Genomic DNA, 54,741 nt, shown 5'->3' with positions numbered 1-54,741 from the left:
CGGCCCTGCCGGGCCCGCCCGGCCCGTGCCGTGACGCGGCGTGACGCGGCGCTGCCACGGCTGCGAGGGACTGGACATCGGTGCCGGCTTCGGGGTGTATCCCCGCGGCAATCCATGATCTGTTACCGGCGAGTAACGGGGCGGCAGAGGTGACCATGACCCAGACGATCACGCCGATCATCCTGTGCGGCGGAAGCGGCACGCGGCTTTGGCCCCTGTCGCGCAAGAGCTATCCCAAGCAGTTCTCGGACCTCGTGGGCGAGGGGACGCTGTTCCAGGCCTCGGTCGGGCGCGTCGCGGGCGCGGGGTTCGCGCGGCCCGTCGTCGTGACCGCGTCGGATTTCCGTTTCATCGTCACCCAGCAGATGACCGAGGCGGGTGTCGATCCCGCCGCGGTCCTGCTCGAGCCCGCGCCGCGCAACACCGCGCCCGCGATCCTTGCGGCGGTGCTGCATATCGTGGCCTCCGACCCCGGCGCGCTGGTGCTGGTCACGCCCTCGGATCACGTGGTGGCCGATGTCGACGGCTTCCGCGCCGCCGTCGCCGCCGGGGCCGAGGTGGCGCAGGCGGGGCGGATCGTGACCTTCGGCATTCGCCCGGACCGGCCCGAGACGGGCTATGGCTATCTCGAGCTGGAGGGCACAGGCGACGGGCCGCAGCCGCTGCGGCGCTTCGTCGAAAAGCCGGACGCGGCCACGGCGCAGGCGATGCTGGAGGATGGGCGCTACCTGTGGAACGCGGGGCTGTTCCTTGCGCGGGCCGATGTGCTGATCGCCGCCTTCACGGCCCATGCGCCTGCCGTGCTGGAGGCGGTGACGCGGTCGCTTGCGGGCGCGCAGCCCGACCTGGGGTTCCTGCGGCTCGACCCGGCGGCCTGGGCCGAGGCCGAGGATATCTCGATCGACTACGCCGTGATGGAGCGGGCCGAGGGATTGAGCGTCGTGCCCTTCGCGGGCGGCTGGTCGGACCTCGGGGGGTGGGAGGCCGTCTGGCGCGAGATGCCGCGCGACGCGGCCGGTGTCGCCAGCCGCGGGCCGGTGCAGGCGCTGGAGTGCCGCAACACGCTGCTTCGGTCCGAGACCGAGGGGCAGGTTCTGGTGGGACTCGGGCTGGAGGACATGATCGCCGTGGCGATGCCCGACGCGGTGCTGGTCGCGCCGATGGACCGCGCGCAGGACCTGCGGCAGGCGGTCTCGGCGCTGAAGGTGGCGGGGGCGCGGCAGGCGACGGAGTTTCCCAAGGATCACAGGCCCTGGGGCTGGTTCGAAAGCCTTGCGCTGGGCGAGCGGTTCCAGGTCAAGCGCATCCTCGTGCATCCGGGCGCGGCGCTGAGCCTGCAGAGCCACCACCACCGCTCGGAGCACTGGATCGTCGTGCAGGGCACGGCGAAGGTGACGGTCGAGGACCGCGTGACGCTGTTGTCCGAGAACCAGTCGGTCTACATCCCGTTGGGCGCGGTTCACCGGCTGGAGAACCCCGGCAAGCTGCCCATGGTGCTGATCGAGGTGCAGACCGGCGCCTACCTGGGCGAGGATGACATCATCCGCCACGAGGATGGCTACGGACGCGGGTGAGGCACCGCCCGGCGGGGCGCGGCCAGCAAGGGGGCCAGCAAGGGGGCCAGTAACGGGGCCGGTATGCGGCCCGAGGTAGGCGGTATGGGTGTCACGGGTGTTCTGATCATCCACAATGACAGCGCGTTGCTGGGCCATGTGCTCGCCTCGGTCCGCCCTCTCATCGACCGGCTTGTCGTGGTGGACGGGGCCTATGACTGGGTCGCGCCGGTCTGCCGCCTGGCCGGCGAAGACCCCGAGCGGTCGACCGACGGGCTGCTCGAGGTGCTCGCGGACTCGGGCATCCCGTATACCCGTATCTGCGGCACCTGGCGCAACGAGACCCACAAGCGCCGCGCCTCGCTCGAGGCCTGCGACAGCGCCCGCGTCATGCGCATCGACGCCGACGAGATCTACGCGGTGGACCCCGCGCGGCTGGAGGCGTTCTGGCATTCGCCCCATGCGCTTGGGGCGCTGCAGGTGCCGCTCCTGGTGCATCCCGACGCGATCCTGACGGGGGGCGGCGATGCCCCCGTGCCGCGCGCGCCGATCTTCATGAACCTCGCGCGGGCGGGGATCGACGATATCCTCGCGGGGATGTGGCTGGTCCGGCCCCGACACGAGGCGACGGGCCGGGCAGGGGCCGCGAGGGTGCATCCGCAGGCGCTGGGCATGTGCTACCACCTGACCGCCTTTCGCCCCGCCGGGGCCGCCTACCGGCGTGCGCGGTTCTATTGCCTCGTCTCGATGCGGATCGCGGGCAAGGTGGGTCTGGGCCTCAACCGGCCCTTCGCGGGGGACGGGGAGATGCTCGAGATCCTGTCGGACCTCGATCCGGGGGCGGTCGACCTGGCCTTCAGGCTGCACCGGATCGCCGCCTGTTTCCCCGAGGTCGGACCGCGGCAGGCGCTGCGGGTTTTCGAGCTGCCGGGCGAGGGGATGCCGGCGCAGATCCGCGCGATCCATGCCGACATGCTCGCCAGCCAGGCCGAGAAGACGCGGGCGCATCTGGACCGGGAGCTGGTGCTGTTCGCGGGGCGGCCCTGTTTCCTCGATGTCACGCGGGAGGTCGCGGCGGGGCGTGGTCTGCGGCTCGAGAGCCTCGACGGGGGGGCTTCGACCATGCGGCTGCATCTCGACCACGGGCTTGCGCGGGAGACGGTCGAGGCCGGGGATCGAGGGATGATCGCGGCCACGGAGGGGATGGCCCGCGCCCGGCGGGCGGTTCTGGAGCTGTCGGTTCATCCGCCGCAGGCGGCGACGGGCCGGGCGCGGCTGGCTGTGAGGTGATCCGGGCGGATGCCGGGGGCATGGGATGCCGGGGGCGGTGTGGACGGGAGGCCTCGGTGCGATGGGGTGTGATCCGGGCGGGATGGTCGGGTCCAGCCTTGCCGGATCGGGAGTGTCGGCACGGGGCGCTTGGGAGAGGTGGCCGCGCAGGTGTTCGGTATCTTCGCCGCGTCGGGGGGCGGCTATCGTTGGCGAGAGGTTGGGGTTCGGCGGGCGCTGCTGGCGGTTTCAGGCTGTCACGGGGAGCCATGGGTCGGGCGCGGCTCGTCGTGAGGTGACCGGGCTGGCGGGGGCATGGGATGCCGGGGGCGGTGTGGACGGGGGGCGGGAGCCCTCGATGTTACTGGGATTGATCCGGGCAGGGTGGTCGGGGTCCAGCCTTGCCGGATCGGGAGTGTCGGCACGGGGCGCTTGGGGGAATTGGTCGTGCCGGTGCTCGGTATCTTCGCCGCGTCGGGGGGCGGCGGGCGATGCGACGGGAGGAGGGCCAGAGTTCGGCGGGCGGTTCCGGGGGGCTCCGTCCGTGGCAGGGGGCCGCGCCGCTGACGGGATAGCCGAAGGTGCAGAAATCCTCGGCGTCATGGGCGCTGATCCGGGTGGGGTGGTCGGGGTCAAGCCCGAGCCTCGCCGGATCGGTCAGGGCCCCGCGCCGGTGACGGGGTAGCCGAAGGTTCGGAAATCCTCGGCGTAATGCGCGTTGATCCGGGCGAGGAGGTCGGGGTCCAGCCCGAGCCGCGCCGGATCGGGGCTGTCGGAGCGGTTGGCGTGGGGGAAACGGTCGGGCAGGGCGGTTGTGTCGGCACCGCGGCGGGCCAGTTCCTGCCGGATGGTCGCGGTCGCGGTTTCGACCTCTTCGATCCTGAACCAGTGCAGGCCTTCGGCGAGGTGCCCGCCGAGCTTCAGCCAGTCGCATTGCGGGCGGAACATGCCGTCGGGCCCCGGCAGGCGCGTGAAGAGGCCGGAGGCCACGAAGTCGGGGAAATCCGCGAAGGAGATCATCATCCGGCGCAGTTCGGGGTTGTAGCCCTCCCATCGCCGCAGGAAGGCGAAGATCGAGGCGAGCCGGGCATAGGGGTTGCGCACGAAGCTGAAGGTGAACATGTCGCCCGCCGCCGGGCGGGCCATGTCGATGGCGGCCTGCGCCTCGGCCAGCGTGGAGTGCTTGCGCAGGCCGTGACGCCGCGCGTAGGCGCGCTGGATCTCTTCGCCGAACTCGGTTCCCCCGATCTCGAGGTCGAAGGGGCCGTTCAACGGCGCGAGGTAGCGGGTCACGCTGGTTCCGGCGGATTTCGGGATGTGGATGAAGGCGAAGCCGACCGATCGGTTGATGATCATGCCTCAGACCGCCCCGAAGAGGTCGATCGCCTCGAAGGCGGCCTTCATCTTGTCGCGGCCCGCCGCGAAGGAGAAGCGCGCGGCGACGTAGTCGCGCCCGGCCGTCGAGATGGACCGCCACATCGCGTCGTCCTCGGACAGGGCGAGGATGGCATCGGCCCAGGCGCGCGGCGTCTCGGCGATCAGGCAGTCATGGCCGGAGCGCAGGCCGATCCCCTCGGCGGCGATGGGGGTGAGCACGGTGGGGATGCCGTGGGCCATGGCGCTGAGAACCTTGCCCTTGATGCCTGCGCCCGACAGCAGCGGCGCCACGAAGATGCGGTGCCGGTCATAGGCATCCGACAGCTCTTCGACGAAGCCCGCGGGGTCGATCCGGTCCGAGGCCAGCGCGGCGATGTCGGGCCCCATGCCGGAGCCGTAGATCGTGAGCCGGGTGCGCGGCCCCTCGAGCTGGGGCATCACCTCGGCGCAGAACCATTTGACGCCCTCGGTGTTGGGGTGGTGGTTGAAGCTGCCGAGGAAGGACAGGCCGCGCCGCCTCTTCAGCGGCGGCACCGTCTCGGGGACATGCACGACCCAGGGGCAGGTCATGACGCGGGCGCGCCCCTCGGTGTGGGAGGCGATGACGGCGTGTTCGACCTCGTTGTAACTGAGCACGAGATCGGCGGCGGTCATCATCTCGAGTTCCTGCTCGCGCACCGCGCGCACCGCCGCCAGCCGGTCGGGATCGCCCGCGGCGAGGGCCGTGCGCAGCTCGCGCAGGAAATGCAGGTCGGCGTTGTTGAGGATGATCCGCGCGCGCGGGTTCAGCCTGCGGATCAGGTGGATTGTTTCCTGCGCGACGTAATAGCGGGTGATGTAGACCGCATCGAATTCGGCGGCGCGTTTCTCGAGGAATTCCTGCACCGAGAGATGGAAGGGGGCATAGACCATCTCGACGCCGCTGTTCTGCATCTCGTCGGTGTAGCTGCCCAGATGCGCGAGGTTCTGCGGCAGGAAGGTCACCTTGTAGCCGAGCGATTGCACCAGCTCGATCTCGCGCCGCGCGGCATGGGAGCCTGCGTCGCGGTCCTCGCGCGGGGTGGTGTAGTCGATGAAGAGCACGCGCCCGACGATGCCGCGGTCCTTCTCGAGGTCGGGCTGATGCCCCTCGCGCCCGAAGCCGGCATAGGCGTTGGTCCAGCGCCGCTTGAAGCGGGGGCGGTTGATTTCCTGGTATCGCTTGAAGCCGGTCGCGGGGTCGGTGCCGCTGGTCACCCCCTCGAAGTGATAGACGACCGAGGCGGGGACGAACCATGTCTTCAGCCCGGCCTCGCGCAGCTTGAAGGCAAGGTCGGTGTCCTCGAAATACATCGGCTCGAGATAGGAGGACAGGCCGCCGACCTTGTCCCATGCCTTGCGCGTGGTCATCAGCGCTGCCCCGGACAGGTAATCGGCCTGCCGGGCGTAGCAATAGCGCGGGTCCCAGGGGTTGCCGCCGTTGCCGTAGTTCCAGGGGTTGCCCGAGTTCCAGACGATGCCGCCCGCGTCCTGCAGCCGGCCGTCGGGGTAGATCAGCTTTGCGCCCGCAAGGCCGACATCCTCGAACCGGTCGAACGCGTCGACCAGCGCGTCGAGCCAGCCGACCGTCACCTCGGTGTCGTTGTTGAGCAGCGCGACATAGGTGCCGCGCGCGGCGGCGACGCCCGCGTTGCAGGCGCGGATGAAGCGTTGCGGCTCGGTGTTGCGGATCACGGTGATGCCCGACACCAGCGTCTCGATCTCGGCGGTCTCGTCGCCGGAGGCGTCATCGACGACGATCACCTCGAAGCTGGTCCGGTTGTGGGCCACCAGAAGCGCGCAGAGCGCGTAATAGGTGACGCGCACCTGGTTGTGGGCCGGGACGATCACCGAGACGACCGGCTCGGCGACCTCGGGAAAGGCGATGGGACGCAGCGCGAGCGTGTCATGGGTGCGGTCGAGCGTGTCGAGCGCGGTCACCAGCGCGGAGGGGTCCAGCCCCTCGACCGGCTGGGCAAGATGGGCGCGCAGGGCCCGGTAGCGGTGGTTGGCCCGGACCGTCAGGTCGGTCGGAAAGGGCGCGCGCGTCTCGCGCGACAGGACGTCATGCGGGGTCAGGATGCGCGGGGCCAGCACCGGCAGCGACAGGAACACCTGGCTGCCCGACGGGTCACGGATCGAGACCTCGACGATCTCGCCCTTCAGGCAGCTGTCGGGCAGGCGAAGGGTGGTTTCCTCGGGGCCGATCTGCGCCGCGCCGACGCGCGCGCCGTCGATCCAGAGCGACATGGCCTGCGCCCGCGCTGCGCGCAGGACCAGCGAATGCCCGTAATCGTCGCACAGGGTGACGGCGTTGTCCTCGGGGGCGAAGACCTCGAGCGTCTCGTCGCCGAGATGCAGGGTGACGGGGGCGTCGGCGGGGGCGCGGAAGGCGGGCACCCGCGCCCGGAACCAAGCCCGGCCCGCACCGGGGCCGATGGCCCGCTCGCGGGGCCGGATCGTCGCCGCGCGCTCGGCCTGCTCGCGGATCTGCGCATCGGCGATGAAGACATAGGGGTAATTCTCTTCCTCGTCGGGGCGGTATTGCAGGTAATTGACCTGCATCTTCACGCTGCAGCCCGTGCGCCGGAACGGCAGCGGCACGAGGACATGCTGATACCCCTCGATCGACCGGCCGCCGCGAAAGCGGGGGTCCAGCGGCAGGGTCACCGTGGTCGGGTGTCGCCCGTCGGCGTGGTCGAAGGTGACGAGAAGCTCGGCCTTGCAGCGGTGCGAGGCGATCCACGCCTCGAACACCAGCGCCGCATCGGCGGCCTGCACCGTCAGGGTCTGGGCGATCTCGATCACGTGCGGGCGGTCGAAGCCGTCGACGCGGATCTGCACCGTCCGGCCATCCTCGAGCGCCCAGTCGACCAGCCCGTTGACCTGCGCCTCGCCGCCGAAGCTGGTCTTGCGCCCGTCGGCCAGCCGTTCGGTCAGCGGCACGCTGCCGGGCAGGAAGGAGAAGGATCTGCGCAGGGGCACATGCGGCGGGGAAAAGCCGGGGTCGTCGACCGGCTCCAGCGCCACGGCCCCCTCGGCGCAGCGCAGGCGCAAGCCGGCCTCGAGCGCATCCTCGGCGGCGTGAACCAGAAGCTCGCCATCGGCGAGGATCACGGTTTCGACGATTTCCGGGATGGTCATCGATACGCACGCGGTTGACTGGCTACGCTTTCGTTGGACCGAACTCGGGCCCAATAGTCAAGTTGCGCCTGGGGTTTGGCCGGTGCGCGGGTGCGGCCGTGCCCCCGATGCCAGCGCCATTGCGCTACTTGCGGGCGCTTGCCGGGGCGTGGCTGCGCAGCAGCAGCATGGCAAGGCCGCGCGCCTGGCGGGCGTAGCCGGGGTTGCCGCTGGCCTGGGCTGCCACGATGGCCCCGTCGATCAGGATGGTGAACTGCGCGACGGTATCGGCCGGGTCGGGGGTGCCGACCATCTCGGCCTGCGCGGCGATCCAGCCGTTGAGGTGGGATTTGTGCGCCGCGAGGATCTTGCGCAGCCGGGCGTTGTTCACGTCGAACTCGCCCAGCGCGTTGATGAAGGGGCAGCCGAAGAAATGCGGGTCGGCGAACCATGTCCCGAGGATGTCGAAGACGGCGAGAAGCCGGTCTTCGGCGGTGCCCTCGACCTTGGCCATTTCCGAGAAGAACCAGCTGCGCCAGGCCGCACCCTCGCGTTCGAGGACGGCTTCGATCAGCTGCTCCTTGTTGCCGAAATGCTTGTAGAGCGAGGTTTTTGCCGTGCCCGCGCGGCGCGCGATGGCATCGACGCCCGTCGCCTGGAAGCCGTGGTGACAAAAGAGCCACGAGGCGGCGGCGAGCACCCGGTCGGGCGTGGTGGCGCGGTAGCGCGCCGAACAGACGGTGCCCGCGCCTGCGCAGAGGTCATCGAGCGGCATCGGCGCCTCGGCCGTGGCCGGGGTTGCGGCGTCGGTCGCCGCGTCCGTGGGTGTCGGCCTGATGTTCATCGTCTTGGCTCGCCTGCATCGGGATACTGGATACCGTCCGGTTTCATTATCTCAGGTTGGAGTGCATCGCGCCAGAGGAAAGACCGCGGTTTCTTGTAGAAAAAGAATACAGATCGGTATCCGATTCTTGCCTTTGGGTCGGGCGGGATTCGGCCGGCCGAAGGCGATCTTCGCTCATAATTGAGGCAAATGCCGTTAGAATCGGCCTGTTTTGCCGCCTTTTCGTGGCTGTGCCGGGTTATCGGGTGCTGCGGCGCAGAGAAGCTTGGACAAAACAGATCGGTTTCCTGACCGTCGATACAGAACAGTCCAGATCCGGCCGGGAGGCATCCATGACCCACCACGCGCAATTCGCCACCGCCAAGGTGCAGGGCGCAGCCGAGGCCGCGGTCGTGCCCGTGCCCCCCACCACGAAAGGCGCAACCCCGATGGCCACCGGTGCCCATGTGCAGATCGACGGCCTGTCGCACCGCTACCGGGGGATGGCCGCGAATTGCCTCGACGACATCTCCATCACCGTGCCCGCGGGGCAGGTTCTGGCGCTGGTGGGGCGCTCGGGGTGCGGCAAGTCCACGCTGCTGCACCTGATCTCGGGGCTGATGCAGCCCGCCGAGGGCGGCGTATTCATCGACGGCAACCGGGTGCAGGGCGCGTCGCCGCGCTGGGTCGTGATGTTCCAGGCGCCCTCGCTCTTTCCGTGGATGACGGTGGCGCAGAACGCGGCGCTTGGGCTGCGCTTCGCGCGGCGGACCGCCGAGATCCCCGAGCGCGTGCCCGCGCTGCTCGAAATGGTGGGCCTGTCGGCCTATGCCGACCGCAACGTGCAGGACCTGTCCGGCGGACAGCAGCAGCGTGTCGCGCTGGCGCGGTCGCTGGCGACGCAGCCGGACCTTCTGTTGCTCGACGAGCCGTTCTCGGCGCTCGACGCCTTCACCCGCCGCGCGCTGCAGCAGGACGTGCGCCGCATCGCCAAGGAGTTGGGCCTGACGGTCGTCCTTGTGACCCATGACATCACCGAGGCCGCGATCATGGCCGACCGCGCGCTGATCATGGCCCCCGATCCGGGGCGGATCGTGACCGACACGATGCTCGACCCCGGCCCCGAGCGCCACCGCGACAGCCCGGCCTTCGAGGCCGAGCGCGCGCGGCTTGCCCATCTCTTCGAAACAACCGCCTGACACCCCCCGCATAGGAGTTGCCACCATGACCGATGACGATCTGCGCCGCGCCGAACTGGACTGGGCCCGTGCCGCCTATGCCCATGATTATTCCCGCCGGGGGGCGCTTGGCCTTCTGGGCAAGGGCGGCATGCTTGCCGGGCTTTCGGGTCTTCTGTCGAGCCTGCCGCAGATGTCCTACGCGCAGGAGGACGAGGTCGTGCGCATCGGCTACCTGCCGATCACCGATGCCACCGCGCTGCTGGTGGCGCACGCCAACGGCTATTTCGCCGACGAGGGGCTGGAGGCCGAGGACCCCACGCTGATCCGGGGCTGGGCGCCGCTGATCGAAAGCTTCGTGGCGAACCGGTTCAACCTTGTCCATTTCCTGAACCCGATCCCGATCTGGATGCGCTACAACAACAACTTCCCCGTGAAAGTGCTGGCCTGGGCGCACACCAACGGCTCGGGCGTTGTCGTGGGCGAGCACACCGACATCACCGATTTCGCGGGGCTGGGCGGCAAGCAGGTCGCGGTGCCCTTCTGGTACTCGATGCACAACATCGTGCTGCAATACGCGCTGCGCCAGTCGGGCATCACGCCGGTGATCCAGGACCAGTCCGCGCCGCTGGCGCCGAACGAGTGCAACCTGATGGTCATGCCGCCGCCCGAGATGCCGCCGGCGCTCGCGGCCCGCTCGATCGACGCCTATATCGTGGCCGAGCCCTTCAACGCGCTGGGCGAGGTGATGGCCGGGGCGCGGATGCTGCGCTTTACCGGCGACATCTGGAAGAACCACCCCTGTTGCGTGGTCGCCACCCATGAAGAGGCGATCACCGCGCGGCCCGAGTGGGTGCAGGCGGTGACCAACGCGGTGGTGCGCGGCGCGATCTATGCCTCGCAGAACAAGGCCGAGGTCGCCCGGATGATCAGCCGGGATGGCCGCGGCTACCTGCCCGCGCCCGCCGAGGTCGTGGAACGCGCGATGACGCATTACGATGGCGTCGAATACGGCGAGACCGGCGCGCTGACCCATGGCGACTGGGGCAACGGGCGGATCGACTTCCAGCCTTGGCCCTATCCCAGCGCGGACGCGCTGACCGTCACCTACCTGCGCGAGACGGTGGTCTCGGGCGACGCGGCCTTCCTGGCCGATCTCGACCCGGCCTTCGTGTCGGAGGACCTGGTCGACCGCAGCTTCGTGCGGAACGCGGTCGAAAGCTTCCCCGAATGGCTGGATGATCCCTCGGTCAACCCCGGCAACCCGTTCGAGCGTGAAGAGGTGCTGGCGCTGTGACCGATGCGGCCTACACCCCTGACGACACCGTCGTGACCGAGGCCGACACGGCCCGCGCCGATGCCCTTAGGGGCATGGCGCGGAACCTGGGTATCTCGATGCTGGGTCTCGGCATCCTCGGGGCGCTCTGGGCCTTCGGCGGCTGGCTGATCACCCAAAGCGACGGGATGCGCGCCTTTGGCCAGCTTGCGCCGGGCCCCACGCTCGAGCGGCTGTGGGACATGATCCAGCGGGGCGAGATCTGGCCGATGTCCGCGCCCAGCCTCGAGCGCGTCGGCTGGGGGCTGGCTATCGCCATCGCGGCGGGGGTGCCCATGGGCATCCTGATCGGGCGGATCGGCTGGCTGCGCGACCTGTGCAATGCGCCGTTCCAGCTGCTGCGGATGATTTCGCCGCTTTCGTGGATGCCCATCGCTGTCATGGCGTTCTCCACCTGGGACGGCGCGATCATCTTCCTGATCGCGGTGGCCGCGGTCTGGCCGATCCTGTTCGCCACCGCCGCGGGGGTGCGCCGGATCGACCCGGCCTGGCTCAAGGTCTCGCGCAACCTGGGCGCCAAGCCGGTGCATCTTCTGGTCTACGTGATCCTGCCCGCCATCGCGCAGGACATCCTGACCGGCATCCGGCTTGCGCTCGGCATCGCTTGGGTCGTGCTGGTGCCCGCCGAATACCTCGGCGTCTCCTCCGGCCTTGGCTACGCGATCAACGATGCGCGCGACAGTCTCGACTACGCCCGTCTCGGTGCCACCGTCCTTGTGATCGGTGTCATCGGCTACGCCCTCGACACGCTCTGCATGCTGGCGATCAAGCGCTTCAGCTGGCTGCGCAGCGACACCTGACAACCAAATCCCAGAAGGAGGAACCAACCATGGGTGAACCCGCAACCGTCCTGACAGGCTGCCTGGCCCCGATCGACAAGACCGGCCTGGAAGGGCTGATCGAAAAGGGCAAGGCCGACCCCAAGGCGATCAAGACGCTGTCGTGCAAGACCGTCGCCGAGGGCCGCTTCCGCCACGCCAACTACATCCGCGACCTGCCGCCCTACATCGTGGACGAGCCGCCGGGGCTCTTGGGCGACGACACCGCGCCGAACCCGTCCGAGGCGTCGCTGGCAGCCCTTGGCTCCTGCGTCTGCGTGGGGCTGCACGCCAATGCCGTCCATCGCGGGATCACGGTGAACAAGCTCGAGATCGAGATGGAGGCGGATCTGAACATCACCGCCGTCTGGGGCACGGGCGACCAGTCGGAAAAGCCGGTCGGTTTCACCGATGTCCGCATGAAGGTGATCATGGAGGCCGACGCCCCGCAGGAGGTCATCGACGAGCTGATCCAGCATGTCGCCAAGTGGTCGCCGGTGTTCAACACCTTCGCGCGCCCGGTGAACATGGAGATCGGCGCCGCCTGACCCTCTCCGATCCGGCTGCGGCCCCTGCGGTGGGCCGTGGCCGCCCCCTTCGATTCCATCCCGTCCGTGCCCCGTTGCGGCGCCCCGGATCGCCCAAGACAGGAGCAGCCCAATGTCCCTCGACCTTGCCATTGCAGACCCTACCCACGCCCTTGGCCTGCCCGAGCCTGCCAGCGTCCTTGACGCCGCCGACCGCATCGCCGCCGCCGATCTCGTGCCGTTGGTGCGCGCCATCGACGTGGACGGGCTTTACCCCGAAGAGGTGATGCGCAGTTTCGGCGCGGCGGGCGCGTTCCAGCGCCACCTGCCCGCGCCGGGCGGCGCGCTGGACCTTGATACCACCATCGCGGCCATGGCGCGCGCGGGGCAGGAATGCCTGTCGACGGCGTTCTGCATGTGGTGCCAATCGGCGCTGGGCTGGTACATCTACAACTCAGACAACACCGCGTTGCAGGCCGATCTGGGCGCGAAGGTCGCCACCGGCGAGATCCTTGGCGGCACCGGTCTGTCGAACCCGATGAAGACGCTCTTCGGGATCGAGACGATGAAGCTCAAGGCGACGCGGGTCGAGGGCGGCTATACGCTCCGCGGCACGCTGCCCTGGGTCAGCAACATCAACCCCGACGCCTGGTTCGCCGTGGTCAGCGAGATCCCCGAGGGCCCGCGCGCGGGCGAGCGGGTGATGATGGTGATCCACGGCTCGGGCGAGGGCGTGAAGCTGGTCGCCAACGATCATTTCGTGGCGCTGGAGGGCACGCGGACCTATGGCGTGCAATGCCGCGATGCCTTTGTCCCCGACGCACAGGTGCTGGCCGACCCGATCAACGCCTATATCCCGAAGATCCGCGCGGGCTTCATCCTGCTGCAGTCCGGCATGGCCTTCGGCATGATCGAGGGCTGCATCGCGCTGATGGAGCAGGTCCGCGGCCAGCTTGGCCATGTGAACAGGCATCTGCCCGACCAGCCCGAGCATTTCCGCGAGAAGCTGGAGGCGATGAAGGCCGAGGTCGCCGAGCTGACCAAGACGCCATACGACACCTCGCAGGAGTATTTCATCCGCGTGGTGCGGGCGCGTCTGGCCGCCGGGGACCTGTCGGTCGCGGCCGCCCATAACGCGATGCTCCACCAGGGCGCGCGCGGCTACGTCACCCACGGCGCGGCACAGCGCAAGCTGCGCGAAAGCTACTTCGTCGCCATCGTGACGCCCGCCACCAAGCAGTTGCGCAAGATGCTTGCCGACATGGGGGCCGAGGCCTGACCGCGGCCCCCTTTTGCAGACCGTTTCCCTTCCTCCCACCCGAAAGGACTGCTGCCATGACGAACACGCTGATTACGCCCAAGGACCTCGCCGCCATGGAGAACGTGGTGATCATCGACACCCGCGCGCCCGAGGCCTTTGCCGCGGGGCACATTCCCGGCGCGGTGAACCTGCACGAGATCTTCACCTTTCTCGCCACCTCGGACGCCGAGGGCATCGCCGAGATGACCACAACCTTCGCCGCGGCCTTCGGGGCGGCGGGCCTGTCGGGGGCCGAGACCGCCGTGATCTACGAGGGCTCGATGAACACCGGCTTCGGGCAGTCCTGCCGGGGGTATTTCCTGCTGGATTTCCTGGGCTATCCGAAAAAGGCCGTGCTGGACGGCGGCTATGACGCCTGGGTCGCGGCCGGCATGGACGTGACGACCGAGGCCTCGGTGCCCACGCCCGCCGACTTCCCGCTCGACCCCGCGGGGGCGACCGTGCTGCTGACCAAGGACGACATCCTGTCGGCGCTCGAGACCCCCGGCGCGGTGCTGCTGGACGTGCGGGACGTGGACGAGTGGATCGGCGAAAGCTCTTCGCCCTATGGCAAGGACTTCTGCCCCCGCAAGGGCCGCATCCCCGGCGCGCGCTGGATCGAGTGGTATCGCTTCATGAAGCCGACCGCCGAGGGACCGCGGCTCAAGTCGCCGTCCGAGGTGCTGGCGGAGCTGGCCAGCGTCGGGATCACCACGGACGACACCGTCTACCTCTACTGTTTCAAGGGCGCCCGCGCCTCGAACAGCTATCTCGCGCTGAAGCTCGCAGGGGTGAAGGACGTGCGCATCTATTTCGGCAGCTGGAACGAGTGGTCGCGCGACCCCGAGCTGCCGATCGACAGCGGCTATCCCGTCGCCGCCGAGTAATTCCCAAAGACCCACACCCGGAAGGACACCCCGATGAAAGACTCCGTTTTCGCCGATCCGATGATGGACAAGGACGATGTCGCGGCCATGGTGCTGGCCGCCAAGAAGCGGCTTGGCCTGAGCTGGGCCGAGATCGCCGAGAAGACCGGGCTGTCGCCCGTCTTCACCCATTCCGCCGCGATGGGCATGAACTCCATGCCCGAGGAGGGCGCGAAGAACCTTGTCGCCGCGCTGGAGCTGCCGGAGGAGGCCGTGTCGGTCCTGATGGACTACCCGACGAAGGTCTGGGAGCAGGCCGTGCCGACCGACCCGTGCATCTACCGCCTCTATGAAATCGTCGCCGTCTACGGACCGACGATGAAGGCGCTGATCCAGGAGGAATTCGGCGATGGCATCATGTCGGCCATCGACTTCGACATGAGCATTTCCCGCGTCGAGAACCCCAAGGGCGACCGCGTGAAGGTCGAGATGTCGGGCAAGTTCCTGAAATACAACACCTGGTGAGACCGGACCGGGCCCGGTGCCGCCGTTCTGGGCGGGACCGGCCCCGTGTCGTGAAGACGGACGGAACCCATGGCAGACAGAGACAGCGGCATCGTGGTGGTGGGCGCTGGGCAGGCGGCCCTGACGCTGGCCGAGACGCTCCGGCGCGGGGGAGAGACGCGGGCGATAACCCTGATCGGCGACGAGGCGCATCCGCCCTACCAGCGCCCGCCGCTGTCGAAGGCCTATCTCTCGGGCGAGATGCCGCGCGAACGGCTGTGGCTCAAGCCTGCCGATTGGTATGCGGCGCAGGGGGTCGACCTCGTGACCGGCACGGCGGTCACGGCCATTGACCGCGCGCGGGCGCAGGTCACGCTGTCGGATGGCGGCGTGCGGGCCTATGGGCATCTGGTGCTGGCCACGGGCAGCCGCCCGCGGCCCTTTCCCGCCGAGGCGGGCGGCGCGCTGCCCGGCGTCCACCTGATCCGCGGGATCGACGACATCGACCGCCTGCAGGCCGCGCTGGCGCAGGCTGCGCGCATTCTCGTGATCGGCGGCGGTTACATCGGGCTCGAGGCCGCCGCGGTCGTCCGTGGCCTCGGCAAGGCGGTCACGCTGATCGAGGCGGGGCCGCGCATCCTGGCGCGCGTGGCCTGCGACCGCAGCGCCGAGATGGTGCGCGCGCTGCACGCGGGGCATGGCGTTGACCTGCGCGAAGGGGTGGGCGTTGCCGCGCTGACCGAAGGCGCGGGGGGCGGCGTCGCGGGCGCGCGCCTGTCGGACGGGACCGAGGTGGCGGCCGATCTCGTGATCGTGGGGATCGGCGGCCTTGCCAATGACGCGCTGGCGCGCAAGGCGGGGCTGGCGTGCGGCGCGGGGGCGGGCGGTGTCATCGTCGATGCCCGGTGTCACACATCCGATCCGCGTATCCTTGCCATCGGCGATGTCGCGCTCTTCGATCTGGGGCAGGGTTTGATGCGGCTGGAAAGCGTGCAGAACGCCTGCGACCAGGCGCGCGCGGCTGCGGCGACCCTGCTGGGCCAGCCTGCGCCCTATGCGCCGGTGCCGTGGTTCTGGTCGGACCAGTATGACCGCAAGCTTCAGATCGCGGGGGTGAACATCGGGGCGGACCGCACCGTCTACCGGCCCGGACGCCAGCCCGGAACCGGCTCGGTGTGGTATTTCCGCGGGCACAGCTTCGTGGCCGTCGATGCGCTGTCGGATCCGCGCGCCTACATGACCGGCAAACGCTGGCTCGAGATCGGGGCGCAGCCCTGCCCCGAGCGGCTGGCGGATGCCGCCACGGACCTGCGCGAGGCGGTGGCCGAGGGGGCGGCGGCCTGAGCGGCGGCGGTCAGTCGCGGCCGGTCCCGACGTAATTGCCCATCTCGATCATGCGGCGTTCGAACTCGGCGATGCGGTCGGGGGCCTCGGGGCTGGCCGCGATCATCTCGGCCACGATCCCTTCGACCAGCGCGAAGCCCGCCCCGTGCGAGGGCAGGGGCTGCGGCCCGGCCATGGACAGGCAGAAGACGATCTCGGCCCCCTGGGCGATGGGCGATGCATAGCCGTCGGTTATGGCGATGACGCCGACGCCGCGGCGCAGGGCGGCCTGATGGGCGCGGACCACCTCGGCGGAGTAGAGCGAGAAGGTGATCAGCACGGCCACATCGCCCGGCCCGGCATGGGCGAGCGTGTCGGCGATGCTGCCCGGCTCGGCCAGCGGACGGTCGAAGTTCCCGAAGGCCATGCCGCCGGTATAGGCGAGGTAATGCGCGAGCGAGAAACAGCTGCGCACGCCGATGCAATAGACCCGCCGCGCCGCCACGAGCCGCGCCGCCGCCGCCGCGATCCGGGCGGCGTTGTCGCCCGAGAAGGCCTCGTCGAGGTTGCCATGCGCGGCAAGACGCAGATCCTCGATCAGCGAGCCCTCCGGATGCGCGCTGAGGCGCGCGGCGCGCGGGCCATACATGCCGCCCCCGGTCCTGAGCGCGTCCTGAAAGGCGCGCCGGCATTCCTCGTAGCCGGAAAATCCCAGGCCCACGGCCAGCCGGTAGGCCGTGTTCACGTTCGCGCCCGACAGCTCGGCCAGGCCGCGCACCGAGTGGAAGGCGATTTCCTGCGGATGCTCCAGCGACCATTGCGCAAGCCGCGCGATGGCGGGCGAGCCGTCGCGCGCAAGCTGGGCGAGGGCGCGCTTGAGGTCGTCAAGCGACCGGTCGGGGGCGGTGCTGATCGTCATGGTGAAACACTTGATTCCATCTCTTGACCCAATTCAACGATTTGTTTCATTGTGCGCAGACATCAGTGACCAGAAACAACAGGGAGCGGATCATGGCAAAGCATATCCTTGCCGGCGTGGTTGCGGCGGCGGCCGTCATGGGCGGGGGCGCGGCCTCGGCGCAGGACCAGACCTTCATCGCGATCGGAACCGGCGGCGTGACCGGCGTCTATTATCCCACGGGTGGCGCGATCTGCCGCCTCGTGAACCGGGACCGGGCCGAGCACGGCATTCGGTGCGGTGTCGAGTCGACCGGCGGCTCGGTCTTCAACATCAACGCGATCCGCGGCGGCGAGCTGGAATTCGGCGTGGCGCAGTCCGACTGGCAGTATCACGCCTACAACGGCACCTCGCGCTTCGAGGAGCAGGGCGCGTTCGAAGAGCTGCGCGCGGTCTTCTCGGTTCACCCCGAGCCCTTCACCGTCGTCGCCCGCGCGGATGCGGGCATCGAGACTTTCGAAGACCTGCAGGGCAAGCGCGTGAACGTGGGCAACCCCGGCTCGGGCCAGCGCGGCACGATGGAAGTGCTGATGGAGGCGATGGGCTGGACGATGGACGATTTCGCCGTCGCCTCCGAGCTGCAGGCCGCCGAGCAGAGCCAGGCGCTGTGCGACAACAACATCGACGCGATGGTCTACACGGTCGGCCACCCCTCGGGCTCGATCCAGGAGGCGACGACCGCCTGTGACAGCGTGCTGGTCACGGTGGCGAACGATGCGGTCGACATGCTGGTCGCGGAAAACCCGTTCTACCGCACGGCGACCATTCCCGGCGGCATGTATCGCGGCAATGACGAGGACGTCATGACCTTCGGCGTCGGCGCGACCTTCGTGACCTCGGCCGACGTGCCGGAAGAGGTGGTCTACACCGTCGTCTCGGCGGTTTTCGAGAACATCGACCAGTTCCGCAGCCTGCACCCGGCCTTTGCCAATCTCGACCCGGCGCAGATGGCGAGCGACGGCCTGTCCGCGCCGCTGCATCCGGGCGCCGAGCGCTACTTCCGCGAGGCCGGCCTGATCGAATGATCGGCCTGCCTTGACGGAGGGCAACACGGCCCCGGGCGGTATCGGATCGCCCGGGGCCCTTTTCGCAAGGGGCGATGGTCGGGGACAGGATCATGAGTGAGCAGGAGCCGCGCACGGGGCGCCAATTCAGCGACGAGGACCTGCAGGATCTCGTCGCCTCGACCGACAGCGGCGCGCGCAACCCGCGCAACCGCACCGTGGCGCTTCTGATCGCCGGGCTTGCGCTGATGTGGTCGCTGTTCCAGCTCTGGATCGCGCAGCCGCAGCTGTGGTTCGCGCAATACCTGCCGGTGATGAACTCGACCGAGACGCGGCCGATCCACCTGTTCTTCGCCATCGTGCTGGCGTTTCTCGCCTATCCGGCGCTGAAATCCTCGCCACGCGACCGGGTGCCGCTGACCGACTGGGTGCTGATGGCCGTGGGCGGGTTCTGCACCTTCTACGTCTTCTGGTTCTCCGACACGCTGGCGATGACCGCACGCTCGGGCCTGCCGACGCAGGCACAGGTGATCATCGGGGCCATCGGCATCGTGATCCTGCTCGAGGCGTCGCGCCGCGCGCTCGGCCCCGCGCTGACCATCGTCGGCGCGCTCTTCCTGCTTTATGCCTACATGGGGCAGGGCTGGTTGATCCCCGACCTGATCGAGCATGAGGGGTTGAGCTTCACCGCGCTGATCAACGCGCAATGGCTGGACACGGGCGGTGTCTTCGGCATTCCGCTGGGGGTCTCGACCGCCTTTGTCTTCCTCTTCGTGCTGTTCGGCTCGCTGCTCGATAAAGCGGGCGCGGGCAATTACTTCATCAAGCTCGCCTTCGCGGGGCTTGGACATTTGCGGGGCGGCCCGGCCAAGGCCGCCGTCGTCGGCTCGGCCATGACCGGGCTGATCTCGGGCTCTTCCATTGCCAACGTGGTGACGACAGGCACCTTCACGATCCCGCTCATGAAGCGCGTGGGCTTCACCAGCGAACAGGCCGGGTCGGTCGAGGTCGCCTCTTCCGTCAACGGCCAGATCATGCCGCCGGTGATGGGGGCCGCGGCCTTCCTGATGGTGGAGTTCATCGGGATTTCCTATGTCGAGGTGATCAAGCACGCCTTCATCCCGGCGGTGATCTCCTACATCGCGCTGATCTACATCGTGCATCTGGAGGCGCTGAAAAAGGACATGCCCGCGCTGGGCGAGGCCAAGTCCTTCGTCGGGATGCTGGTCAAGTTCTTCATCGGCTTCGCCGTGGCCGGCGCAGGCTTCACCGCGCTGATCTACGGTGTGGGCGCGCTGCGCGGCGCGGTGCCGGACCTGACCGGGCCGATCATGATGACGCTTCTGGCGGCGGTCTACGTCTCGCTGGTGGCCATCGCCGCCCGCAAGCCGGATCTTGAGGTCGATGACCCCAATGCCGAGAAGATCGAGCTGCCGCAGGTCAAGGACATCTACGCCACCGGCCTGCATTACATCCTGCCCATCGTGGTGCTGGTCTGGTTCCTGATGGTGGAACGCCAGTCGCCCGCGCGCTCGGCCTTTTTCGCCACGGCTCTGATGATCGGCATCATCGCCACGCAGCGCCCGCTCAAGGCGCTGTTCCGGGGGCAGGGCGCGCAGATGGCGGCCGAGTTCAAGGCCGGGCTGATCGACCTGCGCGAGGGGCTGATCGCGGGGGCACGCAACATGATCGGCATCGGCGTCGCCACGGCGGCGGCGGGGATCATCGTGGCGACCGTCACGCGCACGCCCATCGGCACCGAGCTGGCCGGGCTGGTCGAGCAGCTGTCGGGCGGGGTCCTGTTCATCATGCTGGTTCTGGTCGGCCTTTTCTCGCTCATCCTCGGGATGGGGCTGCCGACCACGGCCAATTACATCGTCGTCTCGTCGCTCATGGCCTCGGTCGTGGTCAGCCTCGGCGCGCAGGAGGGGCTGATCGTTCCGCTGATCGCCGCGCATCTCTTCGTGTTCTATTTCGGGATCATGGCGGATGTGACGCCCCCTGTGGGGCTGGCGAGTTTCGCCGCCGCCGCGGTCTCGGGGGGCGATCCGATCAAGACGGGCTTCACCGCCTTCTTCTACTCGCTTCGCACCGTCGCCCTGCCGTTTCTCTTCATCTTCAACCCGACGCTGATCCTCTATGGTGTCGACCTCGGGACATGGGAGGGCATCCTGCAGGCGGTCTTCGTCTTCGTGGTGGCGACCTTCGCCATGCTGCTTTTCGCCGCCGCGACGCAGGGCTATTTCCTCGCCCGGTCGCGTATCCACGAAAGCGCCGCGCTGCTGCTGGTGGCCTTCACGCTCTTCGTGCCGAATGTCTGGCTCAACATGGTCCAAGACCCGTTCCGCACGCTGGACGGAAGCCGGTTCGAGACCGTGCTGGCCGAGGTGCCGGAGGGCGAGCGCCTGCGCCTGTTGATCCGGGGGCCGGATTTCAACACCGGCGAGACCGCCGAGACGACGCTGGTGGTCGATGCGACCGGCGCGACCGGGGCCGAGCGGCTGGCCAACACCGGCCTGTTGCTGCTGCCCGAGGGCGAGGTGATGCGCCTTGATGAGCCGATGTTCGGGACCGAGACCGCCGAGGCGCTGATCGACTTCGACTTCTACGCCGACGCGCCCGTGACGCTGGCCTCGATCCAGGTCGCGCAGGACCGGATGCCGGCGCAGGTGTTCTACATCCCCGCGCTGCTGCTGCTGGGGCTTGTCGTCGTGCTGCAGCGCCGGCGCCAGACCAAACCCGCCTTCTGAGACCACCGCAAAGGGACGATCCCATGTTCAAGACGGTTCTCCTGCCCATCGACCTCTCGGCGCCGCCGAGCTGGTCGCGCGCCCTGCCCGCGGCGCTGCGCCTCTGCGATGCCGAGGGGGGCGTGCTGCACGTGCTGACGGTCGTGCCCGATTTCGGCATGTCCGTGGTGGGCAGCTTCTTCGAAAGCGGTTTCGAGGAAAAGGCGCTGCACAAGGTCGGCGAGGCGATGACCGCATGGGTGGACGCGCATGTGCCCGACGCGGTCGAGGTGCATCCGCATGTCATGCACGGGCGGGTCTATGACCAGATCATCACGGCGGCCGACCGGCTGGATGTCGATGCCATCGTCATGGCCTCGCATACGCCCGAGCTTTCGGATTACCTGCTGGGGCCGAACGCGGCGCGCGTGGTGCGCCATGCACGGCAATCGGTCTTCGTGGTGCGGGGGGAGTGACGGCCATGGGTCATGTGTTCGGACGCGGCGCGGCCGCGCTTCCCACCGCGGTGCGCGGCGAGGGGTGTTACCTGTTCGATGCCGAGGGGCGCGCCTGGCTTGACGGCTCGGGCGGCGCGGCGGTCTCTTGCCTCGGGCATTCGGACGCCGATGTGCGCGCGGCGATCCATGCGCAGCTCGACCGTGTCGCCTTTGCGCATACCGGGTTCTTCACCTCGGACCCCGCCGAGGCGCTGGCCGATCTGCTGGTCGAACATGCGCCCGAGGGGATCGACAGGGTCTACCTGCTGTCCGGCGGGTCCGAGGCGGTGGAGGCCGCGATCAAGCTCGCGCGGCAATACGCGCTTGAGACCGGGCAGCCCGAGCGCCACCGCCTGATCGCGCGGCGACAAAGCTACCACGGCAACACGCTGGGCGCGCTGGCGGCGGGCGGCAACGCCTGGCGGCGCGAGAAATACGCGCCGCTGCTGGTCGAGACCCACCATATCGCGCCCTGTTTCGAATACCGCGAGCGCCGCGAGGACGAGACGCCCGAGGCCTACGGCCACCGCGCCGCCGATGAGCTGGAGGCCGAGATCCTGCGCCTTGGCCCCGAGAGCGTGCTGGCCTTCATCGCCGAACCCGTCGTCGGCGCGACCGCCGGGGCGGTGCCGCCGGTGCCTGGCTATTTCAAGCGCATCCGCGAGATCTGCGACCGCTACGGCGTGCTTCTCATCCTCGACGAGGTGATGTGCGGCATGGGCCGCACCGGCAGCCTGTTCGCCTGCGAACAGGACGGGATCGCGCCCGATATCCTGACCATCGCAAAGGGGTTGGGCGCGGGTTACATGCCCATCGGCGCGATGCTCTGCACGGCCGCGATCCATGACGCCATCGCGCAGGGCTCGGGCAGTTTCCAGCATGGCCACACCTACCACGGCCACCCGCTTGCGGCAGCGGCGGGCCATGCCGTGCTGCGCGCGCTGATCGACCGCGACCTGGTCGCGCGGGTGCGGGCGCAGGGCGCGACGCTGGAGGCGGGCCTGCGGGCGCAGTTCGGGCAGCACGCCCATGTCGGCGACATCCGGGGCCGGGGGCTGTTCCGGGCCATCGAACTGGTCGAGGATCGCGCGACCAAGCGGCCCTTCGACCCGGCGCGCAAGCTGCATGCCCGCGTCAAGGCGGCGGCGATGGAGGAAGGGCTGATCATCTATCCCGCCGGTGGCACCGTGAACGGGCGCGACGGTGACCATGTGCTGATCGCGCCGCCCTTCATCATCGAGGATGCGCAGATCGACGAACTGGTCGGCAAGCTGGGCCGTGCCGTCGAAAGGGCGCTTGCGTGACCTCGCGGCTGGCGGTGCTGCCGCGGATCATGCTGGCCCCCAACGGCGCGCGGCGGCTGACGCGCGACCACCCCGCGCTGCCCCTGAGCATCGCCGAGACGGTGGAGGCCGCCCGCGCCGCCCATGCCGAAGGGGCCGAGGCGCTGCATGCCCATGTCCGCGACGAGGCGGGGCGGCACAGCCTTGACGCCGGGCTTTACCGCGAATTGATCGCCGAGATGCGCCGCGCCCTGCCCGACATGCCGGTGCAGATCACGACCGAGGCCGCGGGCCTGTTCGGCCCCGAGCTGCAGCGGCAGGTGGTGCGCGAGGTTCTGCCCGAAGGGGCCTCGGCCGCGCTGCGCGAGCTTTGGCCGGGTGCGGGGCCCGACCCCGAAGCGCAGGGGTTCTACCACTGGGCCGCCGAGGCGGGCATCCCGATCCAGCACATCCTGTTCGACGTGGCCGATGCGCGGCGCTTTGTCGAGCTGGTCACGCGCGGCGCGCTGCCGGGGCCGCTGCAGTGCATCTTCGTGCTGGGTGCCTATGCGCCGCCGCGCATGGCGCAGCCCGCCGATCTGTTGCCCTTTCTGAGCGTGCTTGCGCCGCTCGGGGCCGCGGTCGACTGGGCGGTCTGCGCCTTCGGGCGCAACGAGGCGGCCTGTCTGCGCGAGGCCGACCGCCGCGGTGGCAAGCTCAGGATCGGGTTCGAGAACAACATCCACCGCCCGGACGGGACCCCGGCCGAGGACAATGCCGCGCAGCTGCGCGCGCTGGTGGCCCGGCTCGGCAGCGACTGACGGCCCGACAGCGGCGGTTGTCCCGCAGGGTGGTGGCCAAAGGCCACCGATGCCGGTTACGCTGCGGGCATGGTTCGTCAGATCGTGCCCGTCTTCGCGCTGCTTCTCGGCTCCGCCCTCCTGCTGTTCGCGGGGGGGATGCATGGGCTGATCCTTCCGGTGCGCGGGTCCATCGAGGGGTTTTCGGCCAGCGCGCTGGGCCTGCTGGGGACGGGATGGGCCGTCGGATATGTCGCGGGTTGCCTGATCGCGCCGCGGCTGGTCGGCATGGTCGGACATATCCGCACCTTCGGCGTGATGTGCGCCATGGCCGCGGCCGCGGTCCTGCTTCAGGCGCTGATCGTCGAGACCTGGGCCTGGATCCCGGTGCGCGCGGTGTCGGGCTTCTGTTTCGCCGGGGCGGCGATGATCGTGGAAAGCTGGCTGAACGACCGGGCGCAGCCCGGCACGCGCGGCACGATCTTCGGCATCTACACGATGGTGAACCTCGTCGCGGTGACCGCGGGGCAGATGGCGATTTCGCTCGGGGATGCCTCGGGGTTCGTCTTCTTCGCCGTGGCCGCGATCGTCTATTGCCTTGCGCTGGTGCCCACGGCGCTTTCGACCTCGGCCTCGCCGGCGCCGCTGACCTCGGTGCGGCTGGACCTGCCCGCGCTCTGGCGCAACTCGCCCGTCGCCGTCGTGGCGGTGTTCCTTGTCGGCATTTCCAATGCCGCCTTCGGCACGCTGGCCGCGGTCTATGCCGACCGTGTGGGCCTTGCGCTGACGGCGATCGCGCTGTTCGTGAGTATCCCGGTGCTGGCCGGTGCGCTGGCGCAGATCCCCATCGGGCTGGCGAGCGACCGCATGGATCGGCGCAAGGTGCTGCTGGCCACGGCGGTGGTGGCGCTGGCGGCCGATCTCGCCTTCGTGCTGCTGCTGCCCGAGGGGCGGCTGTTGAACCTGCTTCTCGTGGGGGCCTTCGGGGCGGCGATCTTCGCCATGTATCCGATCATCGTGGCCCATGCCAACGACCACGCCCCGCCGGGCACCTCGATCCAGGTATCGGGCGGGCTGTTGATGGTGTTCGGGCTGGGGTCCATCCTCGGCCCGCTGGTGGCGGGTGTCGCCATGACCGAGCTGGGGCCGGGCGGCTTGTTCCTGACCACCGTCGTGGCCCATGTGCTGATGATCGTCTTCACGATCTGGCGCATGGCCGTGAAGGCCGCCGTGCCCGAAGACCAGAAGACACCGTTCCAGATCAGCGTTCCCGCCCGCGCCGCCACGCCCGAGACCGCGGCCCTGTCGGCGGGCGAGGACGAGGCCGAGCCGCTGGAGGCGTCGGAGGAGGATGCGCCGGGCGATGATCCCGCGCCGGAGGAGGGCGCAGGGCCGGAGAGCGCCGACCGGTGACCGCCGCTCAGGTCGCGGTCGGGCGCGGCACCAGCGGCGGGGGGTGATCGGCGGGCATCGGGCAGGTGTAGGGTGTCATGGCAAGGCGCGCGGCGTGCTCGGCCTGCGCCTCGGCCAGCCGGGCGGGATCGCTGCAGAGGATCTGCGCGACCCGCCCCATCGCCTTGGCGGCATGGACCATGCCCTTGTGCGCCGCGCCCGACAGGCCCTGCGCCGTCATCTGCCAGCTGTGCAGCGGCGTGCCGATGGCCGCGGTGGCGACCAGGACCTCGGTCGTCGGAACCTTCCACGTCACGTCGCCCACGTCGGTCGAGCCGATCAGCACCTCGCCGCCGGGCCGCATCGGCACCACCCAGTCACACAGCACCGCGTCGCTGGGCGGCTGGTTCACCACCGACCATTCCGCCGCGATATCGGCGGGCGAAAGCGTCGCGCGGATGCGCGCGGCATAGGCGCGGTCGGCGTCGTCGAAGGGCACGCCGCCCAGCTCGTCCAGCGCCTCCTGCATGATGCGGTCCATCGTCAGGTTCTCGAAATGGTTCGAGACGGCGGCGAACATCCTGGCCTCGACGGTGGTCTCGGTCATCAGGGCGGCACCCTCGGCCACCTTCTTCACCCGTTCCACGAGCGCCAGCATCTCGTGCAGCTTCAGCGCCCGGATCGAGTAGCGCACCGAGGCGCGCGACTGCACCACGTTGGGCGCTTTCCCGCCCGCGTCGAGATAGGCGTAATGGATGCGGGCATCGCTCGGCATGTGCTCGCGCAGGTAGTTCACGCCGACCGACATGAGTTCCACCGCGTCCAGCGCCGAGCGCCCCAGATGCGGCTGCGCCGCGGCATGGGCGGAGCGGCCGGAGAAGTGGAAATCCATCCGCGTGTTGGCCAGCGACAGCGGATCGTCCACGCGGGTCATGCCGCCGGGGTGCCATGTCACGGCGGCGTCCACGTCGTCGAAGGCGCCGTCGCGCACCATGAAGGTCTTGGCCGCGCCCCCCTCTTCGGCGGGGCAGCCGTAGTAGCGCACGCGCCCCGGCGTGCCGGTCGCCTCGAGCCAGTCCTTGACCGCGCAGGCCGCCAGCATCGCCGCGGAGCCGAGCAGGTTGTGGCCACAGCCGTGACCCGGTGCGCCCTCCTCCAGTTCCTGCGGGTGGTCGAGGCCCGCGACCTGGCTGAGGCCCGGCAGCGCGTCGTATTCGCCGAGGATGGCGATGACGGGGCCGCCTTCGCCCGCCTCGCCCATCACGGCGGTGGGGATGCCGGCCACGGCCTCGGTCACGCGGAAGCCCTTGGCGCGCAGCATGGCGGTGTGTTCGGCGCAGGAGCGGTATTCGCCGTAAAGCGTTTCGGGCATGGCCCAGACACGGTCGGCCAGACCGGTCAGGTCGTCCTTGTGACGCTCGACGAGGGTCGGGATTTCGGATGTGTTCTGCATGTCGGTCCCAATGTCTCAGCCGTCGACCGGTTCGGCCAGCCGCACGGCGGTCTTGCCGCGCCAGAGCCTGCGGGACGGCATGATCAGCACCGTCACCGGATGCGGCGCGCGGATCTCGGTCGGCCCGTCATGGCCGATCAGCGTGCCCTCGGGCAAGACGTCCAGCCCGCTCCAGTCCTGCGCGAAGCGGAAGTCGTCGGTCTGGATCGTCACCGCGCGGGAGACCTGGAAGAACCGCATCGGCGCGGGTGCGGGGCGGCTGGCCATCCAGTCCGCGCCGAGATCGGGTGCGGTAGCCCCGGTCGCCCGCAGGAAGCGGATCGCGGTTTCCATCGCCGCGCCCTCGGCCGCCGCCTCCCAGTGCTGGCCGCATTCGACGAGCATGGCGTTCCGGGGCGAGGCCGGGTCGGAGAACCCGCCGTAATCGCGCATCCGCATCCCCTCGGCATGGCCGTGGTCGTTGATGACAAGGTCGGGGTAGCCCACGCTGCGTGCAAGCTCGCGCCCCTTGGGCCTGAGCCCCGCGATGGTGAGAGGCGCGCTTGGGGTCTGCATCGAATGGATGTCGAGCAGCAGATCGACCGTGTCGAGCCAGGGCCGGATTTCGCGCGCGCGGCGCAACTCCTCGGTCAGGGGGCGGTCGGGGTCGTCGAGCACGGCGGGCGACCAGAGGCGGTTGAAATCCTCGTCGATCCAGCGCGAGGCGTCGGGCACCGCCGGGTCGAAGGCTTCGTGTGCGGCGACATTGACGAAGGCGAGCGACAGCTTGCCCCGCACCGGCCGCACTTCCTGCCGCATCAGCCAGTCGAGCGTCAGCGCGCCGCAGGGCTCGTTGCCGTGGACGATGGCGGTGAGCGCGACATGCGGGCCGGGCTGGCCGCTGTCGAAGGTCCAGACGTAGGGGATGCCGTGGGTGCCCGCGGCATAGGGCGTGATGTCGGGCGGGGTCAGTTCGACGGGGAAGGGGTTGGGCAGGCCGGTGGCCGATCCTTTCTTCGGTGCGGTCATTCTGCGGGCGTCCTTTCGAGGCGGGCGGCGACATAATCCGAGAGGTGCAGCGCCAGAGCGCCGAAACACGCCTTCAGCGGCGCATAGCCCGCGTTCGGCTCGCGCGTCGCCTCGTCCATGTAGAGCTTGCGGTTGACCTCGATCTGCATCGAGTGGCGGCCCTGCGCCGGATCGCCATTGGCGCGGATCAACTCCATCCCCTTGTAGGGGTCGTTGACCGCGACCGAGTAGCCGCGCGCTTCGAGAAAGGCGCGCACGGTTTCGGTGAAACCGGCCTCGCAGGCGGTGCCGTCGCGGTCGCCCAGCACGAAATCGGGCCGGGGCGTGCCGCGTGCCTGCGTCGACATGGCCGAGGCGACCTCCTGCATGGAATGGCAGTTGACGTGCCACACGGACCCCCAACGCGCATGGCTGGCATCGAGCAGGGCGCGCAGCCGCGACTGGTAGGGGTGGTGGTAGCGCGCGACGCGGGCCGCGACCTCTGCGGCGGTCAGGCGGCGGGTGTAGAGCGGGCCACCGGCGGGCGGCACGCGCGTCCAGCACAGGCCGATGCCGAGTTGGCTTTTCACCGTCGGGTTCAGGGGCGCGGGATAGGCCCCGTCGATCTGCGCGGGGTCCATGTCGTCGGGGGCGCGGTTGGCATCGACGTAGGAGCGGGGGAAATGCGCCTCGAGCAGGACGGCGCCCGCCGCGACGGCGCCCTCCCACAGGTCGGCGACATGTGTGTCCTCGGCATGGCGGAGCGTCAGGGGATCGGCGGCATGGTCGAAATCCGCCGGGTAGTCGGTGCCGGAATGGGGGCTGTCGAAGACGAGGGGCAGGGCCTGCGTCTCGGCCCCGCGGACGGTCAGGACACCGGGAAGGTGAAGGGTCATTCGGTTCCCCCGTCATGCAGGTGGCAGGCGGTGCTGTGGCCGCCTTCGGTGATCACGCGCGGCACCTCGCGGCGGCAGCGGGGGCCGGCCATGGGGCAGCGCGGGTGGAAATGGCATCCGGGCGGCGGGTTCAGGGGCGAGGGGATCTCGCCCTTCACGGTGCGGAAGGCCTGCCGCCCCGCGCCCAGCCGCGGCACCTGGTCGAGCAGCGCCTGCGTGTAGGGGTGGCGCGGCCCGTCGAACAGCGCGCCCGTGGGCGCGATCTCGACGATCCGGCCCAGATACATCACGACCACCCGGTCGGCGATATGTTCCACGACGCCAAGGTCATGGCTGATGAAGAGATAGGTCAGGTCCAGATCGCGCCTGAGGTCCTGGAACAGGTTGATCACCTGCGCCTGGATCGACACGTCGAGCGCGGCGATGCTCTCGTCGCAGATCAGGAACTCGGGCTGCACCGCCAATGCGCGGGCGATGCCGATGCGCTGGCGCTGGCCGCCGGACATCTGGTGCGGGTAACGCTGCGCGAAGCCCGGATCGAGGCCGACCTTTTCCAGCAGCGCCGCGACATAGCCCGACATCGCGGCCCGCGTGGTCAGGCCGTGGTAGACGGCGGCCTCGCCCACGATCTCGGCGACCTTGAGGCGCGGGTTCAGCGAGGACATCGGGTCCTGGAAGATCATCTGGATGCGCAGCCGCTTGGCGCGGGCCTCGGCGCTGGTGGCATCGGTGATGTCGGTGCCCTCGAACCGGATCTCGCCGTCCGAGACGGGCAGAAGCCCCGCCACCATGCGCCCCAGCGTGGACTTGCCGCAGCCGCTTTCGCCCACGAGCCCCACGACCTCGCCCCGCTCCACGGAGAAGCTGGCCGCATCGACCGCGTTCACGCAGGTCTCGCGCAGGTCCGCGCCAAGGCGGCGGGCAAGGCGTTCGACCCCGTCGAGCTTCTTCTCGAAGCGGCGCGAGACGGCGTGAAGCTCCAGCATCGCGGTCATGCCGCGCCCTCCGCCGTGACGCCCGGATGATGGCAGCGCAAGCTGCGCCCCGGCCCGGCCCCGGTGATCTGGGGCGCGGTCACGCGGCAGCTGTCGGAGGCGCGCGGGCAGCGCGGGGCAAAGGCGCAGCCTTCGGGCAGGTTCGCCATGTTGGGTGCCATGCCGGGGATCTGCGTCAGCCGCTCGCCGCGGCGGCCATGGCCGGGGATCGAGCCCAGAAGCCCCTCGGTATAGGGATGGCCGGGGGCGGTCAGCACGGCATCGGTCGGCCCGCTTTCCACGATCCGGCCCGCGTACATGACGGAAATCCTGTCGGCGAGCCCGGCCACCACGGCAAGGTCATGGGTGATCCAGATCAGCGCCGTGCCGGTCTCGCGAGCAAGCTCCTGCACCTCGGCGAGGATCTGGCTTTGAATGGTCACGTCCAGCGCGGTGGTGGGTTCGTCCGCGACGATCAGGTCGGGGCCGTTCAGCAGCGCGATGGCGATGGCGACGCGCTGGCGCATGCCGCCGGAAAACTGGTGGGGGTAGGCCTCCAGCCGCTCGGCGGGCGAAGGGATGCCGACGCGGGCCAGCGCCTGCACCGCGCGGTCGCGGGCGGCGGCGGGGCTGACACGCTCATGGGCGCGCACGGCCTCGACCATCTGGGTCTCGATCCGCAGGACGGGGTTCAGCGTCATCATCGGGTCCTGGAAGATCATGGCAATGCGATTGCCGCGCAGGCCCCGCATCTCCCGGTTGGAGAGTTGCGCCAAGTCCTGCCCCCGGAACAGGATCCGCCCGCCCACCACGCGCCCCGGCGGATCGACAAGGCGCAGGATCGAAAACCCGGTCACCGACTTGCCCGAGCCGCTTTCGCCGACAAGGCCCAGCACCTCGCCCGCGTCCAGCGAGAAGCTGACGCCGTCCACGGCTTTCACGACGCCCGCGTCGGTGAAGAAATGCGTCTGCAGGTCCTGCACATCCAGAACGGTCATCGCGTGAGCCTCGGGTTCAGGGTGTCGCGCAGCCGGTCGCCGACCATGTTGATCGAGGCGACGATCGCCAGAAGCGCCACGCCGGGATACATGCTCATCCAGTATTGCCCCGAGAGCATGTAGCCGTAGCCGTTGGAGATCAGCAGCCCGAGCGAGGGCTGGGTGATCGGCACGCCCACGCCGAGGAAGGACAGCGAGCTTTCCAGCACGATGGTGTTGGCGACCTGCACGGTGGAAATGACGATCAGCGGCGGGATGCAGTTGGGCAGGAGATGCCCGAAGACGATCCGCCGCGCCGGAAGGCCGAGGCCGCGGGCGGCGTCGATGTAGTCCTTGCGCGCCTCGGACAGGGCGGTGCCGCGCACGGTGCGGGCGTAATAGGCCCATTGCACGATGATCAGCGCGATCACGATCTTGTCGAGCCCACGCCCGAAGGCCGCCATCAGCATCAGCGCGACAAGGATCGAGGGGAAGGAGAGCTGGAAATCCACGATCCGCATCAGGATCGCGTCGGTCCGCCCCCCCGCCCATGCCGCGTAGATGCCCACGACGACGCCGATGGCCATGGCCGCGAGCGTGGCGAAGATCGACACCGACAGCGACACGCGCAGCCCGTAGAGGATGCCCGACAGGATATCGCGCCCCTGCTCGTCCGTGCCGAGGTGATAGGTCATCGAGCCGTCGAAATTGGTCGAGCCGGGCGGTTGGCGGCCGTCCATGATGTCGAGCTGGCGCAGGTCATAGGGGTTTTGCGGCGAGATCTCGGTGGCGAAGATGGCGAGGACCGCGAGCACCAGAAGGCTTGCCGTTGCGACGTAGGCCGAGGGGCCCGAGAAGAACTTGCGCGCGCGTCCGCGCAGCAGCCCCGCGGCCAGCACGATCAACCCCGCCAGCAGCACGATCCGCGCGGGCAGAAGTGCCGCGCCCTCGACCGTCAGCAGAAGCGCGAGCGAGGCCGCGACGCCAAGGCCCGCGGCCATGTTGATCCGGCGCCAGCGGTCGCCGGTCGGCAGGGTCATGGCGGTCTCGGGCGCGCTCATGCCGCGCCCCCTTTGACGCGGACGCGCGGGTCGAGCAGCGTGTAGATCACGTCGACCGCGAAGTTGATGATGATGAATATGATGACGGTCAGCATCAGGTAGGAGACGATCACCGGACGGTCGAGCGTCAGGATGCTGTCGATCAGCAGCTTGCCCATGCCGGGCCAGGCGAAGACGGTTTCGGTGACGACCGCGAAGGCGATCATCGAGCCAAGCTCGAGGCCCAGAACCGTGATGATCGGGATCATGATGTTCTTGAGCACATGCACGAAAAGGATGCGCGTCTCGGACAGGCCCTTGGCGCGGGCAAATTTCACGTAGTCCTGCACCAGCGCCTCCTGCGTGCCGGCGCGGGCCAGCCGCGTGACGAGCGATGCCTTGTAGAGCGCGAGGGTCAGCGCGGGCAGAAGCATGTGTTGCAGCCCGTCGGCGGTGAAGATCGACAGGCGCATGCCCAGCACCTCGACCGTGTCGCCGCGACCCGTGGAGGGGAGCCATTGCAGCTCGACCGCGAAGATCAGGATCAGCAGCATCCCGACCCAGAAATTCGGCAGCGAGAAGCCGAAGATCGAACCGGTCATGATCGCGCGGCCCTGCCAGCGGTCGGCCTTGTATCCCGCGTAGACGCCGAGCGGCACGCCGATCAGGACGGAAAAGATCAGCCCCAGCGCCGCAAGCTCCAGCGTCGCGGGCATGTAGGAGATGATCAGCTGCACCGCCGGTTCGCCATGAACGAAGCTGCGGCCAAGGTCGCCTTGCAGCGCGTTGCCGACGAATTTCAGGAACTGCACGTAGACCGGTTGATCGAAGCCGAAGCGCGCCATCGTCTCGTCGATCTCGGCGGGGGTGGCGTCGGGCGAGATCAGGATGTCGACCGGGTTGCCGATCATGTAGACGCCGAAGAACACCACGACCATCATCGCGGCCATCACGAAGACGGACTGGGCAAGGCGTCTGAGCAGGAAGACGAGCATCGCGGATGCGTCCCGTGGGCTTGGGTGTCGGGAAAGGCCGCGCAGGCGGGTGCCCGCGCGGCCCTTGGGTGACGGTGCCTTACTCGACCGGCGTGATCAGGAAGGGCAGCGTGTACTGGTCGGCGCGCGGCGTGTAATCGACGGCGGCGCGCATCGCCCAGGGCGTCACTTCGTAATGCAGCGGGATGATCGCGTAATCGTCCATCGCCATGCGCGAGGCTTGCCGCAGCAGGTCTTCGCGGGCGGCGTCGTCGACGGTGCGCAGCGCCTCGAGCAGGATCTCGTCCATCGCGGGGTTGGAATACTGCCCGCGGTTGGTGCCGCCCAGGCCCAGGTCGCTGTTGCGCGTCGCCAGAAGCGCGCGCAGCGGCGAGGACATCTCGCCCGTGCCCGCACCCCAGCCTGCAAGATAGGCCGAGAACTCGAACGCGTTGCGCCGCGAGAAGAAGGTCGAGGCGGTCGAGGCGTCGATCTCGGTCGCCACGCCGATGCGCGACCACATCTGCGCCACGGCCTGAGCGACCTGCGCGTCGTTGATGTAGCGGTCGTTGGGCGTGCCGATGGTGATGCCGAACCCGTCCGGGTAGCCCGCCTCGGCCAGAAGCGCCTGCGCGCGCTCGGCGTCGAAGCCGCGCGGCGGCAGGTCGCCGTCCACATGCGCGCCGAACATGCCGGGCGGCAGAAGCTCGCCCGCCGAGACGGCGACGCCGCCCATGATGCGCTCGACGATGGCATCGCGGTTGATGGCGATGGTCAGCGCCTCGCGCACCCGGATGTCCTGCAGCGGGTTGGCGCCGTCGGTGCCGGTGATCATCGGCGAGGGCACCTGCGCATGGTCGAGGTGGATGTAGATCACGCGGTTCGAGATGCCCTGCACGACGCGCAGGTCATCGTCGGAGCGCAGGCGCTCGAGGTCCTGCAGCGGCGGGTTCTCGATGAAATCCACGTCGCCCGCGATCAGCGCGGCCACCCGCGGCCCGGCCGAGGTAAGCGGCAGCATCGTCACCCGCTCCCACGGGGCGGCCTCGCCCCAGTAGCCGGGGTTGCGGACCAGCTCGATCCCCTCGCCGCGGCGGAAGCTTTCCAGCAGGAAGGGGCCGGTGCCGATGGCTGCCGAGCCGTCGTTGAAGGCCTGTGTCGCGGGCACCGGCAGATCGTCGCCGCAGCCCTCGGTGCTGAATTCCAGCGTCGAGACATCGACGCCGTTGGCCCGCGCCGAGATGATCCCGAAGGTCGAGAATTCGGTCGGCATCAGCGGGTACGGCTCGGCGCTGTGGACGATCAGCGTATGCGGATCGGGCGCTTCCATGCCGGTGATGCCGCCGGTGTAGGTGGTGAAGAGCGAGGGGGAATCCGGCACGCCGGGAATGCGGCAGACGGTGTAGATCACGTCATGGGCATCGAAGGGCGATCCATCGGAGAATGTCACGTCCCGGCGCAGGTTGAACTGCCAGCTGGTGTCGCTGACCGGTTCCCAGCTTTCCGCCAGAAGCGGGGCCAGCTGCTGCGCCTCGTCGGTGAAGACCAGCGATTCGAAGATGTTGCGGCGCAGCTGGTTGTTGGGGCCGAGGTTGTGGAAATGCGGGTCGGCCGAGGACGGCTCGGACGCAAGGCCGATGCGCAATTCCTGGGCCGCGAGCGGCAGGGCCGGGATGGCGGCGGCAAGCGCCGCAACGGCCAGGCCGCGAAGGACGGGGCTGGACATGTGGGGTGGTCTCCTCTGTTGGCGGGCCGTGTTCGCTGCGCGGCACCTGTTCGACTGGTGACGCGGGCACGCTACCCGAGGCGCTTGCCGTGGGAATTGGAAACTTCATGTTTGCGTGTTATGCACCCATAAGGTTTTTGCATGAACCTCGGGATGGGGGCTTGCGGGGGAGGGGGCGGCCATGCGGCCACGCGCGTCGATCCGTGAATACGAGGTGCTGCGCGCGGTCATGACCTCGGGCACCGTCACGGCGGCGGCGCATCGGCTGGGCATTTCGCAGCCCGCCGTCAGCCGCCTTCTTGCGCAGCTCGAGGGAAATGTCGGCGTGACCCTGTTCGAGCGTCGTGGCGGACGGTTGCGCCCCACCGCCGAAGCGCTGCGCCTGAACGACCGGCTCGACCGGCTGTTTGACGCGCTGTCCTATCTCGACGGGACCGACCCCGCCGATCCGGCAAGCCAGCCGCTCAGGCTTGCCGCGCCCCCGACGCTGGGGCATCGGTTCCTTGCGCGCGCGATGGCTGGGTTCATGAAGCAGAACCCCGGCCAGATGATCTCGCTCGAGACCTGCACGTCGAACGGTCTTGTGAGCCGGCTGGTGGACGATACCATCGACCTCGGCTTCACGCTGGCCGAGCTGACCCATTCCGCGATGGAGCTGATCCCGTTCCACCGGACCTGTGCGGTCGCGGTCATGGCGTGCGATCATCCGCTTGCCCGCCATGACGTGATCACCCCCGAGATCCTCCACGGCCAGCCGCATATCGCCCTGATGCGGCGGCACATGGTGCGCACGCGGCTGGACCGGGTCTTTGCGCAGGCGGGCGTCAGGCCCCGCACCGTGGCCGAGGTGGCGACCGGCGTCAGCGCGATCACGCTGGCACGGCACGGGGTCGGCGTGGCCGTGATCTGCCCCTTCCCCCTGCTGCGGCAGCAGGAGGAGGACCTGGCGATCCGCCCCTTCGCGCCGGAATTCGTCTATCGCGCGTCCTTCGCGGTCTCGACGGTGCGGCCGATGTCGCAACCGGCGCGTGCCTTCATGCGCCATGTTCAGCTTGCCGTCCGGTCCGAAGGCTGGCCCGCGACCTGGACGCGGGCCGCCCCGTAGCGACCGGCGGCGTGTCCTTGCCGCCGCCGGTGCCGCCGGTGCCCTCGGCAACGCGCGGCAGCGCCAATCACCGCCGACGGCGCAGCCTGTCCAGTCAGGTTGACAGAATCGAGGCGCAGTGCCGGGCGGCGGCCGTTTAACGAAAACATCTCGAGCGGGAGCGTTTTCGCAAGAAAATTTCACAAACATTTTCATTGCGTTGTGCGCTGGAAAACGAGTCGCTGACGGATTTTCGAAATGTCAATCTTGATTGACACAATCGTCGGTATACAGTCGAACACAGACCCAACAGCGCGCAGGTCTGGACGGCTCCGCCCGATACCGGTCCGCACACGATGGATGACCGACCGTGAAAAAGACCCTGACCGATCCCGTCTCTGCCGCCACCCGCGACTGCGCCGCGATGCACCCGCTCCTGTCGGGCCTTGCCGAAAGCGCGTTGGCCCGGCTGTGCGCCGACATGCGCCCCGGCGAGGGCACGGGGGATGCGCTGGCGATCCTCGGCGATCCCTGCGCCGCCGCCATGGCCTATGCGCTCTGCGACGAGGATGATCTGGCCGCGTCGCTGCTGGTCGATGACCTGCTCGAGGCGGGCGTGGGGGTCGGGGATCTGTGCCTCGAGCATCTCGCGCCCGCGGCGCGGCGTCTGGGCGATCTGTGGGACCGCGACCGCCTGCCCTTTACCGAGGTCGCGCTGGCCAGTGCCCGGATCCAGGCGATCCTGCGCCGCCTGCCGGCCGAACGCGGCGCGGCCTCCCTCCACCATGCCCGTGGCGCGATCTTCGGCGCGGTGCCGGGCGAGCAGCATACGCTGGGCGTGATGATGGCCGCGGACCTGTTTCGCCGCAACGGGTGGGATGTCAGCCTGCTGGTCGGGCTGAGCCATGACGAGCTGTTGCAGCGCATGATGCGCGACGACCGGCCGGTGATCGGGCTGAGCTGTTCGGGCGATCACTCCTATCCCGCCTTGCGGCGTCTGCTGGCCGCGATGGCCAAGGCGCGGCCCGAGGTCGAGATCCTGTTGTCGGGGCAGATCGTGCATGCCCCCGAGCGCATGGCCGACCTGCCCGCGCGTGTCGTCCCGGTTCCCGACATGGCCGCGGCCGAGGCCGAGATGGCCCGTATCGGGGCCGCCCTGCAGGGCCGCCGCCGCGCAAGGGCCCGCCCGGCGGCGCGCCGTGCGAGTTCCGCAGCCTGAGGGCACCCCAACAGCCGATTCGGGGCGCGGTCGATGCCCGCGGTCGAGGTGACGGGTGTCGCCAGCCCGCCTCCCACAGCCTGCGCGGCAGTGGGCCGGGCGATATCCGGCAGGTCGGGTTTGCCTGACATGCGCGTGGGCCATGGCATTTCGACATCAGTGCAACAGGAACCGCGACGGCGGGTTGTGTCTTGTTGAGCAGTGTTGGATATTGTCGAAAGATATTATTTACCATGAGGATCGAACCATGCGCAGCTTGTCTCTCGCAGCCCTTCTCGTTGCCGCCCTGCCGCTGTCGGCGCAGGCGGGCAAGTCAATTCAAGGCCCTGTCGCAATTGCCTCCGGCACCGACGAAACCGCGCTCTTTGCCGGTCTGAACTGGACCTTCGGCGCGCAGGGGAACGGGCCCAGCGCCGCGGTGGGCGTGATCCGCTCCGAGGTCGATGCCGCGGGCGATGTGAAGGGCGCAATCCTATCGTTCAACATCGGCCTGCAGGGTGGTGACGCCGGCGATGTCCGGCTGGTCGGCTTCACCGGCAACGGTGACATCGCGGGTCAGCTTGGTCTTGGCTTCGACTTCGACGGTTCCGGCGCCTTCGGCGTGGGCGGCTTCCTGACGAATTACGCGCAGGGTGGCCTGACCTTCGGCTTCAACGGTGACGTGGGCGGGTTCCTCGGTATCCATAGCTACCAGTTCCTCGAGCCGCGGATGGAACTGCCGCCGGTTTGACACGGCTGCGAGGGGCAGGGCACCGATTTTGAGCAGATACCAGTCTGAACCGATCGCTGGCCGTGGCCCCATGACTCCGACACGGCGGCAGGCGCTGATGCAGCTTGCCGCCCTGTCCGTCGCGGGCCTTGCAATGCCTGCAGCCGTGGCGCAACCCGTCTCCCGCTCGGCGCTCGAGGCTTATGTCGACATCCTGTTGCCGGGCGAGGCGGGGGCGCCGCCTGCCTCGGCGCTGGGCATCGCCGCCGAGATCGAGGCGCTTGCCCCCGAGGGCACGGATTTCCGGCGGCTCATCTCGCTTGGCACGGCCTGGCTTGACGACGTGCAAGCCGGGGGGCAGCCCGGCGGTTTCGCCGCGATGCCGGTCGACGCGCAGGCGCAGGTGGTCGCGTGGATGGCGGCCGCCCCCTATGACGAGATACCGGGACGGTTCTACCATGTCCTGCGGCTGTTCGCGGGCGAGCTTTACTATGTCAGGCCCGAGGCGCGCGTCGGATTTCCCCTGAACCCCGCCCCGCAGCCCGCGGGCTACCTGCCGCCATGGGGCGCGGCGTGACGGATCGGCCCGACGTCGTGATCGTCGGCTCGGGCGCTGGTGGCGCGGCGGCGGCATTCGCCCTGACCGAGGCCGGGCTGCGTGTCCTGCTGCTCGAGGCCGGGCCGCGTTTCGATCCGGCGCGCGACTACCCGATGACGCAGACCGATTGGGAGCGGCGGCTGTTTCCCGCCCCGCCCGGCAGCCGGGGCGATATCCTCTATGGTGATCTGGGCGCGCTCGACCCAGCGGATGCAGGGTTGCAGAGCTACAACGCCGTCCGGCCCCGCGGCGCGCCGGGGCGGGTGCGGCTGGCCACGACCGGCTATTCCCATGTCCGCGGTGTCGGCGGCAGCACGCTGCATTACGTGGGCGAGGCGCAGCGCCTGCACCCCGGCAGCTTCCACCTGAGGCGCGACCACGGCGCGGGGGGCGACTGGCCGCTCTCCTATGACGATCTCGCGCCCTATTACGACCAGGCCGAGCGGCTGATCGGCGTCGCCGGTCCCGCGATGCAGACGGGCCGCCCCCGGACCGCGCCCTTCCCGCAGACGGCCCACCCGCTCAACCCCGCCGCGCGGCGTCTGGTCGAGGCGGGCGCGCGGCTTGGCCTGCCCTTCGAGGCCAACAGCCGCGCCGTCCTGTCCGAGCCGATGGACGGCCGACCGTCCTGCAACTATTGCGGCCAGTGCAGCCGGGGCTGCCCGCTGGGCGACAAGGGCTCCGCCGATGTCACCTTCCTGCGGCAGGCCGAGGCAACGGGGCGTCTGACGGTGTTGACCGGGGCCGAGGTGACGCGGATCGAGACCGCGCCCGGCGGGCGCATCGCGGCGGTGCATGTCGTGCGGGACGGCTTGACCGCGCGGCAGGAAACGCCCGTGCTGGTGCTGGCCGCCGGGGCGGTGCAGACGCCGCGGCTGTTGCTGGCGAGTGCTGCGCCCGACGTGCCCGAGGGCGTGGCCAACGGCTCGGGGCAGGTCGGGCGCAACTTCATGGAAACGCTCGGCTGGCTCGGCACGGCGCTGGTGCCGGGGCTGACCGACAGCCACAAGGGGCTGCCGGCCGATGCCGTCAGCTGGGCCGAGAACGCGCCCGACGGTGTGCCGGGGGCCATCGGCGGGTGCCGCTACACGTCCTCCGTGCTGGAAAGCGGGCTGAGCGGCCCCGCCTCCTATGCCTCGCGGCTGGTGCCGGGGCATGGGGCCGCCTTCCAGGCCCGGCTGCGGGCCGTCTTCGGCTCGGCCGTGACCGTCGGGGCCATCGGTGCCGTGCTGCCCGACGCGCGCAGCCGCGTCACGCTGCACGCCGAGCGGCGGGATGCCAATGGCGTGCCCCTGCCGGTGGTGTCCTCCGTCCTGACCGACAACAGCCTGACCCTGCTGCGCCACATGGCGGCGCGGGGCCGCGCCCTGCTGCAGGAGGCCGGTGGCGGAGAGCTTCTGGAACAGGTGTCGTCCTGGGACCGGTTCGCGGCGACCCATGTCTTCGGGACCGCCCGGATGGGCGTGGACAGCGCCAGTTCGGTCACCGATGCCCATGGCCGCAGCCATGATCACGGCAATCTGTGGATCGCGGATGCCAGCCTGTTCCCCACGTCGGGTGGGGGCGAGGGGCCGTCGCTGACGATCCACGCGCTTGCACTGCGCGCCGCCGAGCGCATCGCGGCGGGCGGTTAGAGCGCCAGTTCGCGCACCGGGATGATCCTGAAGAAGACGCCGCCCGACCAGACGCCGAACCAGTCTTCGCCGGCCACCTCCTGCGCCTCGCCGAGGTCGACCAGCCGGTAAAAGCTTTTCCGGTCGATCAGCGCCTCGAGCCCGGCGCGGACATGGACATAGGGCGAGGGCTCGCCGGTTTCGTCGCGCGCGACGCGGATGGCGTTCTCGGGGCCCGCGGCGACGGTGTCGCCGACATTGGTGGTGAAGGTGACGACCTGCGCGGGGCCTTCGCCCTCGGCCTCGAAATCCTGCGCGACAAAGGGCGCGTCCTCGACCCGGATGCCGACCTTCTCGACCGGGGTGACGAGGAAATACTTGCCGTCTTCCTTCTTCAGGATCGTCGAGAAGAGCCGCACCAGGGCGGCGCGGCCGATCGGCGTGCCCTCGTGAAACCATGTCCCGTCGCGGCGGATCTCCATGTCGATATCGCCGCAAAAAGGCGGGTTCCACAGGTGGACGGGCGGCAGTTTGCCGGTCTTCGCCGCCTCCTGCGCGGTCTTCATCAACTGCGCGGTGCCCGGTTTGTCAGCGTCCGTCACGTTCTTTTGTCCCCCTGCACGCTTTGCCATTTGTGATGGGCGGAATAGGTCTGTTAGCTGTGAGCCACATAATCATTCCGCGGAGCATTGCCATGTCCACCCCCGTCGTTGCCGCCGATGCCCCCGCCGCCGAGCTGGTCGCCGAGATCGAGGCGCTGGGCGCCAGGCTTGGCGCGGCGAAGGCCTCCATCGCCACGCGGATCATCGGTCAGGACGAGGTGGTCGACCTTGCGCTCGCCGCGATGCTGTCCGGCGGTCACGCGCTTCTGATGGGGTTGCCGGGGCTGGGCAAGACGCTGCTGGTCGACACGCTGTCGACGGTGATGGGCCTGTCGGCGAACCGCATCCAGTTCACGCCCGACCTGATGCCGGCCGACATCCTCGGGTCCGAGGTGCTGGAGACGGCGCAGGACGGCAGCCGCGCCTTTCGCTTCATCGAGGGGCCGATCTTCTGTCAGCTGCTGATGGCCGACGAGATCAACCGCGCCTCGCCGCGGACGCAGTCGGCGCTTCTTCAGGCGATGCAGGAACGCGAGGTGACCATCGCGGGCGAGCACAAGCCCCTGCCCGCGCCGTTCCACGTTCTCGCCACCCAGAACCCGATCGAGCAGGAAGGCACCTATCCGCTGCCCGAGGCGCAGCTTGACCGGTTCCTCGTGAAGATCGACGTGGCCTATCCCGACCGCGACACCGAGCGGGGCATCCTGCTGGCCACCACCGGCACGGCGGAGGCGCAGCCGACGCCCGTCTTTACCCCCGACGAGCTGATCCGCGCGCAAGGTGTCGTGCGTCGCATGCCGGTGGGCGAGAGCGTGGTCGAGCTGATCCTCGACCTTGTCCGCGCCTGTCGCCCCGACGGCGAGGAAGCCCCCGACATCGTGAAGCGCACCGTCGCCTGGGGCCCCGGCCCCCGCGCGGCGCAGGCGCTGATGCTGACGGTGCGCGCCCGCGCGCTGCTGGACGGGCGGCTTGCGCCCTCGCCCGAGGATGTCGCGCACCTGGCGCGGCCGGTTCTCGGTCACCGCATGGCATTGAGCTTCGGCGCACGGGCCGAGGGGGCGGTGCTGGAAGACGTGATCGACGAGGTCACCGCCCGCGTCACCCGCATCGGGCTCGCGGCTTGAGCGACGCCGCGCTCCATACGCCCGAGACCCTGCGCTCGCGCTCGGAGGCGGTGGCGGCGACGCTGCCCGCGCTGATGGCCGATGCGCAGCATCTGGCCGCCACGGTGCTTCTGGGCACCCATGGCCGCAAGCGCGCGGGCACCGGCGACGAGTTCTGGCAATACCGCCCGGCGCAGGCCGGCGACGGCTATCGCCAGATCGACTGGCGCCGCTCGGGCCGGTCGGACGGGCATTTCATCCGCCAGACCGAGTGGCAGGCCGCGCAATCGGTGATGCTGGGCGTCGATGACGGCGCCTCGATGACCTTCACCGGGCACAGGGCGCGCCCGTCGAAGCTGCGCCGTGCGCAGACGCTGGCGATGGCGCTGGCGATCCTCGCCGTGCGCGGCGGCGAACGGGTGGGCCTGACGCAGATGGCCGAGCCGCCACGCGGCGGCACGGCGCAGCTGATGCGGCTGGCGCAGGCGCTGATGGAGGGGCAGGCGGCGGGCGATCACGGCACGCCGCGCCCGCAGGTGATGCCGATGGGCAGCCGGGCTGTGTTCTTCTCGGATTTCCTGGGCGATCCTGCGGGGATTGAGGCGGTGCTGGGCCGTGCCGCCGACCGCGAGGTGCGCGGCGCGCTGGTGCAGGTGCTCGACCCCGACGAGGAGGCGTTTCCCTATGACGGGCGCACCGTCTTCGAGTCGATGACCGGCGCGATCCGCTTCGAGACGCTGAAAGCTCGGTCGCTGCGGGAGGCGTATCTGGCCCGGCTCGCCGAGCGCAAGGCGCTGCTGCAGGACATGTGCCGCCGCACCGGTTGGCGTTACCACCTGCACCACACCGGCGACGCGGCCGAGCCGACGCTGCTGTGGCTCTATCGGGCGCTCGAAAAGGTGCGCGCATGAGCGGGGCGGCGCAAATCTCTTGCAAGAGATTTGCCAGAGCCTTGCAAGGCTCTGGATCACGCCCTTGCAAGGGCGTGTCACGGGTTTTGCAAAACCCGTCGCCCGGCCCTGAGGGGGGCGCGCGATGATCGGAAGCCTTGCCTTCGCCACGCCGCTCCTGCTGACCGCGCTCATCGCGCTGCCGGTCCTGTGGTGGATCCTGCGCGCGGTCCCGCCCGCCCCGATCCGGCGGCGGTTTCCCGGCGTGGCGCTTCTTCTGGGTCTCAAGGACGACGAAAGCCAGACCGACAAGACGCCCTGGTGGCTCCTGCTTCTGCGCATGGCGGCGCTGGCCGCCGCCATCGTCGGTTTCGCCGGTCCGGTGCTGAACCCGCAAGCCGAGCGCACGGGCGAGGGGCCGCTGCTGATCCTGATGGACAGCTCCTGGGCCTCGGCGCGCGACTGGTCGGACCGGCTCGACCGGGCGGGCCTGCTGCTGGACGAGGCGCAGCGCACGGGCCGTCCGGTCGCGCTGGTGCAGTTGACCGACGTGCCGTCGGGCGCGTTGCCGCTGCAGTCGGCGAATGCCTGGGCGGCGCGGGTGCCGTCGCTGATGCCCGCGCCCTACGCGCCCGACATGGTTGCCGCCGCCGAGTGGGCCGCAGGTCTCGACGGGCCGCTCGAGACCTACTGGATCGCAGACGGGCTCGACCACGCGGGCCGCGACGATCTGACCGCAGCCTTGACCGATCTGGGCGCGCTTTCCGTCTTCCTGGGCACGCGCGACGTGCTGGCCCTTGCCCCGCCGCGCTTCGAGGATGGGGCCGTGCGGGCGACCGTCACCCGCCTCGGGCAGGGCACGCCGCTGGGTGTCGAAGTGATCGCCCATGGCCTCGACCCCGCGGGTATACCGCGTGATCTTGCGCGCGCGACCGCCGCGTTCGAAGCGGGCGCGACCGAGGCCGAGGTCGCGTTCGACCTGCCGCCCGAGCTGCGCAACCGCGTGACCCGCTTCGAGGTCGCGGGCATCCGTGGCGCGGGCACCGTCGCCTTGGCCGATGATGCGCTCCAGCGCCGGCAGGTCGCGCTGATCTCGGCCGGGGCTGACGACGAACAACAGGCGCTCCTTTCGCCGCTCCATTACCTGCGGCAGGCGCTGGAGCCGACCGCCGACCTGATCGAGGGCGCGCTGGCCGACATGCTGCTGGCCAGCCCCGATGTGATCATCCTTGCCGATATCGCCACGCTCTCGCCGGACGAGGAGACGGCGTTGACCGATTGGCTCGAGGCCGGCGGCCTGCTCGTGCGCTTCGCCGGTCCGCGGCTCGCCGCCTCGGACGTGGCGCGCGATGCCGCGGGGCCGCTGATGCCCGTGCGTCTGCGCGAGGGCGGGCGCAGCGTGGGTGGCGCGATGAGCTGGGGCGAGCCGAAGAGCCTGCGGCCCTTCCCCGACACCTCGCCCTTCTTCGGCCTGTCGATCCCCGATGACGTGCAGGTCAGCGCGCAGGTCATGGCCCAGCCCGACCCGGAGCTTGCCGCGCGCACCATCGCCTCGCTGACCGACGGCACGCCGCTGGTGACGCGGGCGGCACATGGGCAGGGGTCCGTGGTGCTTTACCACGTCACCGCGAATGCCGAATGGTCGACCCTGCCGCTTTCGGGTCTGTTCGTGCAGATGCTGGAACGGCTGGCCATTTCGACGCGCCCTGTCGCGCCGGATGCCGCCGACCTCGACGGCACGGTCTGGACGCCCGAGGAAGTGCTGGACGGGTTCGGCACGCTGCGCGACGCGGGCACGCGGCCGGGGGTGGAGGGGGCGATGCTGGCATCCGCGCCACTGTCGGCGGAACTGCTGCCGGGCCTTTACGCGGCCGAGGACCGGCGCATCGCGCGCAACGTGATCACCGCCGACACGGTGCTTGCGGCGGCCCGTTGGCCTGCCGCCATCCCGGTCGAGGGGATGGAGGTCATCGCGCCCACCGACCTGATGGCGGCTTTCCTGACCGCCGCGCTGGTCCTGCTGCTGGTCGATGCGCTGGCCTCGCTCTGGTTAGCGGGGCGGCTGTCGGGGCTTGCCCGCGGCACGGCCGTTCTGGCGCTTGTCCTGACGCTGCCGCAGGGCGGGCAGGCGCAGACCGGCACCGGCCTCAGCCCCGAGGATCAACTGGCGCTTCTCGCCAGTTCCGAGGTGACGCTGGCGCATGTGTTGACCGGCGACCGGGAGATCGACGAGATGGCCCGCGCAGGCCTTCAGGGCCTGTCCAACACGCTGTGGCAGCGCACATCCGTCGAGCCCGCCGCGCCCATGGGCGTGGACCTCGAACGTGACGAGCTGGCGTTCTTCCCGATGATCTACTGGCCCGTGACGCCGGATCAGCCCTTGCCCTCCGCCGCGGCCTATCGGCGGCTCAACGATTACCTGCGTTCGGGCGGCATGATCGTCTTCGACACGCGCGACGCCCATGTCGGCAGCTTCGGCTCGGGCACGCCCGAGGGGCGGCGCCTGCGCGCGCTGGCCGCCGCGCTCGACATTCCGCCGCTCGAGCCGATCCCGCCGGATCATGTTCTGACGCGCACCTTCTACCTGCTGCAGGATTTCCCCGGCCGCCACCTCAGTCGTGATGTCTGGGTCGAGGCCTCGGCCCCCGATGCCGAACAGGTCGAGGGGATGCCGTTTCGCAACCTCAACGACGGGGTGACGCCGGTTCTGATCGGCGGAAACGACTGGGCCGCGGCCTGGGCGCAGGACGAGACGGGCCGCGCGCTCTACCCGGTGGGGCGGGGCGCGACCGGCGAGCGGCAGCGCGAGATCGCGTTGCGCTTCGGCGTGAACCTCGTGATGCATGTGCTCTCGGGGAACTACAAATCCGACCAGGTCCATGTTCCGGCCCTGCTGGACAGGTTGGGGCAATAGGGCATGGCGCAGACGATCCTCTTCGATCCGCTTCTGCCGATGGCGTTGATCTGGGCGCTAGGTGCTGCGACGCTGCTGATCGTGGCGCTTGCGGTCTGGCGCGGTCTGTCCGGCTGGCCCTTCCGCCTGCTGGCGGGGGCGGCGCTGCTGGCGGCGCTGCTGAACCCCTCGCTGCAATCGGAAGAGCGCGAGCCGCTGTCGGACATCGTGCTTGTCGTGGCCGACCAGTCGGCCAGCCAGCGCATCGCCGACCGGCCCGACCAGACAACCGACGCGCTCGAGGCGCTGGAGGCCGAGATCGCCGCGCTGGGGATGGAGATGCGGCTGTCGACCGTCGCGGATGCGCCCGACAACGCGGGCACGTTGCTGATGGCGGAACTCAACCGCATGCTGGCCGAGGAGCCGCGCGCGCGCATCGCCGGGGCGATCCTTGTCACCGACGGGCAGCTGCATGACGCGCAGCTGGTGCCCGATCTGCCCGCGCCGCTTCATGCGCTGATCACGGGGCGCGAGACCGACTGGGACCGGCGGCTGGTGATCGAGACCGCGCCGGCCTTCGGCATCATCGGCGAAGAGCTGATGATGACGCTCAGGATCGAGGACCAGGGGGCCGTGCCCGCGGACCTTTCGGGCCGGGCCGAGATCGCCATTGCCATCGACGGCGGGCCGTCGCGGACCTTCCAGGTTCCGACGAACGAGACGCTGCAACTGCCGCTGACGCTGGAACATGCGGGCCAGAACGTCGTGCAGTTCATCATCCCCGAAGCGCCGGGCGAGCTGACCGAGCGCAACAACGCCGCCGTCGTCCAGATCAACGGCATCCGCGATCGGCTGTCGGTGCTGCTGGTGTCGGGCGAGCCGCATCCGGGGCAGCGGACGTGGCGGAACCTGCTGAAATCCGACCCTTCGGTCGACCTCGTCCATTTCACCATCCTTCGCCCGCCGGACAAGCAGGACGGGGTGCCGGTGACGGAACTGTCGCTGATCGCCTTTCCCACGCGCGAGCTGTTCATGGAGTCGGTCGATGACTTCGACCTGATCATCTTCGACCGCTACCAGCGCCGCGGCATCCTGCCGATGCTCTACATCGACAACATCCGCCGCTACGTCGAAGACGGCGGCGCGCTTTTGCTGGCCGCGGGACCCGACTACGCCTCGGCGGCCTCGCTCTACCGCACGCCCCTGTCCGAGATCCTGCCGGGGCGGCCCACGGCCCGCGTGATCGAGGCGCCCTTCCTGCCGGAGATTTCCGAGCTTGGCCAACGGCACCCGGTGACCGCGGGGCTGGAGGATGCGCATCAGGGGCTTTCCGACAGCGCGCAGCCCTGGGGCCGCTGGATGCGCCAGATCGAGGTGACAGAACAGGCGGGCCAGACGGTGATGACCGGCAATGGCGGTGCGCCGCTCCTGATGCTCGACCGGGTGGGCGAGGGGCGCGTGGCGCTGCTTGCCTCGGACCACGCCTGGCTCTGGGACCGCGGCTATGAGGGCGGTGGCCCGCAGCTCGAGATGTTGCGCCGGCTGGCGCATTGGATGATGGGCGAGCCGGACCTCGAGGAGGAGGCGCTGGTCGCCGAGGCCGATGGCCAGACGATCCGCGTGACCCGCCGGACGCTGGCCGACACGGTCGGCGCGCTCGTCGTGACCGCGCCCGACGGCAGCGAGACCGAGGTCACGCTCGAGCAGACCGCGCCCGGCCGGTTCACGGCCGAGATCGACGGCGGTGAGCAGGGCCTCTATCGCCTGCGCGAGGGCGAGCGCGAGCGGGTCATCGCGCTTGGCCCCGCCGCCCCGCGCGAGTTCGAGGAGACCATCGCCAGCGCGGCCCGGCTGGAGCCTGTGGCCGACCCGCTGTCGGGGGCCGTGATGCGTCTGGAGGACGGCATGCCCGACATCCGCCGCGTCTCCGAGGGGCGCACGGCCAACGGGCGGGGCTGGATCGGTCTGACCGCGCGCGATGCCTACCTGACCACCGACGTGACGGTGACGCCGCTCATTTCGGCCTGGGTCTTCCTTCTGTTGGCGGCGGCCTTGACCGTCGCGGGCTGGCTGCGCGAGGGGCGTCGCTGAGGGGCAGGGTCATGAACGGGCCACGCCGTGCCGCGTGATGCGGCGCAGCACCCATTCGAAAGGCCCGAGGCCGAAGACCCGCCGCCAGAGCGTCACTGCCAGCATCAGCACGAGGGTCGCCGCCAGCGCGATCCCCGTGGCCTCGGCGGCCCCGACGGTCCCCCATAGCCCCGCGCCATAGGGCGCGAAGAGCGTGGACAGGAGGATCGATTGCCCGAGGTAGAGGCTCAGGCTCGATGCGCCGATGTTGCGCAGCCCGCGCATCAGCCGCCCCGACCCGGCGGGCCATGCCGCGATCAGCCCGAGGTAGCCCAGCGTGGCGATGGGCGCGCACAGAACGGTCAGCGCCTCGCCCAGCCCTCCGTCGCCCCATTGCCAGAGCGCCGCGCCCGTCAGCCCGAGCAGAAGGCCCGGCCCGAGGCAAAGCCGCCGGGCGCGGGCCCAGAGCGGATGGCGCGGGTCGTCGATCAGCCCGGCGCGCACCGCCGCCAGCCCGAGGCAGAACCAGCCCAGCGCCGCGATGCCCTGGATCACCAGCAGGATCGGAAAGGTGATGGCGAAAGATGCGGCGCGGTAGGTCGCCACCTCGGCCCATGTGCCGCCGGTCATGATGGCGCGCTCGAGTTCGAGAAGGTCGGGCTCGATCGGCGGGGCCAGCACCACGAGGGGCAGGGCGACAAGCACCTGAACGGCCAGAAGGATTGCACCCGTCCGCACCAGCCGCCCCACGGCCCAGTCGCGCCAGCGATAGAGCAGCGCACCGACCAGCGCGTAAAGCAGCAGGATGTCGCCGGGGAAGAACAGCACCCCGTGCATCACGCCCAGCAGGGCCAGGCCGATCATGCGGTTGCGATAGAGCCGTCCGAAGGGAAGCCCGCGCCGCTCGGCCGAGCGGATCTGGTAGGCGAGCCCGACGCCGAACATGAAGGAGAACAGGCCGTAACTCTTGAACAGGGCCAGACCGTTCACCGCCCAGATGGCGAGATCGTCGAGCGTGGTGGCGCTTGGGGCCGCCTCGAACCCGAGGGTGATCGGATAGGCCATGAACTGCACGTTCACCACGACGATGCCGAACAGGGCGACAAGCCGCAGGTGATCGGGCATCAGGGCGCGTGGGCTCATGCGGTCATCCTTCGGTGGCCGGGGCTTGGGCCGAGGGTATACCGTTACGCCGCGCCGGGAAACGGCGTCGTTGTTGCCGTGAGCGGGGGAGGGGTCAGAACGGCTTGAACACCACGATGATCAGCACGGCGATGGCGCCCAGCACGCTGACCTCGTTGAAGATGCGCAGCCACAGGTCGCTTTCGGTGAAGACGCCGCGGCGCGCGCGCAGCACCAGCCGCCCGGTCCAGCCGTAATGCGCCGCCAGCAGCGTCACGATGCCGAGCTTGGACCAGACCCAGATCGGGTAGCCCCAGAACCAGCCGAGCCACAGCCCCGTTGCGATGGCGATGACGCCCAGCCCGAGCGAGAAGCGGTAGATGCGGATCGTCAGGTCGCCGGTCGGCCCGAATTCGCCCAGCCGCGCGTATTCGCGCTTCCAGTAGATGATCGCGCGGGGCACCGCGAAGATGCCGGTCATCCAGCCGAGCACGGCCAGAAGGTGAAGAACCTTGATCCATTCCATGCCGCCAGATGCGCCCTGAACGGGGGGCAGCGCAACCTGCGCTGATGTCTCAGGCGGATTTTGATTGCCATCATGTCATATTGGTTATATTTCTTTACCAATTCATCGCGAGCGAGGAGGGCGCGCCATGGACATGCCGGCACCGGATACGGGGATTTTATCCCGCAAGGACAGGATCGTGGCGCGATTGCGCGCGGAACTGCCCCAGGCCGCGGTGATTCACGACGAGGCCGAGGTGCGCGCCTATGAATGCGACGCGCTGACCGCCTACAAATGCCCGCCGCTGGCGGTGGTGCTTCCGGCCACGACCGCCGAGGTCGCAACCGCGCTCCGCATCTGCCACGCCGAGGGCGTGCCGGTGGTGCCGCGTGGCTCGGGCACCTCGCTTGCGGGCGGCGCGCTGCCCACGGCCGACAGCGTCATCCTTGGTGTCTCGCGGATGAACAAGGTGCTCGAAACGGATTACGACAACCGCTTCATCCGGGTGCAGTCGGGGCGCACCAACCTGAGCGTCACGGGCGCGGTCGAGCAGGAGGATTTCTTCTACGCCCCCGATCCGTCCAGCCAGCTGGCCTGCGCCATCGCTGGCAATATCGCCATGAACTCGGGCGGGGCGCATTGCCTGAAATACGGGGTGACGACCAACAACCTTCTGGGCGTGACCATGGTCACGATGGAGGGCGAGGTGCTGGAGATCGGCGGCGCGCATCTGGATGCGGCCGGTTATGATCTGCTCGGCGTGATCTGCGGCTCCGAGGGGCAGCTGGGCGTGGTGACGGAAGCCACGCTGCGCATCCTGCGCAAGCCCGAGGGGGCGCGGCCCGTGCTGATGGGCTACGACAGCAACGAGGTGGCGGGTCAGGTCGTCTCGGACATCATCAAGGCGGGCGTGTTGCCCGTCGCCATCGAGTTCATGGACCGCCCCTGCATAGAGGCGACCGAGGCCTTCGCCAAGGCGGGCTACCCGATGTGCGAGGCGCTCTTGATCGTCGAGGTCGAAGGCTCGGACGCCGAGATCGACGAGCAGCTGGGCCTGATCATGCAGATCGCCCGCAGGCACAACCCCGTCGAGCTGCGCGAGGCGCAGTCCGAGGACGAGGCCAAGCGCATCTGGCTGGGCCGCAAGTCGGCCTTCGGCGCGATGGGGCAGATCAACGATTACATGTGCCTCGACGGCACGATCCCGGTGTCGTCGCTGCCCTATGTGCTGAAGCGCATCGGCGAGATGTCGAAGGACTACGGACTGGGCGTGGCCAACGTGTTCCACGCGGGCGACGGCAACATGCACCCGCTGATCCTGTTCGATGCGAACAAGCCCGGCGACCTCGAGCTGTGCGAGGCCTTCGGGGCCGACATCCTGAAGCTTTGCGTCGAGGTGGGCGGCTGCCTGACCGGCGAGCATGGCGTGGGGATCGAGAAGCGCGACCTGATGACGACGCAATTCGCGCCCGAGGATCTCGAGGCGCAGATGCGGGTGAAGGATGTCTTCGACCCCAAATGGCTGTTGAACCCGGCGAAGGTCTTCCCGCTGGAGGCGTCGCGCCCGCGTCGTGAGAAGGTGGTCGCCGCCTGACGGCGTCGACCCGCCGGGGGGCGCTGCCCCCCGGACCCCCCGCCGAGAGGGGCTGTCTGCCCCTCCCGGACCCTCCCCGAGAGTTTCCCTGCCAAGATGAAGGAGCAGGCCGATGCTGAGCCCTGCGACCGAAACCGAGTTGAGCGAGATCGTGGCGGGGGCCAAGGGGCCCCTGCGCGTGGTGGGGGGGGGCACGCGGCCCATCGGGCGGCCCGTCGCGGGCGAGGTGCTGACGGTGGCCGCGCTGTCGGGCATCGAGCTCTATGAGCCGGGCGCGCTGACCATCGTCGCCAGGGCGGGCACGCCGCTGGCCGAGGTCGAGGCCGCATTGGCCGCCGAAGGGCAGCGCCTGCCCTTCGAGCCGATGGACCACCGCGCGCTCCTGGGCACCGGCGGTGAGCCGACCATCGGCGGCGTAGTCGCCGCGAACGTCGCCGGCCCGCGGCGCATCCAGGCGGGCGCGGCCCGCGACAGCCTGATCGGCGTGCGTTTCGTCGACGGGTCGGGCACCATCGTCAAGAACGGCGGGCGGGTGATGAAGAACGTCACCGGATATGACCTGGTCAAGCTGATGGCCGGGTCCTGGGGCACGCTGGGCGTGTTGAGCGAAGTGGCCTTCAAGGTCCTGCCTGCACCCGAGGCGGCGGCCTCGTTGAGCCTCGAGGGCCTGAGCCCGCTGCAGGCGGTGGAGGCGATGGCCACCGCGCTCGGCTCGCCCTTCGAGGTGTCGGGGGCGGCGCATCTGCCGGGCGAGGGGCGCACGATGTTGCGGATCGAAGGCTTTGTCGCCAGCGTGGCGTACCGCGCCGGGCGGCTGTCCGAGCTGATGGCCCCCTTCGGCGCGGTCACGGTCGAGGAAGATGGCGCTCGGGTCGCCGAGATCTGGCGCGGCATTCGGGACGTCAGCGGCTTCGCGGGCCGCGCGGGCGATGTCTGGCGCATCTCGGTCACGCCCTCGGATGGCCCCGAGATCGCGGCCCGGACGGGGGGCGAGGCGATGTTCGACTGGGGCGGCGGGCTGATCTGGGCGCTGGTCCCCGAGGGCACCGACCTGCGCGCCCGGCTGGGCGCCTTCGCCGGGCATGCGACGCTGATCCGCGCATCCGAGGAGACGCGGGCGCGGATTGCACCGTTCCAGCCCGAGCCAGCGCCGCTGGCGAAGTTGTCGCGCGGCCTGCGAGAGAAGTTCGACCCGCGGGGCGTCCTGAACCCCGGGCTGATGGGCGCGTGAGGGCAGCCGGATGATTGGAGAAAGCGTGATCGTGGCACTGCCCTCGGCGGCCCTCTTCGCGGGGCTGGCCCTGATGTCGGACCGCCCGCGTGGCGCGCTGCTGGCGCAGGGCGCGCTGGTGGCGGCGGTCGTGATGATCTTCGTGGCCATCGTGGTCGATGCCCCGGTCGCCGGCATACCCGCGCCGCGGCTGGCCGCCATCGCCACGGGGCTGATCGCGGCGGCGGTGGCGGGGATGCTCTACCACCTCTATCTCGGGCGCTTCGAAAGGGTCTGGGCCGCGCGCGCGGTCTTTACCCTTGTCTATCTCGGGGCGGCGGGGCTGTTCGGCCTCGTCTTCCTTTCGCTGATCTGAAGGTTTCGACATGCAGACGACATTCACGCCCGAGCAACTGACCGATCCCGCGATCCAGCGGTCGAACGAGATCCTGCGGGCCTGCGTCCATTGCGGCTTCTGCACGGCGACCTGTCCGACATACCAGGTTCTCGGCGATGAACTCGACAGCCCGCGGGGGCGGATCTATCTTATAAAAGATATGCTCGAGAAAGGGCGGCCCGCCGACGCCAAGACGGTGAAGCACATCGACCGTTGCCTCAGCTGCCTTGCCTGCATGACGACCTGCCCCTCGGGCGTGCATTACATGCACCTTGTCGATCACGCCCGCGAGCATATCGAACGGACCTACAAGCGCCCGCTCGTCGAGCGCGTGCTGCGCTGGACGCTGGCGCAGATCCTGCCCTATCCGACGCGGTTCCGCATCGCGCTGCTGGGGGCGAAGATCGGGCGACCCTTCGCCTTCCTTGTGCCCGATGCGCGGCTCAAGGCGATGCTCGAGATGGCGCCGAAGACCATTCCCCCGGTCAGCCGCAACGACGATCCGCAGGTGTTCCCGGCGCAGGGCGCGCGCAAGATGCGCGTGGCCCTGATGACCGGCTGCGCGCAGCGCGCGCTCAACACCGACATCAACGACGCCACCATCCGGCTGCTGACGCGGCTGGGCTGCGACGTGGTGATCGCCGAGGGGCAGGGGTGCTGCGGGGCGCTGACGCATCACATGGGCAAGACGCACGAAAGCCACGCCACCGCGGCCAAGAACATCCGCGCCTGGCACCGCGAGATGACGGGCGAGGGGCTGGATGCCATCGTCATCAACACCAGCGGCTGCGGCACGACGGTGAAGGATTACGGGCACATGTTCCGCAACGAAGCACTCGCTTCGGAAGCGGCGGCGGTCAGCGAGATCGCCATGGATGTCTCCGAGGTGCTGATGAAGCTGGACCTTCCCGACGGGGCGCAGCAAGGACTGACCGTCGCCTATCACGCGGCCTGTTCGCTGCAGCATGGCCAGCAGATCAAGACCTATCCCAAGGACCTTTTGAAGCGCGCGGGCTACAAGGTGGTGGAACCCGCCGACAGCCACCTGTGCTGCGGCTCGGCCGGAACCTACAACCTGATGCAGCCCGAGATCTCGAAGGAGCTGAAGGCGCGCAAGGTCGAGACGCTCGAGGCCACGCGCCCCGATATCATCGCGGCGGGCAACATCGGCTGCATGATGCAGATCGGTTCGGGCACCGAGGTGCCGATCGTCCATACCGTCGAACTGCTCGACTGGGCGACCGGCGGGCCGCGGCCCGCGGGCCTCGATGCACCGGGCAAGCGCGAGGTGCCGGTGCCGATCCTGCGCTGACCCGGCCCGGCCAAAGTTTCGACACAAGGGGATGCTAGCCGCGTGGGCGCACGTCCACCGCGGGGGTTCCATGCGCCTGTTTCGCCTGATCCTGTGTCTTGTCCTGATGCCCTGTGCCGCCGCGGCGCAGGGCCGTCTGCCGCAGATGACGGCAGAGGCGCCGCTGCGCGCGCTGACCACCCCGGTCGAGGCCGGGGGCTGGGCTGCCGTGGGGCGGCTCGACGCCCCAAGTTCCTTCTGTTCGGCGACGCTGATCGCGCCCGATCTCGTGATGACGGCGGCGCATTGCCTGTTCGACGCCGAGCATCGCAGGATCGACGACCGCGCGCTCCGCTTCGCCGCGGGCCTGCGCAACGGCCATGCCGAGGCGGTGCGCGGCGTCGCGCGGTCCTTTCTGCATCCCGACTGGCACATGACGGGCGGTCGGCCCGACACCGCCACGGTCGCCCATGACATCGCGCTTCTGGAGCTGGACGCGCCGATCCTGCTGGCCTCCGTCCGGCCGATCCCGGCAGGGTCGCGTGGTCATGCGCGGGACCTCGTGACGATCGTCTCCTACGGGCGCGACCGGGCGTCCCACGCCTCGATCGAAGAGAACTGCCGCATCCTCGACCGCGAGGGGGACGTGACCGCCCTGTCCTGTTCGGTGGTCGAGGGGTCGTCGGGCGCGCCGGTGCTGCGGCGCACGCCGTCCGGGCTGGAAATCGCGGCGGTCGTCTCGGCCGTGGGGAACCGGGACGGGCAGCCCGTGTCCTTTGCCGTCGATGTCGCGGCCCTGCTGCCGACGCTCATGGCGGCGCGGGATGCAGGCCGTCCGGGCGGCGGCGCGGCCGGCGTCATCGTCCGGCGCGCGACGGACACGAGCGGCGGGCGGGACCGGATCGGCGCGCGCTTCCTGCGCCCCTGAGGTCTTGAAAGCGGCCGCAGGCCCACCCAGATCCCTGTGGCGCAGCGGTGCCGCCAAGCCGGGCCGCAGCGCGTTCCACGGGGCCGCGCCCATGACCAAGGGGCGGTCCGAAACCCAGTTGTCGCTCAATGGAGGATGACACATGCGTAGCTACGACCTAGCCCCCCTTTACCGCGCCACCGTCGGCTTTGACCGGATGGCCGATCTTCTGGATCGCGTGATGACGCAGGACGTCGGAAGCGCCACCTACCCGCCCTACAACATCGAGAAAACCGACGAGAACGCCTATCGCATCTCGATCGCGGTGGCAGGCTTCACCGAGGCAGAGCTGGGCGTCGAACAGCGCGAGACCGAGCTTGTCGTCACCGCCCGCAAGGCCAAGGACGAGACCGCGCGCACCTACCTGCACCGCGGGATTGCGACGCGCGCCTTCGAAAAGCGGTTCCAGCTGGCCGACCACGTCCGCGTGACGGGGGCCGTCCACGAGAACGGCATGCTGCACATCGACCTGCTGCGCGAGGTGCCCGAGGCGCTGAAGCCGCGCCAGATCGAGATCACCCGCGCCCGGCCGCAGGTGATCGAGGCGGACACCGCCTGATCGGGTTTTCATGCGATGATCGACGGGGCGGTCCTTTCGGGCCGCCCTTTTTCATGCGGGCAGCCGCCGCAAGAGCGCCGCGCCGACCAGCGGGGCCGCGACGCAAAGTGCGATCACCGCGCCATGCCCGGCGAGATCGGCAAGGATGGCACCAAGCCCCGGCGCGATGGCGAAGGCAAAGAGTGACAGGCGCGCGACCGCGCCCGCGCTTTCGCCGTAGCCCGCCTCGCCCATCACCTCGCGGATCACGACGGGGCGCAGGATCGAGATGACGCCGTTGCCGATGCCCAAGGCAACCGCGAAGACGAGGGTCAGGGCAGGCAGCGCGCTGGCCGCGCCCATCGCGAGCGCACCAGCCGAGATGAAGAGGAAGGCGCCGAGCGTCACGGCCCGTGCAGCCGCGCGTGCGCCCGCCAGCGTCAGAAGGATCCGGCCCGCCACCTGCGCCGGTCCGATGGTTGAGGCCGCGAGAATGGCGAGCCCCTCGGGCACGCCGAGCGCATCCATGATTGGCAACAGGTTCGTCAGCAGCACCGCCGCCCCCAGCGCGGTCAGCGCGAAGCCGAGCCCGAGGGGCCAGAAGCCCGGCCGTGCCATGGCACGGGTGGCGGGCGCGGCTGCAACGCTGGCG

At 69.6% G+C, this 54,741-nt stretch carries 47 protein-coding genes; 31 read left to right on the top strand and 16 right to left on the bottom strand.

The genetic code is table 11. The features are described 5' to 3' along the window. Positions 1-155: 155 nt before the first annotated feature. Both QQK83_RS09495 and QQK83_RS09490 read left to right on the top strand, forming a co-directional pair. Positions 156-1,574: a mannose-1-phosphate guanylyltransferase/mannose-6-phosphate isomerase gene (locus QQK83_RS09495; protein WP_284263655.1), complete on the top strand. Its 1,419-nt coding sequence runs from the start codon at positions 156-158 to the stop codon at positions 1,572-1,574. A gap of 84 nt (positions 1,575-1,658) precedes the next feature. Then, positions 1,659-2,843 (top strand): glycosyltransferase family protein, encoded by a 1,185-nt coding sequence (locus QQK83_RS09490; RefSeq protein WP_284263649.1) that lies wholly within the window; start codon positions 1,659-1,661, stop codon positions 2,841-2,843. Positions 2,844-3,479: 636 nt separating this feature from the next. Here the strand turns inward: QQK83_RS09490 and QQK83_RS09485 are convergent. The 3 genes from QQK83_RS09485 to QQK83_RS09475 form a co-directional block, all read right to left on the bottom strand. Beyond that, positions 3,480-4,178, bottom strand: coding sequence for a sulfotransferase family 2 domain-containing protein (locus QQK83_RS09485; protein ID WP_284263648.1), 699 nt, complete (start codon positions 4,176-4,178; stop codon positions 3,480-3,482). A 3-nt stretch (positions 4,179-4,181) separates the two neighbouring features. Next, on the bottom strand, positions 4,182-7,361 hold the full coding sequence (locus tag QQK83_RS09480; RefSeq protein ID WP_284263647.1) for a glycosyltransferase: 3,180 nt from the start codon (positions 7,359-7,361) through the stop codon (positions 4,182-4,184). Between the two features lie 124 nt (positions 7,362-7,485). Beyond that, the gene (locus tag QQK83_RS09475; RefSeq protein ID WP_284263646.1) at positions 7,486-8,184 is read right to left on the bottom strand and encodes a TetR/AcrR family transcriptional regulator; all 699 of its coding nucleotides are present in this window, start codon (positions 8,182-8,184) and stop codon (positions 7,486-7,488) included. Between the two features lie 332 nt (positions 8,185-8,516). On the opposite strand from QQK83_RS09475, the gene QQK83_RS09470 reads away from it, so the two are divergent. The 8 genes from QQK83_RS09470 (at position 8,517) to QQK83_RS09435 (ending at position 16,036) form a co-directional block, all read left to right on the top strand. Next, positions 8,517-9,362, top strand: coding sequence for an ABC transporter ATP-binding protein (locus QQK83_RS09470; RefSeq protein WP_284263645.1), 846 nt, complete (start codon positions 8,517-8,519; stop codon positions 9,360-9,362). 25 nt (positions 9,363-9,387) lie between these two features. Next, positions 9,388-10,638 (top strand): ABC transporter substrate-binding protein, encoded by a 1,251-nt coding sequence (locus tag QQK83_RS09465; RefSeq protein ID WP_284263644.1) that lies wholly within the window; start codon positions 9,388-9,390, stop codon positions 10,636-10,638. Further along, positions 10,635-11,477: an ABC transporter permease gene (locus QQK83_RS09460; protein WP_284263643.1), complete on the top strand. Its 843-nt coding sequence runs from the start codon at positions 10,635-10,637 to the stop codon at positions 11,475-11,477. Before QQK83_RS09465 ends, QQK83_RS09460 begins: the two co-directional genes overlap by 4 nt. Positions 11,478-11,506: 29 nt before the next feature. Then, positions 11,507-12,043: an OsmC family protein gene (locus QQK83_RS09455; RefSeq protein WP_284263641.1), complete on the top strand. Its 537-nt coding sequence runs from the start codon at positions 11,507-11,509 to the stop codon at positions 12,041-12,043. 112 nt (positions 12,044-12,155) lie between these two features. Then, the gene (locus QQK83_RS09450; RefSeq protein WP_284263639.1) at positions 12,156-13,301 is read left to right on the top strand and encodes an acyl-CoA dehydrogenase family protein; all 1,146 of its coding nucleotides are present in this window, start codon (positions 12,156-12,158) and stop codon (positions 13,299-13,301) included. Between the two features lie 56 nt (positions 13,302-13,357). Next, entirely contained in the window at positions 13,358-14,209 is an 852-nt protein-coding gene (locus QQK83_RS09445; RefSeq protein WP_284263638.1) for a sulfurtransferase, read from the top strand. Between the two features lie 33 nt (positions 14,210-14,242). Further along, positions 14,243-14,713 (top strand): cyanase, encoded by a 471-nt coding sequence (cynS, locus tag QQK83_RS09440; protein WP_284263637.1) that lies wholly within the window; start codon positions 14,243-14,245, stop codon positions 14,711-14,713. 69 nt (positions 14,714-14,782) lie between these two features. Further along, on the top strand, positions 14,783-16,036 hold the full coding sequence (locus QQK83_RS09435; RefSeq protein WP_284263636.1) for an NAD(P)/FAD-dependent oxidoreductase: 1,254 nt from the start codon (positions 14,783-14,785) through the stop codon (positions 16,034-16,036). A gap of 10 nt (positions 16,037-16,046) precedes the next feature. Here the strand turns inward: QQK83_RS09435 and QQK83_RS09430 are convergent, their stop codons facing one another. Further along, a complete protein-coding gene (locus QQK83_RS09430) occupies positions 16,047-16,934 on the bottom strand; it encodes a MurR/RpiR family transcriptional regulator (protein WP_284263635.1) in 888 nt (295 codons plus the stop codon). 92 nt (positions 16,935-17,026) lie between these two features. Between QQK83_RS09430 and QQK83_RS09425 the strand changes: the two genes are divergently transcribed. The 6 genes from QQK83_RS09425 (at position 17,027) to QQK83_RS09400 (ending at position 24,678) form a co-directional block, all read left to right on the top strand. Further along, complete coding sequence (locus QQK83_RS09425; RefSeq protein WP_284263634.1) at positions 17,027-17,998, top strand: TAXI family TRAP transporter solute-binding subunit; 972 nt, start codon at positions 17,027-17,029, stop codon at positions 17,996-17,998. Positions 17,999-18,090: 92 nt separating this feature from the next. Next, positions 18,091-20,727 carry a TRAP transporter permease gene (locus QQK83_RS09420; RefSeq protein WP_284263632.1) on the top strand — a complete coding sequence of 879 codons (2,637 nt, stop codon included), beginning with the start codon at positions 18,091-18,093 and terminating at the stop codon, positions 20,725-20,727. 23 nt (positions 20,728-20,750) lie between these two features. Continuing rightward, a complete protein-coding gene (locus QQK83_RS09415) occupies positions 20,751-21,182 on the top strand; it encodes a universal stress protein (protein ID WP_284263631.1) in 432 nt (143 codons plus the stop codon). A gap of 5 nt (positions 21,183-21,187) precedes the next feature. Further along, positions 21,188-22,507 (top strand): aspartate aminotransferase family protein, encoded by a 1,320-nt coding sequence (locus QQK83_RS09410; RefSeq protein ID WP_284263630.1) that lies wholly within the window; start codon positions 21,188-21,190, stop codon positions 22,505-22,507. Further along, positions 22,504-23,286 carry a beta-keto acid cleavage family enzyme gene (locus QQK83_RS09405; protein WP_349816223.1) on the top strand — a complete coding sequence of 261 codons (783 nt, stop codon included), beginning with the start codon at positions 22,504-22,506 and terminating at the stop codon, positions 23,284-23,286. The genes QQK83_RS09410 and QQK83_RS09405 overlap by 4 nt, the downstream gene beginning before the upstream one ends. Before the next feature lie 69 nt (positions 23,287-23,355). Then, positions 23,356-24,678 (top strand): MFS transporter, encoded by a 1,323-nt coding sequence (locus QQK83_RS09400; RefSeq protein ID WP_284263629.1) that lies wholly within the window; start codon positions 23,356-23,358, stop codon positions 24,676-24,678. A 7-nt stretch (positions 24,679-24,685) separates the two neighbouring features. On the opposite strand, the gene QQK83_RS09395 is transcribed toward QQK83_RS09400, so the two are convergent. The 8 genes from QQK83_RS09395 to QQK83_RS09360 all read right to left on the bottom strand — a co-directional run bounded on the left by QQK83_RS09395 (position 24,686) and on the right by QQK83_RS09360 (position 33,684). Further along, entirely contained in the window at positions 24,686-26,110 is a 1,425-nt protein-coding gene (locus QQK83_RS09395) for a M20 family metallopeptidase (RefSeq protein WP_284263628.1), read from the bottom strand. 15 nt (positions 26,111-26,125) lie between these two features. Continuing rightward, positions 26,126-27,118 carry a M14 family metallopeptidase gene (locus tag QQK83_RS09390; protein WP_284263627.1) on the bottom strand — a complete coding sequence of 331 codons (993 nt, stop codon included), beginning with the start codon at positions 27,116-27,118 and terminating at the stop codon, positions 26,126-26,128. Beyond that, positions 27,115-27,993: an N-formylglutamate amidohydrolase gene (locus QQK83_RS09385; protein ID WP_284263626.1), complete on the bottom strand. Its 879-nt coding sequence runs from the start codon at positions 27,991-27,993 to the stop codon at positions 27,115-27,117. The genes QQK83_RS09390 and QQK83_RS09385 overlap by 4 nt, the downstream gene beginning before the upstream one ends. Beyond that, a complete protein-coding gene (locus QQK83_RS09380) occupies positions 27,990-28,988 on the bottom strand; it encodes an ABC transporter ATP-binding protein (RefSeq protein WP_284263625.1) in 999 nt (332 codons plus the stop codon). Before QQK83_RS09380 ends, QQK83_RS09385 begins: the two co-directional genes overlap by 4 nt. Next, positions 28,985-29,965, bottom strand: coding sequence for an ABC transporter ATP-binding protein (locus tag QQK83_RS09375; protein WP_284263624.1), 981 nt, complete (start codon positions 29,963-29,965; stop codon positions 28,985-28,987). Before QQK83_RS09375 ends, QQK83_RS09380 begins: the two co-directional genes overlap by 4 nt. After that, positions 29,962-31,005, bottom strand: coding sequence for an ABC transporter permease (locus QQK83_RS09370; protein ID WP_284263623.1), 1,044 nt, complete (start codon positions 31,003-31,005; stop codon positions 29,962-29,964). Before QQK83_RS09370 ends, QQK83_RS09375 begins: the two co-directional genes overlap by 4 nt. Then, a complete protein-coding gene (locus QQK83_RS09365) occupies positions 31,002-31,979 on the bottom strand; it encodes an ABC transporter permease (RefSeq protein ID WP_284263622.1) in 978 nt (325 codons plus the stop codon). Before QQK83_RS09365 ends, QQK83_RS09370 begins: the two co-directional genes overlap by 4 nt. Positions 31,980-32,058: 79 nt before the next feature. After that, entirely contained in the window at positions 32,059-33,684 is a 1,626-nt protein-coding gene (locus QQK83_RS09360) for an ABC transporter substrate-binding protein (protein WP_284263621.1), read from the bottom strand. 181 nt (positions 33,685-33,865) lie between these two features. Here QQK83_RS09360 and QQK83_RS09355 point away from each other — a divergent pair, with 181 nt between their 5' ends. From QQK83_RS09355 to QQK83_RS09335, 5 genes are all read left to right on the top strand, one after another. After that, entirely contained in the window at positions 33,866-34,789 is a 924-nt protein-coding gene (locus QQK83_RS09355) for a LysR substrate-binding domain-containing protein (RefSeq protein ID WP_284263620.1), read from the top strand. Between the two features lie 349 nt (positions 34,790-35,138). Beyond that, the gene (locus QQK83_RS09350) at positions 35,139-35,987 is read left to right on the top strand and encodes a cobalamin B12-binding domain-containing protein (protein WP_284263619.1); all 849 of its coding nucleotides are present in this window, start codon (positions 35,139-35,141) and stop codon (positions 35,985-35,987) included. A 247-nt stretch (positions 35,988-36,234) separates the two neighbouring features. Further along, a complete protein-coding gene (locus QQK83_RS09345) occupies positions 36,235-36,717 on the top strand; it encodes a hypothetical protein (RefSeq protein ID WP_284263618.1) in 483 nt (160 codons plus the stop codon). Between the two features lie 70 nt (positions 36,718-36,787). Next, positions 36,788-37,273 (top strand): hypothetical protein, encoded by a 486-nt coding sequence (locus tag QQK83_RS09340; protein WP_284263617.1) that lies wholly within the window; start codon positions 36,788-36,790, stop codon positions 37,271-37,273. Next, entirely contained in the window at positions 37,270-38,928 is a 1,659-nt protein-coding gene (locus QQK83_RS09335; protein ID WP_284263616.1) for a GMC family oxidoreductase, read from the top strand. Before QQK83_RS09340 ends, QQK83_RS09335 begins: the two co-directional genes overlap by 4 nt. On the opposite strand, the gene QQK83_RS09330 is transcribed toward QQK83_RS09335, so the two are convergent. After that, positions 38,925-39,473, bottom strand: coding sequence for a DUF1285 domain-containing protein (locus tag QQK83_RS09330; protein WP_284263652.1), 549 nt, complete (start codon positions 39,471-39,473; stop codon positions 38,925-38,927). The two genes, QQK83_RS09335 and QQK83_RS09330, sit on opposite strands and share 4 nt — an antisense overlap. A 128-nt stretch (positions 39,474-39,601) precedes the next feature. On the opposite strand from QQK83_RS09330, the gene QQK83_RS09325 reads away from it, so the two are divergent. From QQK83_RS09325 to QQK83_RS09310, 4 genes are all read left to right on the top strand, one after another. Further along, positions 39,602-40,633, top strand: a complete 1,032-nt coding sequence (locus QQK83_RS09325; protein WP_284263615.1) for an AAA family ATPase — start codon at positions 39,602-39,604, stop codon at positions 40,631-40,633. Continuing rightward, a complete protein-coding gene (locus QQK83_RS09320; RefSeq protein WP_284263614.1) occupies positions 40,630-41,523 on the top strand; it encodes a DUF58 domain-containing protein in 894 nt (297 codons plus the stop codon). The genes QQK83_RS09325 and QQK83_RS09320 overlap by 4 nt, the downstream gene beginning before the upstream one ends. 124 nt (positions 41,524-41,647) lie before the next feature. Further along, the gene (locus QQK83_RS09315; protein WP_284263613.1) at positions 41,648-44,416 is read left to right on the top strand and encodes a DUF4159 domain-containing protein; all 2,769 of its coding nucleotides are present in this window, start codon (positions 41,648-41,650) and stop codon (positions 44,414-44,416) included. A gap of 3 nt (positions 44,417-44,419) precedes the next feature. Beyond that, positions 44,420-46,486, top strand: a complete 2,067-nt coding sequence (locus QQK83_RS09310) for a hypothetical protein (protein WP_284263612.1) — start codon at positions 44,420-44,422, stop codon at positions 46,484-46,486. 9 nt (positions 46,487-46,495) lie between these two features. On the opposite strand, the gene QQK83_RS09305 is transcribed toward QQK83_RS09310, so the two are convergent. Both QQK83_RS09305 and QQK83_RS09300 read right to left on the bottom strand, forming a co-directional pair. Further along, the gene (locus tag QQK83_RS09305; protein WP_284263611.1) at positions 46,496-47,608 is read right to left on the bottom strand and encodes a DUF418 domain-containing protein; all 1,113 of its coding nucleotides are present in this window, start codon (positions 47,606-47,608) and stop codon (positions 46,496-46,498) included. Between the two features lie 94 nt (positions 47,609-47,702). Beyond that, a complete protein-coding gene (locus QQK83_RS09300) occupies positions 47,703-48,113 on the bottom strand; it encodes a CopD family protein (RefSeq protein ID WP_284263610.1) in 411 nt (136 codons plus the stop codon). Positions 48,114-48,240: 127 nt separating this feature from the next. Between QQK83_RS09300 and QQK83_RS09295 the strand changes: the two genes are divergently transcribed. The 6 genes from QQK83_RS09295 to QQK83_RS09270 all read left to right on the top strand — a co-directional run bounded on the left by QQK83_RS09295 (position 48,241) and on the right by QQK83_RS09270 (position 54,110). Beyond that, positions 48,241-49,686: an FAD-linked oxidase C-terminal domain-containing protein gene (locus QQK83_RS09295; protein WP_284263609.1), complete on the top strand. Its 1,446-nt coding sequence runs from the start codon at positions 48,241-48,243 to the stop codon at positions 49,684-49,686. Positions 49,687-49,801: 115 nt separating this feature from the next. Beyond that, positions 49,802-50,917 (top strand): FAD-binding protein, encoded by a 1,116-nt coding sequence (locus QQK83_RS09290; RefSeq protein ID WP_284263650.1) that lies wholly within the window; start codon positions 49,802-49,804, stop codon positions 50,915-50,917. A gap of 10 nt (positions 50,918-50,927) precedes the next feature. Next, a complete protein-coding gene (locus QQK83_RS09285) occupies positions 50,928-51,272 on the top strand; it encodes a hypothetical protein (protein WP_284263608.1) in 345 nt (114 codons plus the stop codon). Positions 51,273-51,282: 10 nt separating this feature from the next. Next, positions 51,283-52,605 carry a glycolate oxidase subunit GlcF gene (glcF, locus tag QQK83_RS09280; RefSeq protein ID WP_284263607.1) on the top strand — a complete coding sequence of 441 codons (1,323 nt, stop codon included), beginning with the start codon at positions 51,283-51,285 and terminating at the stop codon, positions 52,603-52,605. A 70-nt stretch (positions 52,606-52,675) separates the two neighbouring features. After that, on the top strand, positions 52,676-53,512 hold the full coding sequence (locus QQK83_RS09275) for a trypsin-like serine peptidase (protein WP_284263606.1): 837 nt from the start codon (positions 52,676-52,678) through the stop codon (positions 53,510-53,512). Between the two features lie 142 nt (positions 53,513-53,654). Continuing rightward, the gene (locus QQK83_RS09270; protein ID WP_284263605.1) at positions 53,655-54,110 is read left to right on the top strand and encodes an Hsp20 family protein; all 456 of its coding nucleotides are present in this window, start codon (positions 53,655-53,657) and stop codon (positions 54,108-54,110) included. A 51-nt stretch (positions 54,111-54,161) separates the two neighbouring features. Here QQK83_RS09270 and QQK83_RS09265 read toward each other — a convergent pair. Beyond that, on the bottom strand, positions 54,162-54,741 hold a 580-nt coding region (locus QQK83_RS09265; RefSeq protein ID WP_465250984.1), incomplete at its 5' end, for an MFS transporter.

This window comes from Roseicyclus amphidinii (assembly GCF_030163755.1).
Classification (GTDB): Bacteria; Pseudomonadota; Alphaproteobacteria; order Rhodobacterales; family Rhodobacteraceae; genus Roseicyclus; species Roseicyclus amphidinii.
This window is presented reverse-complemented; position numbering and strand designations above follow the sequence as displayed.

Excerpts from the sequence above, each read along its gene's own strand:
- QQK83_RS09495 (WP_284263655.1), top strand. The coding sequence starts at position 156 with ATGACCCAGACGATCACGCCGATCATCCTGTGCGGCGGAAGCGGCACG.
- QQK83_RS09490 (WP_284263649.1), top strand. The coding sequence starts at position 1,659 with ATGGGTGTCACGGGTGTTCTGATCATCCACAATGACAGCGCGTTGCTG.
- QQK83_RS09485 (WP_284263648.1), bottom strand. The coding sequence starts at position 4,178 with ATGATCATCAACCGATCGGTCGGCTTCGCCTTCATCCACATCCCGAAA.
- QQK83_RS09480 (WP_284263647.1), bottom strand. The coding sequence starts at position 7,361 with ATGACCATCCCGGAAATCGTCGAAACCGTGATCCTCGCCGATGGCGAG.
- QQK83_RS09475 (WP_284263646.1), bottom strand. The coding sequence starts at position 8,184 with ATGAACATCAGGCCGACACCCACGGACGCGGCGACCGACGCCGCAACC.
- QQK83_RS09470 (WP_284263645.1), top strand. The coding sequence starts at position 8,517 with ATGACCCACCACGCGCAATTCGCCACCGCCAAGGTGCAGGGCGCAGCC.
- QQK83_RS09465 (WP_284263644.1), top strand. The coding sequence starts at position 9,388 with ATGACCGATGACGATCTGCGCCGCGCCGAACTGGACTGGGCCCGTGCC.
- QQK83_RS09455 (WP_284263641.1), top strand. The coding sequence starts at position 11,507 with ATGGGTGAACCCGCAACCGTCCTGACAGGCTGCCTGGCCCCGATCGAC.
- QQK83_RS09450 (WP_284263639.1), top strand. The coding sequence starts at position 12,156 with ATGTCCCTCGACCTTGCCATTGCAGACCCTACCCACGCCCTTGGCCTG.
- QQK83_RS09445 (WP_284263638.1), top strand. The coding sequence starts at position 13,358 with ATGACGAACACGCTGATTACGCCCAAGGACCTCGCCGCCATGGAGAAC.
- cynS (WP_284263637.1), top strand. The coding sequence starts at position 14,243 with ATGAAAGACTCCGTTTTCGCCGATCCGATGATGGACAAGGACGATGTC.
- QQK83_RS09435 (WP_284263636.1), top strand. The coding sequence starts at position 14,783 with ATGGCAGACAGAGACAGCGGCATCGTGGTGGTGGGCGCTGGGCAGGCG.
- QQK83_RS09430 (WP_284263635.1), bottom strand. The coding sequence starts at position 16,934 with ATGACGATCAGCACCGCCCCCGACCGGTCGCTTGACGACCTCAAGCGC.
- QQK83_RS09425 (WP_284263634.1), top strand. The coding sequence starts at position 17,027 with ATGGCAAAGCATATCCTTGCCGGCGTGGTTGCGGCGGCGGCCGTCATG.
- QQK83_RS09420 (WP_284263632.1), top strand. The coding sequence starts at position 18,091 with ATGAGTGAGCAGGAGCCGCGCACGGGGCGCCAATTCAGCGACGAGGAC.
- QQK83_RS09415 (WP_284263631.1), top strand. The coding sequence starts at position 20,751 with ATGTTCAAGACGGTTCTCCTGCCCATCGACCTCTCGGCGCCGCCGAGC.
- QQK83_RS09410 (WP_284263630.1), top strand. The coding sequence starts at position 21,188 with ATGGGTCATGTGTTCGGACGCGGCGCGGCCGCGCTTCCCACCGCGGTG.
- QQK83_RS09400 (WP_284263629.1), top strand. The coding sequence starts at position 23,356 with ATGGTTCGTCAGATCGTGCCCGTCTTCGCGCTGCTTCTCGGCTCCGCC.
- QQK83_RS09395 (WP_284263628.1), bottom strand. The coding sequence starts at position 26,110 with ATGCAGAACACATCCGAAATCCCGACCCTCGTCGAGCGTCACAAGGAC.
- QQK83_RS09390 (WP_284263627.1), bottom strand. The coding sequence starts at position 27,118 with ATGACCGCACCGAAGAAAGGATCGGCCACCGGCCTGCCCAACCCCTTC.
- QQK83_RS09385 (WP_284263626.1), bottom strand. The coding sequence starts at position 27,993 with ATGACCCTTCACCTTCCCGGTGTCCTGACCGTCCGCGGGGCCGAGACG.
- QQK83_RS09380 (WP_284263625.1), bottom strand. The coding sequence starts at position 28,988 with ATGACCGCGATGCTGGAGCTTCACGCCGTCTCGCGCCGCTTCGAGAAG.
- QQK83_RS09375 (WP_284263624.1), bottom strand. The coding sequence starts at position 29,965 with ATGACCGTTCTGGATGTGCAGGACCTGCAGACGCATTTCTTCACCGAC.
- QQK83_RS09370 (WP_284263623.1), bottom strand. The coding sequence starts at position 31,005 with ATGAGCGCGCCCGAGACCGCCATGACCCTGCCGACCGGCGACCGCTGG.
- QQK83_RS09365 (WP_284263622.1), bottom strand. The coding sequence starts at position 31,979 with ATGCTCGTCTTCCTGCTCAGACGCCTTGCCCAGTCCGTCTTCGTGATG.
- QQK83_RS09360 (WP_284263621.1), bottom strand. The coding sequence starts at position 33,684 with ATGTCCAGCCCCGTCCTTCGCGGCCTGGCCGTTGCGGCGCTTGCCGCC.
- QQK83_RS09355 (WP_284263620.1), top strand. The coding sequence starts at position 33,866 with ATGCGGCCACGCGCGTCGATCCGTGAATACGAGGTGCTGCGCGCGGTC.
- QQK83_RS09345 (WP_284263618.1), top strand. The coding sequence starts at position 36,235 with ATGCGCAGCTTGTCTCTCGCAGCCCTTCTCGTTGCCGCCCTGCCGCTG.
- QQK83_RS09340 (WP_284263617.1), top strand. The coding sequence starts at position 36,788 with ATGACTCCGACACGGCGGCAGGCGCTGATGCAGCTTGCCGCCCTGTCC.
- QQK83_RS09330 (WP_284263652.1), bottom strand. The coding sequence starts at position 39,473 with ATGAAGACCGCGCAGGAGGCGGCGAAGACCGGCAAACTGCCGCCCGTC.
- QQK83_RS09325 (WP_284263615.1), top strand. The coding sequence starts at position 39,602 with ATGTCCACCCCCGTCGTTGCCGCCGATGCCCCCGCCGCCGAGCTGGTC.
- QQK83_RS09315 (WP_284263613.1), top strand. The coding sequence starts at position 41,648 with ATGATCGGAAGCCTTGCCTTCGCCACGCCGCTCCTGCTGACCGCGCTC.
- QQK83_RS09310 (WP_284263612.1), top strand. The coding sequence starts at position 44,420 with ATGGCGCAGACGATCCTCTTCGATCCGCTTCTGCCGATGGCGTTGATC.
- QQK83_RS09305 (WP_284263611.1), bottom strand. The coding sequence starts at position 47,608 with ATGAGCCCACGCGCCCTGATGCCCGATCACCTGCGGCTTGTCGCCCTG.
- QQK83_RS09300 (WP_284263610.1), bottom strand. The coding sequence starts at position 48,113 with ATGGAATGGATCAAGGTTCTTCACCTTCTGGCCGTGCTCGGCTGGATG.
- QQK83_RS09295 (WP_284263609.1), top strand. The coding sequence starts at position 48,241 with ATGGACATGCCGGCACCGGATACGGGGATTTTATCCCGCAAGGACAGG.
- QQK83_RS09285 (WP_284263608.1), top strand. The coding sequence starts at position 50,928 with ATGATTGGAGAAAGCGTGATCGTGGCACTGCCCTCGGCGGCCCTCTTC.
- glcF (WP_284263607.1), top strand. The coding sequence starts at position 51,283 with ATGCAGACGACATTCACGCCCGAGCAACTGACCGATCCCGCGATCCAG.
- QQK83_RS09275 (WP_284263606.1), top strand. The coding sequence starts at position 52,676 with ATGCGCCTGTTTCGCCTGATCCTGTGTCTTGTCCTGATGCCCTGTGCC.
- QQK83_RS09270 (WP_284263605.1), top strand. The coding sequence starts at position 53,655 with ATGCGTAGCTACGACCTAGCCCCCCTTTACCGCGCCACCGTCGGCTTT.